This window comes from Arenimonas metalli CF5-1, assembly GCF_000747155.1.
In the GTDB taxonomy this organism is placed as follows: domain Bacteria; phylum Pseudomonadota; class Gammaproteobacteria; order Xanthomonadales; family Xanthomonadaceae; genus Arenimonas; species Arenimonas metalli.
On sequence record NZ_AVCK01000009.1, the window covers coordinates 55,553 to 110,849 of the forward strand.

General features: G+C 70.0%; 54 protein-coding genes and 1 tRNA gene (2 of these 55 cut by a window edge). 21 read left to right on the plus strand and 34 right to left on the minus strand.

Annotation, left to right across the window (positions count from 1 at the left end; translation table 11 throughout):
- Positions 1–1,173 carry the 3' portion of an ABC transporter permease gene (locus N787_RS02655; protein ID WP_034210587.1) on the plus strand. It extends 45 nt beyond the left edge of the window, so only the last 1,173 of its 1,218 coding nucleotides appear in the window; the start codon falls outside the window, past its left edge; it ends in the stop codon at positions 1,171–1,173.
- A gap of 99 nt (positions 1,174–1,272) precedes the next feature.
- Here the strand turns inward: N787_RS02655 and N787_RS02660 are convergent, their stop codons facing one another.
- Together N787_RS02660 and N787_RS02665 are read right to left on the minus strand one after the other, a co-directional pair.
- Positions 1,273–2,283, minus strand: coding sequence for a zinc-dependent alcohol dehydrogenase family protein (locus N787_RS02660; protein ID WP_034210589.1), 1,011 nt, complete (start codon positions 2,281–2,283; stop codon positions 1,273–1,275).
- Positions 2,284–2,286: 3 nt separating this feature from the next.
- Positions 2,287–3,156, minus strand: a complete 870-nt coding sequence (locus N787_RS02665) for a 23S rRNA (adenine(2030)-N(6))-methyltransferase RlmJ (protein ID WP_034210591.1) — start codon at positions 3,154–3,156, stop codon at positions 2,287–2,289.
- 86 nt (positions 3,157–3,242) lie between these two features.
- On the opposite strand from N787_RS02665, the gene N787_RS02670 reads away from it, so the two are divergent.
- Together N787_RS02670 and N787_RS02675 are read left to right on the plus strand one after the other, a co-directional pair.
- Positions 3,243–5,063 carry a DUF885 domain-containing protein gene (locus N787_RS02670; protein ID WP_034210592.1) on the plus strand — a complete coding sequence of 607 codons (1,821 nt, stop codon included), beginning with the start codon at positions 3,243–3,245 and terminating at the stop codon, positions 5,061–5,063.
- Positions 5,036–5,653 (plus strand): GNAT family N-acetyltransferase, encoded by a 618-nt coding sequence (locus N787_RS02675; RefSeq protein WP_084590595.1) that lies wholly within the window; start codon positions 5,036–5,038, stop codon positions 5,651–5,653. Before N787_RS02670 ends, N787_RS02675 begins: the two co-directional genes overlap by 28 nt.
- Positions 5,654–5,729: 76 nt before the next feature.
- On the opposite strand, the gene N787_RS02680 is transcribed toward N787_RS02675, so the two are convergent.
- The 7 genes from N787_RS02680 to N787_RS02710 all read right to left on the minus strand — a co-directional run bounded on the left by N787_RS02680 (position 5,730) and on the right by N787_RS02710 (position 14,957).
- Complete coding sequence (locus N787_RS02680; protein WP_034210594.1) at positions 5,730–6,266, minus strand: phosphatase PAP2 family protein; 537 nt, start codon at positions 6,264–6,266, stop codon at positions 5,730–5,732.
- On the minus strand, positions 6,263–7,390 hold the full coding sequence (locus tag N787_RS02685) for a glycosyltransferase family 4 protein (RefSeq protein WP_156968883.1): 1,128 nt from the start codon (positions 7,388–7,390) through the stop codon (positions 6,263–6,265). Before N787_RS02685 ends, N787_RS02680 begins: the two co-directional genes overlap by 4 nt.
- A 158-nt stretch (positions 7,391–7,548) precedes the next feature.
- Entirely contained in the window at positions 7,549–9,069 is a 1,521-nt protein-coding gene (gene ppx, locus N787_RS02690) for an exopolyphosphatase (protein ID WP_034210597.1), read from the minus strand.
- A 6-nt stretch (positions 9,070–9,075) separates the two neighbouring features.
- A complete protein-coding gene (gene ppk1 / locus N787_RS02695; protein WP_034210599.1) occupies positions 9,076–11,154 on the minus strand; it encodes a polyphosphate kinase 1 in 2,079 nt (692 codons plus the stop codon).
- A gap of 70 nt (positions 11,155–11,224) precedes the next feature.
- The gene (gene phoR / locus N787_RS02700; RefSeq protein ID WP_084590596.1) at positions 11,225–12,553 is read right to left on the minus strand and encodes a phosphate regulon sensor histidine kinase PhoR; all 1,329 of its coding nucleotides are present in this window, start codon (positions 12,551–12,553) and stop codon (positions 11,225–11,227) included.
- 19 nt (positions 12,554–12,572) lie between these two features.
- Positions 12,573–13,265, minus strand: a complete 693-nt coding sequence (gene phoB / locus N787_RS02705) for a phosphate regulon transcriptional regulator PhoB (RefSeq protein WP_034210601.1) — start codon at positions 13,263–13,265, stop codon at positions 12,573–12,575.
- 81 nt (positions 13,266–13,346) lie between these two features.
- A complete protein-coding gene (locus N787_RS02710) occupies positions 13,347–14,957 on the minus strand; it encodes a M48 family metalloprotease (RefSeq protein ID WP_034210603.1) in 1,611 nt (536 codons plus the stop codon).
- Positions 14,958–15,129: 172 nt separating this feature from the next.
- On the opposite strand from N787_RS02710, the gene grxC reads away from it, so the two are divergent.
- From grxC to N787_RS02725, 3 genes are all read left to right on the plus strand, one after another.
- Positions 15,130–15,375, plus strand: coding sequence for a glutaredoxin 3 (grxC, locus tag N787_RS02715; protein ID WP_052575078.1), 246 nt, complete (start codon positions 15,130–15,132; stop codon positions 15,373–15,375).
- The gene (locus N787_RS02720) at positions 15,372–15,764 is read left to right on the plus strand and encodes a carboxymuconolactone decarboxylase family protein (RefSeq protein WP_034210606.1); all 393 of its coding nucleotides are present in this window, start codon (positions 15,372–15,374) and stop codon (positions 15,762–15,764) included. Before grxC ends, N787_RS02720 begins: the two co-directional genes overlap by 4 nt.
- Positions 15,765–15,932: 168 nt before the next feature.
- Positions 15,933–16,943, plus strand: coding sequence for an isocitrate dehydrogenase (locus tag N787_RS02725; protein ID WP_034210607.1), 1,011 nt, complete (start codon positions 15,933–15,935; stop codon positions 16,941–16,943).
- 99 nt (positions 16,944–17,042) lie between these two features.
- On the opposite strand, the gene N787_RS14200 is transcribed toward N787_RS02725, so the two are convergent.
- From N787_RS14200 to N787_RS02805, 16 genes are all read right to left on the minus strand, one after another.
- On the minus strand, positions 17,043–17,459 hold the full coding sequence (locus tag N787_RS14200; protein ID WP_052575066.1) for a putative signal transducing protein: 417 nt from the start codon (positions 17,457–17,459) through the stop codon (positions 17,043–17,045).
- The gene (locus N787_RS02735) at positions 17,456–17,920 is read right to left on the minus strand and encodes an HIT family protein (protein ID WP_034210608.1); all 465 of its coding nucleotides are present in this window, start codon (positions 17,918–17,920) and stop codon (positions 17,456–17,458) included. Before N787_RS02735 ends, N787_RS14200 begins: the two co-directional genes overlap by 4 nt.
- Positions 17,921–17,926: 6 nt before the next feature.
- Positions 17,927–18,577, minus strand: a complete 651-nt coding sequence (locus N787_RS02740; protein WP_034210609.1) for an HD domain-containing protein — start codon at positions 18,575–18,577, stop codon at positions 17,927–17,929.
- Positions 18,574–19,326, minus strand: coding sequence for a hypothetical protein (locus N787_RS02745; protein WP_156968877.1), 753 nt, complete (start codon positions 19,324–19,326; stop codon positions 18,574–18,576). The genes N787_RS02740 and N787_RS02745 overlap by 4 nt, the downstream gene beginning before the upstream one ends.
- Before the next feature lie 66 nt (positions 19,327–19,392).
- Complete coding sequence (locus N787_RS02750) at positions 19,393–19,818, minus strand: hypothetical protein (RefSeq protein ID WP_034210611.1); 426 nt, start codon at positions 19,816–19,818, stop codon at positions 19,393–19,395.
- 61 nt (positions 19,819–19,879) lie between these two features.
- Positions 19,880–20,143: a hypothetical protein gene (locus N787_RS02755; RefSeq protein ID WP_034210612.1), complete on the minus strand. Its 264-nt coding sequence runs from the start codon at positions 20,141–20,143 to the stop codon at positions 19,880–19,882.
- Between the two features lie 28 nt (positions 20,144–20,171).
- Positions 20,172–21,272, minus strand: a complete 1,101-nt coding sequence (locus tag N787_RS02760) for an SMP-30/gluconolactonase/LRE family protein (protein ID WP_211252119.1) — start codon at positions 21,270–21,272, stop codon at positions 20,172–20,174.
- 24 nt (positions 21,273–21,296) lie between these two features.
- Positions 21,297–21,770 (minus strand): hypothetical protein, encoded by a 474-nt coding sequence (locus tag N787_RS02765; protein WP_034210615.1) that lies wholly within the window; start codon positions 21,768–21,770, stop codon positions 21,297–21,299.
- 66 nt (positions 21,771–21,836) lie between these two features.
- Positions 21,837–22,460, minus strand: coding sequence for an HAD family hydrolase (locus N787_RS02770; protein ID WP_034210616.1), 624 nt, complete (start codon positions 22,458–22,460; stop codon positions 21,837–21,839).
- Positions 22,453–23,031, minus strand: a complete 579-nt coding sequence (locus tag N787_RS15295; protein WP_034210618.1) for a DUF1294 domain-containing protein — start codon at positions 23,029–23,031, stop codon at positions 22,453–22,455. The genes N787_RS02770 and N787_RS15295 overlap by 8 nt, the downstream gene beginning before the upstream one ends.
- Positions 23,032–23,057: 26 nt before the next feature.
- The gene (locus N787_RS02780) at positions 23,058–23,819 is read right to left on the minus strand and encodes a Bax inhibitor-1/YccA family protein (RefSeq protein ID WP_034210620.1); all 762 of its coding nucleotides are present in this window, start codon (positions 23,817–23,819) and stop codon (positions 23,058–23,060) included.
- 73 nt (positions 23,820–23,892) lie between these two features.
- Positions 23,893–24,711: a bifunctional hydroxymethylpyrimidine kinase/phosphomethylpyrimidine kinase gene (gene thiD / locus N787_RS02785; RefSeq protein WP_034210622.1), complete on the minus strand. Its 819-nt coding sequence runs from the start codon at positions 24,709–24,711 to the stop codon at positions 23,893–23,895.
- Positions 24,712–24,878: 167 nt separating this feature from the next.
- Complete coding sequence (locus N787_RS02790; RefSeq protein ID WP_034210624.1) at positions 24,879–25,556, minus strand: YoaK family protein; 678 nt, start codon at positions 25,554–25,556, stop codon at positions 24,879–24,881.
- 4 nt (positions 25,557–25,560) lie between these two features.
- Positions 25,561–26,961, minus strand: a complete 1,401-nt coding sequence (locus N787_RS02795) for a PhoH family protein (protein ID WP_034210626.1) — start codon at positions 26,959–26,961, stop codon at positions 25,561–25,563.
- An 85-nt stretch (positions 26,962–27,046) separates the two neighbouring features.
- Positions 27,047–27,520, minus strand: coding sequence for a peroxiredoxin (locus N787_RS02800; protein WP_034210628.1), 474 nt, complete (start codon positions 27,518–27,520; stop codon positions 27,047–27,049).
- Positions 27,521–27,528: 8 nt separating this feature from the next.
- Positions 27,529–28,089 carry a glycine cleavage system transcriptional repressor gene (locus N787_RS02805; RefSeq protein ID WP_034210629.1) on the minus strand — a complete coding sequence of 187 codons (561 nt, stop codon included), beginning with the start codon at positions 28,087–28,089 and terminating at the stop codon, positions 27,529–27,531.
- A 115-nt stretch (positions 28,090–28,204) separates the two neighbouring features.
- On the opposite strand from N787_RS02805, the gene dapA reads away from it, so the two are divergent.
- Positions 28,205–29,095, plus strand: a complete 891-nt coding sequence (gene dapA / locus N787_RS02810) for a 4-hydroxy-tetrahydrodipicolinate synthase (protein WP_034210631.1) — start codon at positions 28,205–28,207, stop codon at positions 29,093–29,095.
- A 58-nt stretch (positions 29,096–29,153) separates the two neighbouring features.
- Positions 29,154–29,726, plus strand: a complete 573-nt coding sequence (locus N787_RS02815) for a hypothetical protein (protein WP_034210633.1) — start codon at positions 29,154–29,156, stop codon at positions 29,724–29,726.
- 92 nt (positions 29,727–29,818) lie between these two features.
- On the opposite strand, the gene fdxA is transcribed toward N787_RS02815, so the two are convergent.
- Both fdxA and N787_RS02825 read right to left on the minus strand, forming a co-directional pair.
- A complete protein-coding gene (gene fdxA / locus N787_RS02820) occupies positions 29,819–30,142 on the minus strand; it encodes a ferredoxin FdxA (RefSeq protein ID WP_034210635.1) in 324 nt (107 codons plus the stop codon).
- A 124-nt stretch (positions 30,143–30,266) separates the two neighbouring features.
- A tRNA-Glu gene (locus N787_RS02825) sits at positions 30,267–30,342 on the minus strand.
- 117 nt (positions 30,343–30,459) lie between these two features.
- On the opposite strand from N787_RS02825, the gene pcnB reads away from it, so the two are divergent.
- From pcnB to pgi, 5 genes are read left to right on the plus strand one after another with little or no spacing between them, the layout of a single operon-like run.
- Complete coding sequence (gene pcnB / locus N787_RS02830; RefSeq protein WP_052575067.1) at positions 30,460–31,833, plus strand: polynucleotide adenylyltransferase PcnB; 1,374 nt, start codon at positions 30,460–30,462, stop codon at positions 31,831–31,833.
- Positions 31,830–32,330, plus strand: a complete 501-nt coding sequence (gene folK, locus N787_RS02835) for a 2-amino-4-hydroxy-6-hydroxymethyldihydropteridine diphosphokinase (RefSeq protein WP_034210636.1) — start codon at positions 31,830–31,832, stop codon at positions 32,328–32,330. Before pcnB ends, folK begins: the two co-directional genes overlap by 4 nt.
- Positions 32,331–32,355: 25 nt before the next feature.
- Positions 32,356–33,180 carry a 3-methyl-2-oxobutanoate hydroxymethyltransferase gene (gene panB / locus N787_RS02840; protein WP_034210637.1) on the plus strand — a complete coding sequence of 275 codons (825 nt, stop codon included), beginning with the start codon at positions 32,356–32,358 and terminating at the stop codon, positions 33,178–33,180.
- Positions 33,181–33,185: 5 nt separating this feature from the next.
- Positions 33,186–34,034, plus strand: coding sequence for a pantoate--beta-alanine ligase (gene panC / locus N787_RS02845; protein WP_034210638.1), 849 nt, complete (start codon positions 33,186–33,188; stop codon positions 34,032–34,034).
- A gap of 7 nt (positions 34,035–34,041) precedes the next feature.
- On the plus strand, positions 34,042–35,547 hold the full coding sequence (gene pgi / locus N787_RS02850; RefSeq protein ID WP_034210639.1) for a glucose-6-phosphate isomerase: 1,506 nt from the start codon (positions 34,042–34,044) through the stop codon (positions 35,545–35,547).
- Positions 35,548–35,551: 4 nt separating this feature from the next.
- Here pgi and queG read toward each other — a convergent pair whose 3' ends face one another.
- Positions 35,552–36,658 carry a tRNA epoxyqueuosine(34) reductase QueG gene (gene queG, locus N787_RS02855; protein WP_052575068.1) on the minus strand — a complete coding sequence of 369 codons (1,107 nt, stop codon included), beginning with the start codon at positions 36,656–36,658 and terminating at the stop codon, positions 35,552–35,554.
- Here queG and N787_RS02860 point away from each other — a divergent pair.
- The 6 genes from N787_RS02860 (at position 36,628) to N787_RS02885 (ending at position 43,707) form a co-directional block, all read left to right on the plus strand.
- The gene (locus N787_RS02860) at positions 36,628–38,106 is read left to right on the plus strand and encodes a bifunctional ADP-dependent NAD(P)H-hydrate dehydratase/NAD(P)H-hydrate epimerase (RefSeq protein ID WP_034210642.1); all 1,479 of its coding nucleotides are present in this window, start codon (positions 36,628–36,630) and stop codon (positions 38,104–38,106) included. The genes queG and N787_RS02860 overlap by 31 nt on opposite strands.
- Positions 38,103–38,561, plus strand: coding sequence for a tRNA (adenosine(37)-N6)-threonylcarbamoyltransferase complex ATPase subunit type 1 TsaE (gene tsaE / locus N787_RS02865; RefSeq protein WP_034210643.1), 459 nt, complete (start codon positions 38,103–38,105; stop codon positions 38,559–38,561). The genes N787_RS02860 and tsaE overlap by 4 nt, the downstream gene beginning before the upstream one ends.
- Positions 38,562–38,669: 108 nt before the next feature.
- Positions 38,670–40,019, plus strand: coding sequence for an N-acetylmuramoyl-L-alanine amidase (locus tag N787_RS02870; protein ID WP_052575069.1), 1,350 nt, complete (start codon positions 38,670–38,672; stop codon positions 40,017–40,019).
- 47 nt (positions 40,020–40,066) lie between these two features.
- Positions 40,067–41,842: a DNA mismatch repair endonuclease MutL gene (gene mutL / locus N787_RS02875; protein ID WP_034210644.1), complete on the plus strand. Its 1,776-nt coding sequence runs from the start codon at positions 40,067–40,069 to the stop codon at positions 41,840–41,842.
- Positions 41,842–42,801, plus strand: coding sequence for a DUF1684 domain-containing protein (locus N787_RS02880; RefSeq protein WP_034210646.1), 960 nt, complete (start codon positions 41,842–41,844; stop codon positions 42,799–42,801). Before mutL ends, N787_RS02880 begins: the two co-directional genes overlap by 1 nt.
- Before the next feature lie 27 nt (positions 42,802–42,828).
- Positions 42,829–43,707: a TraB/GumN family protein gene (locus tag N787_RS02885; protein WP_034210647.1), complete on the plus strand. Its 879-nt coding sequence runs from the start codon at positions 42,829–42,831 to the stop codon at positions 43,705–43,707.
- A 10-nt stretch (positions 43,708–43,717) separates the two neighbouring features.
- Here the strand turns inward: N787_RS02885 and rsxB are convergent, their stop codons facing one another.
- The 5 genes from rsxB to N787_RS02915 form a co-directional block, all read right to left on the minus strand.
- On the minus strand, positions 43,718–44,248 hold the full coding sequence (rsxB, locus tag N787_RS02890; protein WP_034210649.1) for an electron transport complex subunit RsxB: 531 nt from the start codon (positions 44,246–44,248) through the stop codon (positions 43,718–43,720).
- Position 44,249: 1 nt separating this feature from the next.
- The gene (gene rsxA, locus N787_RS02895; protein ID WP_034210650.1) at positions 44,250–44,831 is read right to left on the minus strand and encodes an electron transport complex subunit RsxA; all 582 of its coding nucleotides are present in this window, start codon (positions 44,829–44,831) and stop codon (positions 44,250–44,252) included.
- A gap of 7 nt (positions 44,832–44,838) precedes the next feature.
- The gene (metG, locus tag N787_RS15300) at positions 44,839–47,325 is read right to left on the minus strand and encodes a methionine--tRNA ligase (protein WP_245593944.1); all 2,487 of its coding nucleotides are present in this window, start codon (positions 47,323–47,325) and stop codon (positions 44,839–44,841) included.
- A 1,007-nt stretch (positions 47,326–48,332) separates the two neighbouring features.
- Positions 48,333–50,357, minus strand: coding sequence for an alpha/beta hydrolase family protein (locus tag N787_RS02910; RefSeq protein ID WP_052575070.1), 2,025 nt, complete (start codon positions 50,355–50,357; stop codon positions 48,333–48,335).
- Positions 50,358–50,436: 79 nt separating this feature from the next.
- Positions 50,437–53,307 (minus strand): TonB-dependent receptor plug domain-containing protein, encoded by a 2,871-nt coding sequence (locus tag N787_RS02915; protein WP_034210652.1) that lies wholly within the window; start codon positions 53,305–53,307, stop codon positions 50,437–50,439.
- A gap of 199 nt (positions 53,308–53,506) precedes the next feature.
- Between N787_RS02915 and apbC the strand changes: the two genes are divergently transcribed.
- Together apbC and dcd are read left to right on the plus strand one after the other, a co-directional pair.
- Positions 53,507–54,592: an iron-sulfur cluster carrier protein ApbC gene (gene apbC, locus N787_RS02920; RefSeq protein ID WP_034210653.1), complete on the plus strand. Its 1,086-nt coding sequence runs from the start codon at positions 53,507–53,509 to the stop codon at positions 54,590–54,592.
- Between the two features lie 54 nt (positions 54,593–54,646).
- Positions 54,647–55,216, plus strand: a complete 570-nt coding sequence (dcd, locus tag N787_RS02925; protein ID WP_034210655.1) for a dCTP deaminase — start codon at positions 54,647–54,649, stop codon at positions 55,214–55,216.
- Between the two features lie 9 nt (positions 55,217–55,225).
- Here dcd and N787_RS15110 read toward each other — a convergent pair whose 3' ends face one another.
- Positions 55,226–55,297: the final stretch of a LiaI-LiaF-like domain-containing protein gene (locus N787_RS15110; RefSeq protein WP_169742274.1), read on the minus strand. Its footprint extends 90 nt past the window's final position; only the last 72 of its 162 coding nucleotides appear in the window; the start codon falls outside the window, past its right edge — the gene reads right to left on this strand; it ends in the stop codon at positions 55,226–55,228.

The window sequence follows — 55,297 nt, forward strand, 5'->3', positions numbered from 1 at the left end:
ATGGCGCACCGGATGCGCAGCTTCCTGACCACGCTCGGCATCCTGATCGGCACCGCCTCCGTCATCGCGGTGGTGTCGCTGGTGCAGGGCTTTTCCAAGTCGGTGTCGGACCAGTTCGCCGACCTCGGCGGCAGCGCGCTGACGCTGCAGCCCTACACGCCGTTCGCCGATGCGTCGGTGGGCAAGGAGAACCGGCTGAGCTTCAACGACGTCGACACGCTGCGCTACCGCGTTCCGGGCGTCGCCCAGGTGGTGCCGACGATGCTGGTGCCGACGCCGGTGGGCTTCCGCGGCCGGCTGTCGAGCCCGCAGGTGATCGGCACCACCGCCGACTTCACCGTGGTGCGCGGCATCTTCCCGGAAAGCGGGCGCTTCATCGTCGCCAGCGACGACGTTGGCCGGCGCCGCGTGGCGGTGGTCGGGCACAAGGTCATCGAAGACCTGGAGCTGCCGGAGGATCCGGTGGGCGAGTTCATCCGCCTCGGCACCGAATGGTTCAAGGTCGCCGGCGTGATGGAGAAGCGCGGCGAGCTGCTCGGCTTCAGCCAGGACAACCTGGTGCTGATCCCGTTCGACGTGGGCCGGGCCATGACCGGCAACGACGTGCAGCCGCGCATGTCGATCTCGTTCACCGCCGAGAGCCTGGAGGAGGTGGAGGCGCTGCGCGAGCGGGCCAAGCGGGCGATCCGCATCTCGCACCGGCTGCGCCCGGACCAGGAGGACGACTTCCGCATCCAGGCGGCCGACTCCTTCGTGAAGCAGTTCGAGCAGATCACCGGCACGGTGACGGCGGTGCTGGCCGGCGTGGTCAGCATCTCGCTGCTGGTCGGCGGCATCGGCATCATGAACATCATGCTGGTGTCGGTGACGGAGCGGACGCGCGAGATCGGCATCCTGAAGGCGCTCGGCGCGACGCGCCGCGACATCCTGGTGCAGTTCCTGCTCGAAGCCGCGCTGCTGGCGCTGCTGGGCGGCCTGATCGGCATCGTGCTGGGGCTGGGCATCGGCGTCGGCGTGGCCAATCTGATCCCGGGCTTCCCCGATGCCTCGGTCCCGCTCTGGGTCATCCTCGCCGCGGCGGGCTTCTCGGCCCTGGTCGGCATGGTCTTCGGCATCATGCCGGCGTCCAAGGCCGCCAGCCTCGACCCCATCGAAGCCCTCCGCTACGAATAACTAACTGGTTCAAAAAAGGGGTCAGAGTAAATATTCGTTTCAAACGAATATTTACTCTGACCCCTTTTTTTCATCGGGACTGAAGTCCCTCCCACAGGATCAGATGGCCGCGCGCGGCGGGCCGTTGGGTTCGACGATGATCTTGCCGTCGCGGGCGCCGCTGGCCGCGGCCTGCACCGCCTGCTTGATGTGGTCGAGGTCGTAGGTGGCCTGCACCCGCGCCTGCAGCTTGCCTTCCGCGATCAGGCCCGCGATGTGGCCGAAGACCTCGGTCCGCTTCTGCGGCGTGGCCTGCTTGAACCACTGCGACAGCCAGAAGCCCCGCAGCGTGATGTCGCGGAACACGAAGTAGCGCGGCGAGATCATGCAGCGCTCGCCGCTCATCGCCCCGTAGTTCACCAGCGTGCCGCCTTCGTCGAGGCAGCGCGCCAGGTTCTCGGTGCTGACGCCGCCGACGCAGTCGATGGCCAGCTTCACGTGCGCGCCGCCGGTGGCCTCGCGCACCCGCTTGGGCAGGTCTTCGGCGTCCACCACCACGTGCTCGGCGCCGCTTTCCTTCACCGCCTCGATGGCGGAGGCGCGCCGCACCACGTTGATGGTGTTCAGGCCGCGCAGCTTCGCCAGCTGGATCAGGTAGCCGCCGACGGCCGAGTTGGCCGCGTTCTGGATCACCCAGTCGCCGGGCTGCAGGTCCACGAACTCGGTGAGCATCAGCAGCGCCGTGGGCGGGTTCACGGTGAGCATGGACAGCTGCACCGGGTCGACGTCGTGCGGCAGCTCGACCAGATGCTTGGCGGGCAGGTCGAGGTGCGTGGTCCAGGTGCCGCAGCCCACCGGCAGCAGCACCAGGCTGCCCACCGCGGGCGAGGCGACGCCTTCGCCGCATTCGATCACCCGGCCCACGCCTTCATTGCCGCCGGTGGCGGGCAGCGGCGGCAGCAGGCCGTATTCGCCGGTCAGCGTGAGCACGTCGGACGGGTTGATGGGCGCGGCCAGCACGGCCACGCGCACCTGCCCCGGCGCCAGCGCCGGCAGCTCGAACTCGACCGCACCGATCACGTCCTGCGGCACCGGGCCGCGCTGGCTGTACTGCGCTTTCTTCGCTTTCATGGCTCAGGCCTTGTCTTGCTTCAACCACGTGAGGCGCCAGGAGGCGCCGGCTTCGCCCATGGCCTGGGCGAGGGGTTTGAGGGCGGGCTCGATGTCCTTCTCGATCTGCCAGGGCGGATTGAGCAGCAGCATGCCGCTGCCGTTCATGCGCAGCGGCGAATCGTCGGGGCGGACGAGCAGCTCGATCGCCAGCGCCGACTTCACCGGCAGGGTGGCGACCTTGCGGAAGAACGGGTGCAGGCTAGGGCGCTGCTTGATCGGGTACCAGATGGCGAAGATGCCCTGCGGGAAACGCAGCAGCGCATCGGCCACGGCGCCGGTGATCAGCGGGTACTCCTCGTCCTGCGCCTCGTAGGGCGGGTCGATCAGCACGAGCGCTCGCGCGAACTTGGTGGGGCCGTCGCGCGGCGGCAGCAGGGCCTTGAGCGCGGCGTAGCCGTCGCGGGCGTGCACGTGGCTGTGCGGGTCGTGCGACAGCACGCCCTTGAGCACGTTGGCTTCGTCCGGCAGCAGCTCGCAGGCGGCCAGCCGGTCCTGCGGGCGCAGGGCCTGGGACACGATCAGCGGCGAGCCCGGGTAGCTGTCCGGCGCGCCGGCCTGGGCGGCGGCTACGGCTGCGAGGTAGCGGGCGAGGGCGGGCGGCGGCGTTGGCATCGCGGCGGCCAGCGCCCAGAGCTTGCGGATGCCGGCCTTGGCCTCGCCGGTGCGGCTGGCCTGCAGGCCGGCCAGGTCGTAGCGGCCGCGGCCGGCGTGGGTGTCGACCACGAAGAAGGGCGCGTCTTTTTTCTTCAGGGCATCGAGCAGCGACACCAGGACCAGGTGCTTGAGCACGTCCGCGTGGTTGCCGGCGTGGAATCCGTGGCGATAGTTCATGGCGCCAGTCTACCGCCCCGGGCCGGCGCCCGGGCGGCCGCCGGGGCGGCTCTGGTATGTTCCCGGGCTGGCCAAGGAGTGAACCGATGAGAACCCTGATCCGCTGGACCGCCTGGCTGCTGCTGGCCAGCCTGCTGGCCCTCGCCGCGCTGGTGCTGCACACCGTTTACGCCAGGCCGCTGAAGATCGACTGGTTCTTCGAGCGCGTCTTCATCGAGTACGCCGTGGACGACCCGGAGCTGCTCAGCTCGATGCGGATGCTGCCGCCCTGGGCCGACTGGTTCAGCGACGACCTGACCGACCGCTCGCCGGCCCGCCAGCAGGCGCTGCAGGCCAAGCTGCGCGACGACCTCGCCACCCTGCGCGAGTACGACCGCGAGGCGCTGGACGAGGGCCGCAAGCTGTCCTACGACATGCTCGAATACTTCCTGGCCAGCCAGGCCGAGGGCGAGCGCTTTGCGCTGCACGACTACCCGCTCAACCAGATGTTCGGCGTGCAGAGCCAGCTGCCGACCTTCCTGGCCACCCAGCACCCGGTGGCGTCCGAAGGCGAGGCCCGCGATTACCTGGCCCGCCTGCGCAAGATCCCGGTGGCCGCCGGGCAGGTGATGGAAGGCCTGGAGGCCCGCGAGGACGCGGGCATCCTGCCGCCGACCTTCGTGGTCGAGAAGGTGCTGGCCGAGATGCGCCTGTTCGCAGACGCGCCGGCCGCGGAGAACATCCTCTACACCTCGTTCCGGGAAAAGCTGGCGAAGCTCCCCGAGGCCGAGATGGACGCGACCACGCGCGAGGCCCTGCTGGCCGAAGCGCAGACGGCCATCGTCGAGGCCGTGCAGCCCGCCTACCGCCGCTACATCGCCCACTACGAGGCGCTGCTGCCCAGGACCACCGGCAACCACGGCGTCTGGGCGCTGCCCGACGGCGCCGCGTTCTACGCCTGGCAGGTGAAGCAGAACACCACCACCGACATGACGCCGGCCGAGATCCACGCGATGGGCGTGTCCGAGGTGGCGCGGATCGAGGCGGAGATGGACGCGATCCTGGTCGCCGAGGGCCTGGTGGAAGGCAGCATCGGCGAGCGGGTGCAGCAGATCGCGGCCCGCCCCGACCAGATCTACCCGGACACCGACGAAGGCCGCGCCGCGATCCTGGCCGACTTCGACAAGATCATCCGCGAAATCGACGCCGGCATCGGCGACCTGTTCAACGTGCGGCCGTCGGCGGGCGTCAAGGTCGAGCGCATCCCGGTGTTCCGCGAGCAGACCTCGGCCGGCGCCTACTACAACGCGCCGGCGTTCGACGGTTCGCGGCCCGGCGTGTTCTACCTCAACCTGCGCAACACAGCCGAGGTCGCGCGCTTCGGCATGCGCACGCTGGCCTACCACGAGGCGATCCCGGGGCATCACTTCCAGATCGCCTTGCAGCAGGAAATGACCGGCGTGCCGACCTTCCGGAAGATCCTGCCGTTCACCGCGTTTTCGGAAGGCTGGGCGCTGTACGCCGAGCGGTTGGCCTGGGAGCAGGGCTTCCAGTCGCAGCCGCTCGACAACCTGGGGCGGCTGCAGGCCGAGATGTTCCGCGCCGTGCGCCTGGTGGTCGACACCGGCATGCACGACCAGCGCTGGACCCGCGAGGAAGCCATCGCCTACATGCGCGACAAGACCGGCATGCCCGAGACCGACGTGGTGGCCGAGATCGAGCGCTACCTGGTGATGCCGGGGCAGGCGCTGGCCTACAAGGTCGGCATGAACCGCATCCTGGCGATGCGCGAGAAGGCGCGTTCGGCGCTGGGGCCGAAGTTCGATGCGCGGGCCTTCCACGACCTGGTCCTGGGGGGCGGCTCGATGCCGATGGCGCTGCTGGAGCGGCGCGTGGACGCCTGGATCGGCGAGCAGGCTGCGAAGTGAGCGAAGTCGGGGTGCGGCGCGTGGCCGGCGCCGCCATCGGTCCGTGGCTGGACGCGGTGGCGCGGCTGCGCATCGCCGTGTTCCGCGACTGGCCTTATCTGTACGCCGGCGACTTCGGCTACGAGCAGGACTACCTGCGGGCCTATGCGCGCTCGCCCGACAGCGTGTTCGTGCTCGCGTTCGACGGCGACGAGGTGGTGGGCGCGTCCACCGGCCTGCCGCTGGCCGATGACACCATCGAGTTCCAGAAGCCTTTCCTGGACGCCGGGCGCGACGTGGGCGAGGTGTTCTATTTCGGCGAGTCGGTGCTGCTGCCCGCCTACCGCGGCCGCGGTCTCGGCCACCGTTTCTTCGACGAGCGCGAGGCGCATGCGCGTTCGCTTGGCCGGTTCACGACCACCGCGTTTTGCGCGGTGGATCGTGCCGGTGACGATCCGCGCCGCCCCGCTGGCCACCGCGGCAACGAAGCCTTCTGGACCGGCCGCGGCTACGTCCGCCAGCCGGGCCTGACGGTGCGCCTGGCCTGGCAGGAGATCGGCGAGGACAAACCCACCGAGAAGCCGCTCACCTTCTGGCTCCGCCCGCTCTGAGCCCTGTGGGAGGGACTTCAGTCCCGATGCTTTCCGCAGCACGCATCGGGACTGAAGTCCCTCCCACAGCGGGGGGTCAGAGCATCGCCGGGAAAGCCCAGAGCGACAGCGCCGCCAGCGCCGAGGCGATGCCCGAAGCCGCCAGCACGTCGCTGGGGTAGTGCAGGCCCAGCACCACCCGCGACACTGCGACGCTGGCGGTGAAGGGCACCAGCAGCCAGGCCAGCACCGGGTAGTGGGCGAGGGCGACCAGGGTGAAGGACACCGCGTGCAGCGTGTGGCCGGACGGGAACGAGAACTCGTCCAGCGGGGCTTCCCAGGCGCGGATGCGGCCGTCGGCGGCGAAGGGGCGCGGGCGGCGGGTCCAGCGCTTGAGCTTGCGGTACATCGTCAGCGCGACCAGGCCGGTCGCGGCCAGCTGGGCCGACACCGCCAGCCCGCGCCAGCCGTCGAACAGCACCAGCGCGGCCATCAGCGCGTACCAGAAGGCGCCGTCGCCGAGTCGGCTGATGGCGCGGAAGTAAAGCCGCACCCAGGCGCGTGCGCCGAGGCGATTGGCGGCCAGGCACCAACCGTGCTCGCGAACCACGAGCCGGCGGGTGCGCGGGCTCACGCGGCTTCCCGCCAGTGGCTGAGCGCCCCGAGCAGGGCGGCGAAGTCCGCGGCCACCTGGCCCGGTTCGAGATGCAGCACCGCCTGCCGTGCCGCGGCGCCGAGCGTGGCCAGGTCTGGCCGCAGGCCGGTCTGCACGAAGGCCTCCACGAACCCCGCGTCGTCGCCGAAGGCCACGGTGCCGCCGTGCACGCCGTTGCACAGGTGCTCGCGCGCCGCGCCGTAGTCGAACGCGACCGTGGCCAGCCCGCTGGCCATCGCTTCCAGCGTCACGTTGCCAAAGGTTTCCGACAGGCTGGGGAAACAGAACAGGTCGGCGCTGGCGAAGTGCCGCGCCAGCGCATCGCCGCGCTGCACGCCGGCGAAGAGGAAGTCGGGGTTCGCGGCCTGCAGCTCTGCGCGCGCCGGGCCATCGCCGACCCAGACGAAGCGCGCGCCCGGCCGCTGCGCCTGCAGCGCGCGGAAGCTTCGCACGGCCAGCGGCAGGTTCTTCTCCGGCGCGATGCGGCCGACGTGCAGCACGATCGGGGCACCGCCGGGCGACCACTGCGCCCGCAGCGCGTCGTCGCGCCAGCCGGGGTGGAACTGCCGGGTGTCCACCGCGCGGCCCAGGCGGCGCACGTGGCGGAAGCCCTGCTGGCGCAGGTCATCCTCGAGTTCGCGGGTCGGCACCAGGGTGGCGTCGGCCTTGTTGTGGAAGCGCCGCAGCCACGAGAACACCCAGGGGCTCAGGAAGCCGGCGCCGTAGCGGCCGACGTAGTCATCGAAGCGCGTGTGGAAGCCGGTGGCCACCGGGATGCCGAGCCGGCGGCAGGCGCGCAGCGCGGACCAGCCCAGCGGGCCTTCGGTGGCGATGTAGACCGCGTCCGGCCGCTGCGCCATCCAGCGCGCGGCCAGGCGCTTGCCGGCGGGCAGGCCGAAGCGCAGGCCGGGATAGCGCGGGATCGGCGCGCCTTCGACCACCATCAGCGACGGGTCCGGGCGCGGGCTTTCGTCGTCGCGCTGCGGGCGCACGATGCCGACGGTGTGGCCCTGCTGCCGCAGCCCGTGTTCGAGCGACTGCACGGTCAAAGCGACGCCGTTGACGTCGGGCGGGTAGGTCTCGGTGACCAGTTCGATGTGCAGGAGTCTGTCCATGCCGACAGGCTGCGCTGCGCCCGTGCCAGTGCCGTGACCGCAGGGTTTCAGCGCCGTGACGCCGCGCCCTTGTGGGAGGGACTTCAGTCCCGATGCTTTTCGGCCAACGGCATCGGGACTGAAGTCCCTCCCACAGGGGGGGCGGGTCAGGCGGTCTTGATGAGGAGCTTGCGGCCGACTTCCTGCAGGTGGTCGCGCTCGGTGTCGAGGTCGAGGCGGGTCAGCGGGTGGCTTTCGAGCCAGCGCTTGGAGAGCTTGAGCGTGAGGGAGTCGCCGTCGGCGATGGCGTCGGCCAGCGGCAGCGGGTCGCGCTCGTGGCTGCGGTGCAGCAGCACCGCCAGGCGCAGCAGCAGGGCGCAGCGCAGGGTGTTGGGGATCAGGCGGTCGGGCAGCTTCTCGATGCTGCCCAGGTGCACGCCGCGGCGCTGGTTGCGCACCAGCGCGGCCAGGATCTGCTGCTCGGTGCGCGAGAAGCCGGCGATGTCGGAGTGCTCGACCACGTAGGCGCCGTGCTGGTGGTACTGGCTGTGCGCGATCGCCAGGCCGAGCTCGTGGATGCGCGCGGCCCAGGACAGCAGGCGGCGGTTGTCGCCGTCCAGGCCCCAGGCCGCCTCGGCCTGGTCGAACAGCCGCAGCGCGGTCGCCTCGACCCGCGCCGACTGCGCCGCATCCACGCCGTAGCGGTTGCACAGCGCGACGATGGAGGCCTCGCGCGGGTCGGTGTCGCTGGCGCGGCCCACCAGGTCGTACAGCACGCCCTCGCGCATGGCGTGGTCGCTGACGTACATGCGCTCGATGCCGAGCTCGGAGAAGGCGGCGTCCAGCACCAGCAGGCCGCCGGCGATGATCGGCCGGCGCTCGGCCGACAGGCCCGGCAGCCGGATGTCCTCGAGCTTGTCGAAGTCGAGCAGCTTCTCGCGGATGGCGTCGATGCTCTGGGCGGTGATCGAGGCCTTGGTTATCTTGAGCGCGATCGAGATGTCGCAGATCGCCTTGATGGTGCCCGACGAACCCATCGCGTCGTGCCAGCCGCGCCGGCGATACGCCGTGGCGAACTGCTGGAATTCGGCGGTGATCTCGGTGCGGCCCTCCTTCCAGCGCTTGCGCGAGAGCTTGCCGTCGCCGAAGAAGCGGCGGGTGGTGGCGATGCAGCCCATCTGCAGGCTCTCGCGCTCCACCGCCTCGAAGCCCTGGCCGATGATGAACTCGGTGCTGCCGCCGCCGATGTCCATCACCAGCCGGCGCTTGCCTTCGGCCGGCGGGCTGCCGTGCGCCACGCCCAGGTAGATCAGGCGCGCCTCCTCGCGGCCGGCGACGATCTCGATGCCGTGCCCGAGCGCGGTCTCGGCCGGCATCAGGAAGCTTTGCGGGTTGCGCAACGCGCGCACGGTGTTGGTGGCGATGGCGCGCACGCGGTGCGCCGGGATGGTGTCGAGACGCTGGCCGAAGCGGGCCAGGCAGTCGAGCGCACGCGGCATCACGTCGGGGTTGAGGCCGCCTTCGCCGTCCAGGCCTTCGGCCAGGCGCACGGTTTCCTTGATGCGGTCGACGATGCGCAGCTGGCCCAGCACGTAGCGGGCCACGACCATGTGGAAGCTGTTCGAGCCCAGGTCGACCGCGGCCAGCAGGTCCCCGTCCTTGAGTGGCTGCTCGGCTTCAGTCGGCATCCGGTGTCATCCGCAGAGTCGGGCGAGTAGCGCGCCCTGCGCAGAATAAGGCATGTCGCCCTCCGGCGGCGAGACCCGCAGGTAGCGGCCGTCCTCCTGCAGCAGCCAGGCATTGAGGTTGTCGGCCAGGTAGTTCGCCAGCTCCTCGTCGAACACGCGTTCTGCCAGCTTCGGATCGAGGATGGGGAAGCAGGTCTCGACCCGGCGCATCAGGTTGCGCTCCATCCAGTCGGCGCTGGAGCAGAAGATCTCCGGCTTGCCGCCGTTGCCGAACCAGTAGACGCGACTGTGCTCGAGGAAGCGCCCGATCACCGAGCGCACCCGGATGTTGTCCGACACGCCCGGCACGCCCGGGCGCAGGCAGCAGGCGCCGCGCACGATCAGGTCGATCTTCGCGCCGGCCTGCGAGGCCTCGTACAGCGCGCGGATCACGCTGGGCTCGTTGAGCGCGTTCATCTTGGCGATGATGCGGCCGCCCTTGCCGGCGCGGGCCAGCTCGGCCTCGCGGGCGATTTTCTTGAGCAGCGCCGCGTGCAGGGTGAAGGGCGACTGCAGCAGCCGACGCAGCTTGATCTTGGGCGCCAGGCCCGAGAGCTGGTGGAAGATGTCGTGCACGTCGGCGGCGATGTCCGGGTCGGCCGTCATCAGGCCGATGTCGGTGTACACACGCGCGGTGCCGGCGTGGTAGTTGCCGGTGCCCAGGTGCACGTAGCGCTGCAGCTTCTTCCCCTCGCGGCGCACGATCAGCATCATCTTGGCGTGGGTCTTGTAGCCCACCACGCCGTACATCACCTGCACGCCGGCCTCCTGCAGCTGGTCGGCGAGGCGGATGTTGGCCTCCTCGTCGAAGCGCGCGCGCAGTTCCACCACCACCGTCACGTCCTTGCCGTTGCGCGCGGCCGTGATCAGGTGCTCGATGATCTTGCTGTCCTTGCCGGTGCGGTAGAGCGTCTGCTTGATCGCCAGCACGTCCGGGTCGTTCGCGGCGTGCTGCAGCAGGTCGAGCACCGACTGGAAGCTCTGGTAGGGATGGTGCAGCAGCACGTCGCCCTGGCGCAGCGTGGCGAAGGGCGAGTCCTCGTCGAGGTCGGCGGGGCGCTGCCGGAACGGACGGAACTTGAGCTCGGGCCGGTTCACCAGGTCGTACACCTGGGTGACGCGGTTGAGGTTGACCGGGCCGTTGATGCGGTAGACCGCGTTCTCGGTCAGGCCGAAGTTCTGCAGCAGGATCGCGACGATCGGCTTGGGGCAGTGCTCGGCGATCTCCAGCCGCACCGCGGGGCGGAAGCCGCGGCTGGCGAGTTCGTCCTTGAGCGCGCTGGCGAGGTTTTCCACTTCCTCCTCGTCCACGAACAGCTCGGAGTTGCGGGTGACGCGGAACTGGTAGGCGCCCTTGACCTTCATGCCGGTGAACAGGTCGTCCACGAAGGCGGTGAGCACGGCCGAGAGCAGCACGAAGTCATGCTGGCCGCCCGAGACTTCCGGCGGCAGCTGGATGATGCGCGGCAGCGAGCGCGGCGCGCGCACGATGGCCATGCCGCCGCTGCGCCCGAACGCGTCCTTGCCCTCGAGCACCACCACCACGTTCAGCGACTTGTTGAGGATGCGCGGGAACGGGTGCACCGGATCCAGGCCCAGCGGCGACAGCACCGGCAGCAGCTCGTCCTGGAAGTACTTGTGCAGCCACTTCTTCTGGCGCGCATTCCACGACGAATGCGCCAGGATGCGGATGCCGGCGGCGTTGAGCTCGGGCCGCAGGGTCTCGTTCCAGTAGCGGTACTGCTCTTCGACCAGGCTGGCGGCCTTGTCGTGGATCAGTTCCAGCGCCTGCGTCGGCGGGATGCCGTCGGGCGGCAGCGGGCCGCCGAACTGCTGCGCGGTGCGCACGGTGGCGGCGCGGATCTCGAAGAACTCGTCGAGGTTGGTGCAGCTGATGCACAGGTACTTCAGCCGCTCGAGCAGCGGCACCGCCGGGTCCTGCGCCTGCGCCAGCACGCGGAAGTTGAACTCCAGCTGCGACAGTTCGCGGTTGAGGTAGAGCCCCGGGGCGTGCAGGTCGATGGTTTCGGGCAAGTCTGGGCTCATGGTCGGTTCGGAGGGACGGTCACGCCGGTGGGAGGCCCTAGCTTACGCCGGACGGGCGCGGCGCAGGCCCTCAGGCCTCGCCGGGGGTGTCGCGCGGGCGCACCCGGGCCGGGCCGAAGACGCAGGCGAAGGTGCTGCCGCGGCCCACTTCGCTGTCGATCTCGAGCCAGGCCTGGTGCAGGCTGAGCACGTGCTTGACGATCGACAGGCCCAGCCCGGTACCGCCGGATTCGCGCGAGCGGCTGGTCGAGACCCGGTAGAAACGCTCGGTGATGCGCGGCAGGTGCTGGGCCGGGATGCCCTGGCCGCTGTCCTGCACCGCGAGGCGGGCGCCGCGGTCGGCGGTGCGCTCGAAGCGGATGACGATGCGGCCGTCGGTGGGCGTGTAGCGCACCGCGTTGCTGACCAGGTTGGAGAAGGCGCTGTGCAGCTCCTTGATCGAGCCGACCAGGTCGCAGCCGGCCGCATCCTCGACCACGATCTTGTGCCGGCCCTGGCTCAGCGCCTCGGCTTCGCGCCGCAGGGTCACCAGCATCGGCGCCATCGCCAGCGGTTCCTCCGGCAGGTGCTCCTGCGCCTCCAGGCGCGACAGCGTCAGCAGGTCTTCCACCAGCTGGGTCATGCGCTGCGACTGCCGGCGCATTTCCTCGACCATCACCGCCAGCTCCGGGTGCTCCTCGGGCTCGATCATGTCGAGGTAGCCGTGCACCACGGTCAGCGGCGTGCGCAGTTCGTGCGAGACGTTGGCCACGAAGTCGCGGCGCACCTGCTCGAGCCGCATCAGCTTGGTGACGTCGCGCACCACCACCATCCACTGGGTGGCCGAATAGGGGATCAGGCGCAGGCTGATGCGCACCATCGGGTCGGCCGGGCTGGCCAGGTCGAGCAGCGGCTCGTCGGTCTGGCCCGCGGCCAGCCATTCGCGCACGCGCGGCTGCTCCGGGAAGCAGTCGAGCAGGGGGGTGTCCAGGCTTTGCGGGTAGTGCAGGCCCAGCAGGCGGCGCGCGGTCTTGTTGAACCAGACCAGGCGGCCGTCGCGGCGCTGGATCACCAGGGCGCCGTCGGGCATCGCCGTCGCCGCCTGCCGGTAGGCGCGCAGCAGGCGCACCAGGCGCCGGCCGCGGTTGCGGTTCTCGGTCTGGCGGCGGTGGATCAGGGTTTCCAGCGCGGCCCACAGGCCCTGGCCGTCCACGGTGCGCAGCTGCTTGCGCCAGTCCAGGAAGCGCAGCACGCGGTACAGGCGCCAGTAGGCGCGCGCCGCCAGCACCGCGGTGGCCAGGCCCAGCGCCCACCAGGGCTCGCCCAGCGCCAGCCCGATGCCGAGCGCGAAGCCATAGAACAACAGCAGCCGGATCAGGGACTGGCGCCAGGCCAGCCGAAGCAGCATCGATACGCTCATGTCCGGCGGTCGCCCATCCTCAGGCCGCGGCCGCGGAGAACCGGTAGCCGGAGCCGCGCACGGTCTGCACCATGTCGTCCAGGCGGTAGGGCTCGAGCGCCTTGCGCAGGCGGCGGATGTGCACGTCCACCGTGCGCTCCTCGACGTAGACGTTGCCGCCCCAGACGTGGTCCAGCAGCTGGGTGCGCGAATAGACGCGCTCGGCATGGGTCATGAAGAAGTGCAGCAGGCGGTATTCGGTGGGGCCCACGTGCACCGGCTGCTCGCCGGCGTAGACGCGGTGGGCGGCGCCGTCGATGCGCAGGCCGCCGACGGTCACGGAACCGTCATCTTCGTCCTCGCGCGAGCGGCGCATCACGGCGCGGATCCGGGCCAGCAGTTCGCGGGCCGAGAAGGGCTTGACCACGTAGTCGTCGACGCCCGATTCCAGGCCGCTGACGCGGTCGTTTTCCTCGCCGCGGGCGGTGAGCATGATGATCGGCACGTCGCGGGTCAGCTCGTCCTTGCGCCAGCGCCGGGCCAGCTCCAGGCCGCTGGCGCCGGGCAGCATCCAGTCGAGCAGGATCAGGTCGGGCACCTTCTCGGCGATGGCGTGCTGGGCCTCGCGGGCGTCGCCGGCGTGGACCGGGTCGTAATCGCCCTTGCGCAGGGCGTAGGCCACCATCTCGCGGATGGCGGGTTCGTCGTCGACGATCAGGATGCGTTTTTGCACGAGGGGTACCGTGTCACCGGGTGGGCCGTGGTGCAAGTAGATAAAACTTTTGTGACCGGCGGGTGACAGGGGTGGCGGGGCCTACTGGCGGTCCGGGCGCTGCTCCTCGGGGCGGATGCCCTGGCGCTCCATTTCCAGCACCACCGGCGTGATCGCGGCCATGCGGGCCTCGATGCGGGCGCGCTGGTAGTAGTCCAGGTCGTCCCGGCGCTTGAGGGCGTCGAGCTGGTTCAGGGCGTCCACCGCGCGGCCGTTGAGGTAGGCGGTCTCGGCGTAGGCCTCGCCGGCCCGGACGAGGTCGCCGGCCAGCTCGCTGGCGCGGGCGAAGCTGCGCTGGAAGACCGGGTCGTCGCCGCCGGAGGCCAGCAGCGGGCGCAGCACGGCCTGGGCGCGGCGGCCGGCCTCGGGGGTGGCCTGCTTGCCGAGGGCTTCGGCGTAGGCGAGGCGCACGGCTCGGTTGTCGGGGTGGCGGGTGACCAGGGCCTCGAAGCGCTCGCGCGATACGGCGTGGCGGCCGCCGATCGCGGCGGCCTCGGCCTGGGCCAGCTCCAGCCAGAGCTGGCCGGGATGGCGCCGGAGCAGGTCGGCCAGCGTGGCCTCCGCTTCGGCCGGGTAGCCGCCGCGCATCTGCGCCAGGGCCAGGCCATAGCGCTGGGCATCGCTGGCTTCGGCGCCCGGGGCGTTCGCCAGGGCACGGTATTCGCGCAGGGCGGCCGCGGCGTTGTCGGCGCTGAACACGCGCAGGCGTTCGCGGGCCCAGGGAAAAGCATCGCTGCCGCCGCGCAGGTCGGACGCGCCCAGGCTGAACTCGCCCGGCAGCAGCAGCGAAGTGGCGGTGGGGGCGCGGATCGGACCGCGCGCCGGCTGGGCCGCCATCTGCTCGGCGCGCTGGCGGGTTTCACTGATGCGGGTGGTGGTGACCGGGTGGCTGCGCAGGTACTCGGGCAGTTGGTAGCCGCCGCTGTTGCCGCGGCTGGCGCGCTGCATGCGTTCGAAGAAATCGGCCATGCCGCCGGGGGCGTAGCCGGCGCGGGCGAGGGTCTGGATGCCGACGCGGTCGGCCTCGGACTCGTTCGACCGGGTGTAGTTGATCTGGCGCTGCTGCATCAGGGCCGCCGCGCCGGTGATCGCCGCCGCGGTGGCATCGCCGGCCTGGCTGCCGCCGCCGCTGGCGCGGGCGCCGCCGCCCTGAGACTGCGACAGCGCGATCGCGCCGAGCATGGCCAGCAGGATCGGCACCTGGTCCTTCTGCGCGCGCTCGACGCCGCGCAGCACGTGGCGCTGGCTGACGTGGGCGATTTCGTGCGCCATCACGCCGGCGACTTCGTCCTCGGTCTCGGCGGTGACCACCAGGCCGGCGTTCATGCCGATGTAGCCGCCGAGGGTGGCGAAGGCGTTGATCTGCCGGTCGCGCATCATGAAGAAGGTGAAGGACTGGCGCGGCGTGTCGCTGGCCGCGGCGAGCCGGTAGCCCATGGCCTGCAGCCAGCCGTCGATCAGCGGATCGTCGAGCACCAGCCCCAGCCGGCGCAGTTCGTACAGCGTGTAGGCGCCGTAGCGGGCCTCCATGCCCGGGTCGATCACCTCGCCCGCGGACGAACCGATGTCCGGCAGCCCGGTGCTCTGGGCGCGGGCGCTGCAGGCCAGCGACAGGGCCAGGCTGAGGGCGGCGACGGGAAGCAGGATGCGCACGGCGGCTCCAGGCGGGGGATGCCCGAGGATACCGGCTGCCCGGGCCGGCAGGCGTGAATCGGGGGTTAACACCGCCGCGTGCCGCAGCGTTGCGCGGGCGCGTGCTGGCAATGCCGCCCCGTCGCCCCCAAACTTGGCGGGTCAACGGAGGACCGACGTGCCCAACATCACGATGTACACCACCGCGATCTGCCCCTATTGCGTGGCCGCGAAGAATTTCCTGAAGTCCCGTGGCGCCAGCTGGGAGGAGGTCCGCATCGACCTCGACCCCGTCGCCCGCGAGCAGATGATGGCGCGCGCGAAGCGCACCTCGGTGCCGCAGATCTTCATCGGCGACACCCACGTGGGCGGCTACGACGACCTGGTGGCGCTCGACCGCGCCGGCGGCCTCAAGCCGCTGCTGGAGGCCCGGGCATGAGCGCTTCCGAGAAGGACCGGGTGAAGGAGTTCACCGAGTTCCGCCAGCGCATGAACGAGCGCATCCTGGGCCAGGACAACCAGGTGGTGCGGCGCTTCTTCGCGCTCGACACCCAGACCTACAAGGCCGGCAAGCTCGACCTCAAGACCAAGGAGCTGCTGGGCCTGGTGGCGTCGATGGTGCTGCGCTGCGACGACTGCATCAGCTACCACATCGCCCAGTGCAAGGAAGCCGGCGTCGACCGCGACGAGTTCTTCGAGGCCTTCAGCGTGGCCCTGGTGGTGGGCGGCTCGATCGTGATCCCGCACCTGCGCCGCGGCGTCGACTTCCTCGACCAGCTCGAAGGCCAGGGCATCGACGCCCCCGCCGCCCCCGACCACGAGCATTGAAAAGCTTCGGGCCTGAAGGCCCTCCTACACGCGGCCTGTAGGAGGGCCTTCAGGCCCGAACGCCCTGCGACCAAGGTCCAGTGGGCGGGGGTGGGCCGGAATCTGGCATAATATCGCGCCTTTGGCGGCCGCCCGGCTGCCATAACCCTTTGGAAGACCAAGAATTTTATGACCCAGACCATCGCGGTGATCCGTGGCGACGGCATCGGCCCGGAGATCATGGACGCCACCCTGCAGGTGCTCGACGCGCTCAAGGTCGGCCTCACCTATGACTTCGTCGAAGCCGGCCTGAGCGCCTACGAGAAGCAGGGCGAGCTGCTGCCCGCCGCCACCCTCGACGCCATCCACCGCCACCGCGTGGCGCTGAAGTCGCCGCTGACCACGCCGGTCGGCGAGGGCTTCAGCTCGATCAACGTCGAGCTGCGCAAGCGCTTCGACCTGTATGCGAACGTGCGCCCGGCGATCAGCTTCCCGAACACCAAGTCGCGCTACGAGAACATCGACCTGATCACGGTGCGCGAGAACACCGAGGGCGCCTACATCGGCGAGGGCCAGAACCTCACCGCCGACGGCGAGACCGCCACCCTCGTGCAGAAGGTCACGCGCCGCGGTTCCGATCGCATCGTGCGCTACGCCTTCGACCTGGCCCGCCGTGTCGGCCGCAAGAAGGTCACCGTGGTGCACAAGGCCAACATCCTCAAGTCGACCTCGGGCCTGTTCCTGAAGGTCGCGCGCCAGGTGGCCACCGAGTACCCGGACATCCAGTGCAACGAGATGATCGTGGACAACACCTGCATGCAGCTGGTGATGCGCCCCGAGCAGTTCGACGTCATCGTCACCACCAACCTGTTCGGCGACATCCTGTCCGACCTGTGCGCCGGCCTGGTCGGCGGCCTGGGCCTGGCCCCGGGCGCGAACATCGGCACCGAGGCGGCGATCTTCGAGGCCGTGCACGGCTCGGCGCCGGACATTGCCGGCAAGGGCATCGCCAACCCGGTGGCGCTGCTGCTGGCCGCGGTGCAGATGCTCGAGCACCTGGGCAAGGTGTCCGAGGCCAACCGCCTGCGCCAGGCGATCATCGACACCATGGCCGCCAAGGACAACCTGACGCCCGACCTCGGCGGCACCGGCACCACGCAGTCCTTCGCCGCGGCCATCGCGGCCCGCGCCGCCGGCTGATTCCACCGCCTGCCGAGTGAAGAGAAGGGCGCCCCGGGGCGCCCTTTTTCTTGCGCGATCCCACCCTGTGGGAGGGACTTCAGTCCCGATGCCCGTGCCTCAACCCCGCCCCCACCGATGCCCGCACGCCAGGCACTCCCCCCGGCTCCCGCGCAGCGGGAACGTCGCCGCCCCGAACATCCACACCGCCACCGCCAGCAGCTTGCCCGTGGCCGGTGCGCGCGTCGCGAAGCGCGTGCTGCCGCAGGCCGGGCAAGCCTCGGGCGGCTCGCCGACGGCTTCCTCCAGCTCCCGCTCCAGATCACCACTCGCATACGCCGCGACCAGCGCCCGGGCTTCGTCCGCTTGCCCCGCGGGCACCTGCACCCGCACGCCGCCGATCGCACCGGTCAGCGGGTAGTTGGCGGTGACGTGGTGGTCGTCGGCCACCGTGGCCTGCAGTCCTGCCGATTCCAGCAGCGCGCGCACCACGTGCGCTTCGGACGGTTCGAAGTAGCGGGCGACGGTGACGGTCATGGCGTGTTGTCCCTTTCGCTGGCAAGCGCGTCGCGAACGCGAATGGCCAGTCGATCCCTGGTTGCCTGGTCGGCGATCGTCGGCGGTTCGGGGTAGATTCGCAACAGGTTGTCGCCGATCAGTCGCGGGTGCACGTGGATGTGCAGGTGCGGCACTTCCTGGAACGCCGCTTCGCCGATGGAATGCCACAGGCTCAGGCCATTGTTGGGGAAGGCGCGGCCGACTGCGCGCGTCACCCGGCTCACCGAGTGCATCAGCGCGGCGCCGGTCGCTTCGTCCAGGTAGCGCACGTCGCTGACGTGGACCTTCGGAATGACCAGCACATGCCCCGGATTCGCCTGCCTCAGGTCGACGAAGGCGAGCGTCAGGGCATCCTCGTGCACGAGGCTGGCAGGCGCCGTGCCCGCGACGATGGCGCAGAAGGCGCAAGGGTCTGGCTGGCTGGCGCGATGGCTGGACATGGGCAACTAAGCCTTGGCGTTGCGCAGCGATTCGGCAAGGTTTCCCCTGGCGGCCGCCTCAAGGGCGGCGCGCATCGCGGGCGTGTTGAAAAGCGCGTCGCGCGCGAGGAACTGGGCCAGGATCTGCCTGCGCTTAAGGTGGAACAGGAAGCCGGGCACCCACCGATATTCTTCGCGGACCTGGCGTTCGTACTCCTCGAACCGCGCCCGCGGCGCCCCGAGGATGGACAGGTCGATGTCCACCAGCAGCGCCTGGTCGTTGCCTTCGGGCAGGGCGGAGTGACGGGTCGCGAGGATGTGGCTGCGGACCCGCGAAATGCGCGCTTCGGTGACGCCCGCCTTGCGCAGCTCCGCTTCGGCCCAGTCGGCGCTGCGCGCTTCGTTGTCGCTGGCGCGTACAGCGTAGATCGCGTCATGGAACCAGAGCGCGATCTCGACTTCCGCCGGCTCCACCGCCAGGTGGCGATGCGCGTCGAACAGCGCCAGGCACTCGGAGAGATGCTGCAGTGTGTGGTAGCTGCGCTGCGGCTCGGCGTAAGCCGCCAGCAGCGCGTCTCGCACCGCCGCGCCGTCACCCTTGGCCTGCAGCCCGGCCCAGCAGCGCTGCCACGAGTCGTCGAAGCGTGCCGGGGAGGGGTCATTTCGATCGTCGGTCATGTGTACTGCCCAAGCGTCCTGGTCCTGTCAGGATGGGCCGGGCAGCCAAAGAAATAAAACGTGCCCCGGCGGAATGCCTTCCTGCTGATCAGGGGGCCGGGAACCTGCAGGATGAGCCGCATCCGCTTACGGCAGTCATCGCAGTACTGGTACTCCGGGTCCTGCACCCAGGACGGGCTGGTGCCGATGCGCGCCTGGTCGATGGGCTCGAACTCGACACCATCACCGCCCGCCGCGCACAGCAGGTGCGAGAGCAGCTTGAGCGGATGATTGGGACAGGCCGCGGCCAATGCCTCCCGCAGCGGCGCGCTGGCGGCGACGTACTCTCCCGGTGAATAGACGTTCCGATGCCTGGCGGGTTTGCGGGTCGCATGACGCGGCACGCGAACCGGCCGATAGGCCTCGCCCAGCAGCACGGGTTCCGTGGCGGGCTCATCCACGAAGCGAACCACCACTTCATCCGCTGCCACCACCTCGATCACCCGACCGCTCCACGGGAAATCCGGAAGTCCCTCGGGGAGAGGGACCAGGCAGCGCTCGTGCTCCGTCTTCCGGTAGGTGCGGGCCAGGACGAAGCCATTGGACGCGACGGTCCCGGTCTGTTCGACCAGCGCGTAGATCGCCTCGAGCTGCGCGGAGGACGCGGCCGCTGCGTAGCGCAGTACCTCCCGCCGGACCCGGTTGTAGCGCACGATGGGCGGGCCGAGCAGGATGGCCCCCAACATCAGCAGGAACAGGGCGATGGTCAACAGTGGCGACATCGGAAGACCTCTGGAGCGGCCGTTTCGGATTCAAATGCCTTGCGAGGCCCCACCTCAGCCCGGGGTCTTCCAGGGCCTTGCTTCGATGCCGGCGCCGGCCAGCAGCGCGCGCAGGCGGTCGGCGAAGGCGGGCGGGACCTCGACCTCTCGCGTCCTGGTGAACAGGCCCAGCCACTTGGTCTTTTCATGTGCACGCAGCCACAGACCCCACTCGTTGGTCCCGCTCTCACCGGGCGTGCCGTCCTCGGACAGCTGGTAGATGGCGATCTCCAGGAACAGGCCGTCGTCGGTCTTGCCGAAGACGGACCAGCCCCAGTCTTCGTCCAGGTAGTCCATCCCGAGCCCGCCGTCCGACAGGCCCTGCGCCAGGAATTCGGCGACGTCCGCGCCATAGAACCGGTTCCCTGCATTGTCATCCTCCGGGAGCTCCGCCTGGTACTCGAATCGCTCCGTCCTGAAGCGAAGACTGCGGTTGTGCATGCGGGCTGATCCTTGCTCGGTGCTTGCTGGCGCGCGTGTTGTTTCGGCGGCGGGAGCCGGCTCAGCGCACCACGACCGTGGTCGCCTTGTTCGCGACGAGGTAGGGCTTGAGATCCTCGACCTGGCGCAGCTTGCCGATGGCGCGCTGGGCGAACTTCGCGGTGGTGATGCGCACGTGGCAGTTCTGGAACTCGCGCTCGGGGTCCTTGCCGCGCGAGCTGTAGACGACGCGGCCGTCGCGGTCCCAGCCCAGCACCAGGCGCTCCTGCAGGTGGCTGGTGCGGTAGATCCAGCCCTTCTGGATGTCGGATTCGGCCATGGCCATGCGTGGGTTCCTGTTCGGTGCGTGGATGTCAGTCGTTTGGCAGCCAGCCCAGCGTACCGGCGTGCAGGCTCTGGACATAGAGGCGCCCGCGGGTTTCGGTGACGGCGGTGGTTTCCGGATAGGCGCCGGACGGGTCCTGCAGGTCGGCGACGACGTGGCCTTCCTCGTTGAAGGCCATCACATGGCCGTAGGCCGGCGGCACCGGCCACAGCCAGCGCGGCAGCCGCAGCGTCATCCTGCGCAGGAACGGGTAGGGCGCCATCGCGTCCACCAGCGCGCTGCGCGGCTTGGTGAAGCCCACCCAGATCCGGCCGTCCAGCCCGCGCATCAGGTTGTCGGGATAGCCGGGCAGGTTGTCGAACAGTGCGAAGGCCTGCGGCGAGGGCTGGCGCACGTCCAGCGCCCGCGCCTCGCGGTCGATGCGCCACACGCGGTACTGCCCGGTCTCGACCACCAGCAGCGCGCCCTGGTCGGCGGTGAGCTCGATGCCATTGGCGAAACTGAGCCCCCGTGCCACCAGGCGCAGCGCGCGCGTCGCCGGGTCGTACTCGAACACGCGGCCGGTGGCCGACTGCTCGAGGATGTCGAGCACGCTGGCCTCGAAGGTGCCGCCCCAATCGGCGGGGGCGAAGCGCGTGCTGGCGTCGGTGAAGTAGATCCGGCCATCGTCGGCGACCACCACCGCGTCGGCGTAGCGGATCGGCTGGCCTTCGAACGCGTCGGCCAGCACCGTGGCGGCGCCGTCCGGCGCAATCGACAGCAGCCCGCGATACGCGTCAGCCGCGACCAGATGGCCGGAAGCGTCGAAGTCGAAGCCCAGCACGCGGCCCCCCGTGTCCGCAAACACCTCGCGCCTGCTGCCGTCCGCCGCCATGCGCAGCACGCGGCCACCGGCCACCGCGACGTAGAGCCGGCCATCGGGCCCGAAGGCCACGTGCTCCGGCCCGCGGTCGCTGCCCAGGTCGACATGCCGCAGCGCGGCGAGTGCGTGGTTGGTGGCATGCGGACCCCAGTGGCCGAGGTCCTTGGGGGCATGCCATGCCACCGGTTGCGCCGGCACCGGCCAGAACGCCAGGTAAGCCGCCAGGCCCGCGGCAGCCGCCAACAGAAGCCCGGTCCGGAACTTCACCTTCCGCGCCACCCTTGGGCGGGATCAGTCGTCGCCGCGCGCGTCGTCGACGGCTTCGTCCATCGGTTCGGGCGGGGCTGCGGACGCCGACGGCGGCACGTACATGGCCACCGCGGTGGCTTCCTTCTGCGTGGTCGGGATGCCGATGCCCAGCCCCACCGCGCTGTTGCGGCTGTAGCGGGAGCCGCCGACCGACATGCCCACGGGCGAGCGCGAACTGCCGCGGCCCAGGATGAGCAGGCCGTTGGCGCCCAGCGCCGCGGCCTCCTGGCGCAGGCGGTCCATCACCGCGGCATCCTGGCCGCGGGTGCCGAAGCCAATCGCGCTGGAGGCGTCGATCTCGGCGATGTCGATCGCGCCCGGCGGCGGCACCCGGTAGATGCGCACTTCGGCCGGATCGATGGGCGCGCGGGCTTGGCCCAGCATCAGCTTGTCGGTGCTGGCGCAGCCGCCCAGCAGGGCGAGGCCGGCGAGGGCGAGGATCAGGCGGCGGGTCATGGCGGGGCTCCGGGTGCGTCGGGTCGCGGTCATGGTCGCACGGCGCAGGCGCGGGGCGGCTGAACCTCAGTCGATCCGTTCAGGCACCAGCCCGTCCGGCCAGCCCTTGGGCAGGTAGTGGGCCACGTCGGCGAGCAGCAGCATCGGCCGGTCCTCGGGGGTGTCGCCGTAGGCGTGGATGCGGTCGAAGCGGGACGGCTCGAGCTCGGCGCGGATGCGCGCGACTTTCTCGTCGAGCACGCACTGCGGCCCGGCGTAGCGGCCGGTGAGCAGGCCATCGCGGGCCTCGAGCCGCGAGCCCAGCGCCACCACGCCTTCAGCCTCGGCCCAGGGCGCCAGCAGCGCTTCGAAGTTGCCCGACACCACGCGCACGGTATCGCCGCGATCGCGGTGCGCCCGCAGCCGGGCCATCGCTTCGGGCCGAAGCAACGCGGGCAGTTCGCCGCGGGCCCAGTCGCGGGCGGCCGCCTCGAAGGGCGCCACGGGCATCCCGGTCAGCGCGCGCGCCACCACGGCCGCGCGAATCCGCGTGCCGCTGACCAGCCCCAGCCGGTAGCCCGCCACCAGCGGCGCCAGCCGCCACCGCCCCCAGCGCAGGCGCTCGGCGGGCACCACGCTGCGCACGAAGCGCGGGAAGGTTTCGCAGTGCGTCAGGGTGCCGTCGAAATCAAACAGCGCAAGGTCAGGCACGATGCTCGAAGATCCAGGCGGCCAGCGCCCCGAGGTTTAGCAGAACCGTGGTCCGATACACCACGAGGAAGGAAGCCTTCACCGATTTGTGCCGCAGCCAGTGCTGCGCGGCCATCGCGCCGGGCCAGCCACCGGCGAGCGCCATCAGGTGCAGGGTGCTTTCGGGCGTCCGGCGATGCCCGGCCTGGGCCGCGCGTTTGTCGATGGCGTAGGCGATGAAGGTGATCGCGCTCATCGCCGCGTAACCGGCCGGCACCAGTGCCGGCATGCCCAACCAGGCGGTGGCCGCCACGAGCATCGCCAGGCAGGCGAGGGCCAGCACGCCCTTCGGGCTGCGACCGCCGCGCGCGGCGGGTTTGTCGCGCCCTGCGGGACGCGCGGATACGGCGTTCATGCGGCCGCGCCCATCGCGCTCGACCTGGTAAGTGAGCTGCAGGCCTGGCCCGGGACGCGGGCCGGCCCGGGAAATGGCGCGCACGTGGACGAACACGCGGTCACCGCCGCCGTTGGGCGTGATGAAGCCGTAGCCCTTCTCGTCGTGCCACTCGGTGATGCGGCCGGCGAATCGCATCGTCGGCGTTCCGGCAGGCGCGCGACTCAGTCGCGCGACTGCAGCTTGGCCAGCAGGCGCAGGATCTCGAGGTAGAGCCAGACCAGGGTGACGGTCAGGCCGAAGGCGCCGTACCACTCCATGTACTTCGGCGCGCCGGCCTCGACGCCGGACTCGATGAAGTCGAAATCCAGCACCAGGTTCAGCGCGGCGATCACGACCACGAAGCCGCTGAAGGCGATGCCCATCCAGCTCGACTCATGGATGAAACCCATGCCCTCGAAGCCGAACAGGCGCATGCCGAAGTTCACGAGATAGAGCACGAAGATGCCGCCGGTGGCCGCGACCACGCCGAGCTTGAAGTTCTCGGTGGCCTTGATCAGGCCGGTCTTGTAGGCCATCAGCAGGGAGGCCAGCACGCCCATGGTCAGCATCACGGCCTGCATCACGATGCCGGGGAAGCTGGCCTCGAACATGGCCGAGACGCCGCCGACGAACAGGCCCTCGAGCGCGGCATACAGCGGCGCGGTGACCGGCGCCCAGGTCTTCTTGAACACGGTGACCAGCGCGACGATGAAGCCGCCGATGCCGCCGACCAGCAGGAAGGGCATGACGGCGCCCGGGTTCTCGGGGCTGTAGAAACTCCAGGCGAGGGTGGCGGTGGCCACCAGCAGGAGCAGCATGAAGCCGGTCTTGTTGACGGTGCCGTTGAGCGACATGGTGTCGCTGGCGGCGCCCCCGCTCACCAGCTGGCCGCTGGCGACGTCGAGGAAGGTGTTCTGGTTCAGGGCGGGATTGCCGCTGCGCATGCCGGGCTCCGGGCGTGAAGGACTGCCCGGGATGCTAGCCGAGCGGCGCGAACGGCGCTACCGGGGTGGCCACTCAGGGCGCGATGTCGCCGCGCAGCCGCCAGAAGTGCTGCAGCACCGCCACCGGGGTGTGCCCCGGGCGATAGGCGTGGCGCAGGGCGCCGTGCACGTAGTCGGTGGCGTCGGCGCAGGCTTCGCGCAGGTCCAGGCCCAGGCAGAGGTTGGCGGCGATGGCCGAGGCCAGGGTGCAGCCGGTGCCGTGGCCCTCGACCGGCAGGCGGGGGTTGGTGAACACCGCGCGGGCCTGGTCGTGGCCGAAACGGTCGGTCATCTCGCCTTCGCCGGGCAGGTGCCCGCCCTTGAGCAGCACGGCGCGCGCGCCTTCGGCCAGCATCTGCGCCAGCGCCCGTTCGGCCTCGTCGTCGGTCTGGATGCGCCGCCCCAGCAGCAGCTCGGCCTCGGGGATGTTCGGCGTGACCACGCTGGCCAGCGGCAGCAGGCGGGTGCGCAGCGCGTCCAGGGCGTCGTCGGCCAGCAGCTTGGCGCCCGAGGTGGCCACCATCACCGGGTCGAGCACGACGTGGGCGGGCCGGTGGGCTTCCAGTGCATCGGCTACGCAGTGGATGACCTCGGTGCTGGCCAGCATGCCGAGCTTGACCCCGCCGATGTGGAAGTCGGCGAAGCAGGCGTCGATCTGCGCGCGCAGGAAGTCCGGCGGCGGCACGTGCACGGCGGTGACGGCGCGCGTGTTCTGCGCGGTCAGCGCGGCGATCGCGCTCAGGCCGTGCAGGCCGTGCGCGGCGAAGGTCTTGAGGTCGGCCTGGATGCCGGCCCCGCCGCCGCTGTCGGAGCCGGCTATCGTCAGTACGGAGATCGGGCGTAGTTGGGGCATCTGGGTTCTTCGTGGGGGTATTGTGTTTTGAACGCGGATTTGCGCGGATGAACGCGGATAAAAGCGGATGAATCCAATTAAAAAAGCGGGATGTTTCGGCGGCCAGGGGGGGGGTGGCGACACCCCGCCTCAAAAATCCAAAATGCTCTATCCGCTCTTATCCGCGTTCATCCGCGTAAATCCGCGTTCAAATTCCTGTGCTTCCACACAGCGTATGACAGTCCGGTCACGCCAGTCACCACGGCGGGAATGAAGAGGGCGCGGTATTCGAAGGATGCGAAGGCCAGGGCGCCGAGGAGGCCGCCGGCGAGGAAGCTGGTGATGATGACCAGGCACAGCCACAGGCGGCGGCGGGCGACGGGAAGGCCGCGCAGGGCGTGGCCCAGGGTGATGCCGAGGTCGGTGAACATGCCGCTGACGTGCGAGGTGCGGATGATGGCGCCGCTGTAGGTCGTGGCCATCGCGTTCTGCAGGCCGATCGCCACCGCCGCCAGCACCGGGCCGGCGAAGCTGCCGCGGGTGAACAGCGGCACCGCCGCCGCCAGCAGCACGGCTTCGATGGCCAGCGCCACGCCGTAGCGGCGGCCCAGGCGCAGCACGCTGTCCTGCACCAGCAGGCCGCTGAGCATCGCGCCGCCGACGAAGGCCAGCAGCATCGCCGCCAGCTGCCAGGCGGCGCGAAGGTCGCCGCCCGCCAGCGCGGCCCCCAGCAGGGTGGTGGTGCCGGTGAGGTGGGTGATGGCCTGGTGTTCGAAGCCCAGGTAACCCACCACGTTCACCATGCCGGCGACCAGGGCCAGGGCGGAGGCCCCGACCCAGACCCAGGTCGCCAGCCTTTCGGCCATGGCCTTACAGCACTTCCGAGGCGTAATCGGCCAGGCGCGAGCGCTCGCCGCGACGCAGCGTGATGTGTGCGCTGTGCGCCCAGTTCTTGAACCGGTCGACGGCGTAGGTCAGGCCCGAGGTGGTCTCGGTGAGGTAGGGCGTGTCGATCTGTTCGACGTTGCCCATGCAGATGATCTTCGTGCCCGGGCCGGCGCGCGTGATCAGGGTCTTCATCTGCTTGGGCGTGAGGTTCTGCGCCTCGTCCACGATCACCCAGCGGTTGAGGAAGGTGCGGCCGCGCATGAAGTTCATCGAGCGGATCTTGATGCGGCTGGCCAGCAGCTCGTTGGTGGCGCCGCGGCCCCAGCTGCCGTGGTCCTCGGTGTGGGTGAGCACCTCGAGGTTGTCGGTGAGCGCGCCCATCCACGGCGTCATCTTCTCTTCCTCGGTGCCGGGCAGGAAGCCGATGTCCTCGCCCACGCTGACCGTCGCGCGGGTCATGATGATCTCGCGGTAGCGCTGGATGTCCATCGTCTGGGTCAGGCCCGCGGCCAGCGCCAGCAGCGTCTTGCCCGTGCCGGCGGTGCCGAGCAGGGTGACGAAGTCGATCTCCGGGTCCATCAGCGCGTTGAAGGCGAAGTTCTGCTCGCGGTTGCGGGCGTTGATGCCCCAGACCTGGTGCTGCGGCGCGCGGAAGTCGTCGACGATCTGCAGCACCGCGCGCTCGTCGTCCAGGCGCGCGACCTTCATCTCCACTTCCTCGGCGCCGGGCATGTACAGGAACTGGTTCGGGTACCAGCCGTCGTCGTCGCGGCGGCGCACTTCGTAGAAGGTGCGGCCCTTCTCGGTCCAGCTGCGCAGGCTGCCTTCGTGCTGGTCCCAGAAGTCGGCGGAGAGCTCGGTGGCGCCGGTGAAGAGCAGGTTGAAGTCGTCGATCGCGCGGTCGTTCTCGTAGTCCTCGGCCTTGACGCCGCAGATCGAGGCCTTGATGCGCAGGTTGATGTCCTTGGACACCAGCACCACGGGCACGCCCGGGTGGTCCTCGATCAGCTGCAGGATCGAGCCGAGGATCTGGTTGTCGGGCAGCACGGTGCCGAAGCGCTTGCCTACCTCCACCGGCTTGAGCTGGAACAGCAGCCGGCCCACGCTCTCGTTGGCGCGCAGCTGCAGGCCCTTGGGCTGCACCAGGCGCACGCCCTCGTCGATGGTGTTGCCGTTGCCGTGCGCCTCGATGATCTCGTTGAGGAAGCGGCTGACCTGCCGGGCGTTGCGGCTGGCCTCGCTGTGGCCCTTCTTGCCGTTGTCGAGCTCCTCCAGGACCATCATCGGGATGAAGACGTCGTGCTCCTCGAACTTGAACAGCGCGGTCGGGTCGTGCATCAGCACGTTGGTGTCCAGCACGTAGATACGCTTGCTTCTCGTCATGGGATTCTCATGTTGGGAAGGGACACAGCAACACACCGCCATGCTCGCGGGGCGAGACGGCGGGGCGGGTTTGCTCGGGGGTGGCTCACTTGGCTTTGGCGGCCTTCTTCAGGGCTTCCAGCACGGCCTCGGCATGGCCGGGGACCTTCACGCCGCGCCAGCTTTCGGCGACGCGGCCCTCGGGATCGACCAGGAACGTGCTGCGCTCGATGCCCAGCACCTTCTTGCCATACATGTTCTTCTCCTTGATGACACCGAAGGCGCGGCACACGGCCTCGTCGGCGTCGGAGATCAGGTCGAAGGCGAAGCCGTGCTTGGCGCAGAAGTTCTGGTGCGACTTCACCGAGTCGCGCGACAGGCCCAGGACCTCGGCCTTGAGCTTGCGGAACTTCGGGTACAGGGCGTTGAAGTCGATGCCCTCGGTGGTGCAGCCCGGCGTGTTGTCCTTCGGGTAGAAGTACAGCACCAGCCACTGGCCGCGGTAGTCGGCGAGGTTGGCGCTGCCGCCCTTGCCCAGGGTGATCGGGAGGTCGCTGATGCGGTCGCCGGTATCGATCATTTCCGTCCTCAGAACTTCATCGGGTCCATGATGGCGTCGAGGTTGAGGTGGTCGCAGAACTCGAGGAAATCGTCGCGCAGTGCGGCGATGTGCATGTTCGAGGGGATGCCGATGGTGACCTGGGCCGAGAACATGTCGGCGCCGGTCTGCATCGCCCGGTAGCGCGAACTGTGCAGGCTTTCGATGGTGATGCCCTGGCGGTCGAAGAAATCGGCCAGCTGGAACAGGATGCCGGGCTTGTCGGCGGCGACCACTTCCACGATGTAGGGCAGCAGGTTCGACTGCAGGGCCTTGGGGCCGGTGCGGTACCAGACCAGCTTGTAGCCTTCCTCGCGCTCGAGGCGGGTGAGCATGGCCTCGAGCTTGGCGACGGCGTCCCAGGAGCCCACGGCCAGCGCGGTGACCGAGACGTCGCGGCCCACGGTGGACAGCCTGGCATCGACCATGTTGCAGCCGCTGTCGGAAATGCGCCGGGTGACCGCCAACAGCGGGGACTGCGGATGCGTGGTGTAGGCGCTGATCAGCAGGTGGTTCTCGTTGGCAGCGGGGCGTGCGGCGGGGTCGGTCAATGCGGTGTTCCGTGGCGGCGCGGATGAACCCGCGCGTAAGTGTCCCGGCCAGCATACTTGCCGCCGCTTTGAGGCCGCAAGTAACATCGGGCCATACCCTTGCAAGGCCTTTCCATTGCACCTTTCCGGCAGCATCACCGCCCTGGCCACCCCGTTCACCGCGGCCGGCGACCTCGACCTCGACGCCTGGGCCCGCCTGCTTGACGCCCAGCTCGCCGGCGGCAGCCACGGCATCGTCGTCGCCGGCTCCACCGGCGAGGCCGCCGCGCTCACCGACGACGAATTCATGACCCTGCTGCGCACCGCGGTGGCGCGCGTCGGCGGCCGGATGAAGGTGCTGGCCGGCACCGGCCAGTCCAACACGGCCAAGACCATCGCCCAGACCCGCCTGGCGCGCGACGGCGGCGCCGACGCGGCGCTGGTGGTCACCCCGCCGTACGTGCGCCCGACCCAGGCCGGGCTCGTGGCCCATTACCAGGCGGTCGCCGCCCAGGGCGGCCTGCCCGTGGTGCTCTACAACGTGCCGGGCCGCACCGGCTGCGACCTGCTGCCGGAAACCGTCGCGCAGCTGTGCCGTCACCCCGGCATCATCGGCCTGAAGGAAGCGCGCGGCGACGAGGCGCGCTGGAATGCGCTCTACCCGCTGGCCGGCGAGGATTTCGCCCTGCTCAGCGGCGACGATCCCACCTTCGTGCGCGCCATGCTCGGCGGCGCCGACGGCGTCATCTCGGTCGCGTCGAACGTGCTGCCGCGCGCCTTCGCCCGGCTCTGCGCGCTGGCCGCGGCCGGCGAGGCGGACGCGGCGCGCGCGCTGGATGCGCGCCTGCAGCCGGTCTACGACTTCACCGGTATCGAATCCAACCCGATCCCGGTCAAGGCCCTGCTGGCCCGCCAGGGCATCGGCCATGGCCTGCGCCTGCCGCTGCTGCCCCTGTCCGCGCCGCACGCGGCCCTCGCCGACCAGATGGCCGCGCTGTGCCGCCAGGTCGAGCAGGAACTGGCCTGAACCGCTTACCATTGGCGCCTGCCGCGGCCCGCCCGCAGCGCCTTCCAGGAGATCCCGCATGACCGTGTCCAAGCTTTCCCTTCGCCCGCTGCTGTGCGGCGCCCTGGCCGTGGCCCTGGTTTCCCAGGCCGGCTGCGCCTGGACCCGCAGCAAGCTGGGGATGGACGTCGAGTACCAGAAGAGCACGGAAGGCAAGCCGCTGGTCGTGCCGGCCGGCCTCGACACGCCGTCCACGGGTGCGGCGATCATGGTCCCCGATGCGAACAATGGCCCGCTGGTCAGCAGCGACCTGCCGCCCAGCAACCTCGGCGGCGGCGCCAGCGTCGGCGAGGGGCCGGCGCCGGCCTCGGGCGTGGCCGGGATCGCCGAGCTGCCGCTGTCCGATTCGGCCGACGAGGCCTGGCGCCGCGTGGGCGCGGCGCTGCCGGGCATCGCCGGCGTGCGCGTGGGCGACAGCGCCAAGCTGCTCAACAGCCACGAGGCCACCTACCGCGGCGTGACCGTCCTGCTGCGCGCCGAGCCGACCACCGCCGGCTCCCGCGTCGTGGCCCTGGGCGCCGACGGCCAGCCGGTCACCACGGGTGCTCCGGCCGAACTGCTGGCCCTCCTGCGCGACAAGCTCGCCGAATAAGCCCGGACAGCGCCCCAAGACCGTAGGAGGGCCTTCAGGCCCGAAGCTTTCCGCAGAGGAGCTTCGGGCCTGAAGGCCCTCCTACGTTTGCGTCAGCGTTCGAGGAGGGGGAGCTTGCCGGGCTTGCCGTCCCACTCGGCCGCGTCGGGCAGGGGGTCCTGGCGGGTGGTGATCACCGGCCACTGCTTGGACAGCTCGGCGTTGAGGGCGATGAAGCCCTCCTGGCCGGCGGGCACGTCGTCTTCCGGGTAGATCGCCTTGGCCGGGCACTCGGGCTCGCACAGGGTGCAGTCGATGCACTCCTCGGGGTCGATGACCAGGAAGTTCGGGCCTTCGTGGAAGCAGTCGACCGGGCACACCTCGACGCAGTCGGTGTACTTGCACTTGATGCAGTTCTCGATGACGACAAAGGGCATGGCCGGGACTCGTGGAGGGTGCGAACGCCGCTGATTCTAGCGGCAGCGGCCGGCGCCGCCCAGCGCGGCGGGCGGCGGGGGCCGCAAAAAGCGAAGGCCCGGCATGGCCGGGCCTTCTGAAGAGTGGCGCTCCCTAGGGGACTCGAACCCCTGTTCCAGCCTTGAGAGGGCCGTGTCCTAGGCCACTAGACGAAGGGAGCGCGGATGGCGAAGCGGTGCAGCGGGCGCTAGTATACCGGGCTTTACCGGTGCCGGGAAGCCGCTTCCCGCCCGGGCCCGAAGACGCCGCGCAAGGACCCCGCGCCGCCCCGACCCGAATGGACAAGCGCATCGCCACTCCCCTCACGCCCCTGATCGTGCCGCGCGCCGAGCACGGCATCTCCCGCAAGGACATCAGTCCCAACGCGCTGCGCGTGCTCTACAAGCTGCGCGAAGGCGGCTTCCAGGGCTACCTGGTCGGCGGCGCGGTCCGCGACCTGCTGGTCGGCGGCCACCCGAAGGACTTCGACGTCGCCACCGACGCCACCCCGGAGCAGGTGCGTTCGCTGTTCCGCAACTGCCGCCTGATCGGCCGGCGGTTCCGGCTGGCGCACGTGGTGTTCGGCCGCGAGATCATCGAGGTCGCCACCTTCCGCGCCAACACCGACGACGGCAGCGGCGATCGCGAGACCGAGGACGGCGGCCGCCTGCTGCGCGACAACGTCTACGGCACCATCGAGGACGACGCGGTCCGCCGCGACTTCACCGCGAACGCGCTGTACTACGCCATCGAGGATTTCTCGGTGCGCGATTACTGCGGCGGCTACCAGGACTGCCAGGACCGCGTGCTGCGCCTGATCGGCGACCCGGTCGAGCGCTACCGCGAGGATCCGGTGCGCATGCTGCGCGCCGCGCGCCTGGCCGCCAAGCTGGGCTTCGCCATTGCCCCCGACGCCGCCGCGCCGATCCCGGAGCTGGCACCGCTGCTGTCCGCCGCGCCGCCGGCCCGCCTGTTCGACGAGTGCCTGAAGATGTTCCTGGCCGGCCACGCCGAGTCCAGCTTCATGCTGCTCGAGAACCACGGCCTGCTGCCGGCGCTGTTCCCCGAGACCGCGGTCGCGCTCGAGACCAACCGCAGCGGCGCCCTGCGCGCCATGGTGCTGCAGGCGCTGCGCAGCACCGACGAACGCGTCGCCCAGGACAAGCCGGTCACGCCGGCCTTCCTGTTCGCCGCCCTGCTGTGGCCGGCGTATTGCCGCGAGCTGGCGGTGATGCAGAAGGCCGGCATCGACCCGCTGGTCGCGCAGCAGCGCGCCGCCGACCGCGTCACCCTGCACCAGGCCCAGCGGATCGCGCTGCCGCGCCGGTTCTCGCAGCCGATGCAAGAGATCTGGCTGCTGCAGCCGCGCTTCGCCCAGCGCGTGCGCAAGCGCGTGTTCCGGCTGCTGTCGCACCCGCGCTTCCGCGCCGCTTTCGATTTCCTCGAGCTGCGCGCCGGTGCCGCGCCGGAGCTGGCCGCCGACGTCGCCTTCTGGCGCGAGGCCCAGGCCCAGGCGCCCGAGCAGCTGGCCGAACGCCTGGACCCGAAGGCGCCGCGCCGCGAGCGCGATCCCGATGACCTGAGCCCCGAAGGCGAGGGCGCCGCGCCCGGCCCGAAGAAGCGCCGCCGGCGCCGGCGCAAGCCGGGCGGGGGCGAGGGCGGCGGCGAGTGAGGCCGGACGATCCGGTCCGCGCCTTCGTCGGCCTGGGCGGCAACCAGGGCGATGTCGAGACCACGCTGGTCGAGGCGCTCTGGGCGGTGGACGCGCTGCCCCAGACCACCATCCAGCGCCAGTCCGCCTTCTACCGCACGCCGGCCTGGGGCAAGACCGACCAGCCCGCGTTCCTCAACGCCGTGGTCGAGCTGCGCACGCGCATGCCGGCGAAGGTGCTGCTTGAATCCCTGCTGGCGATCGAGGAGCGCTTCGGCCGCGTGCGCAGCGAGGCCGACCGCTGGGGCCCGCGCGCGATCGACCTCGACCTGCTGGCGTATGGCGACGAAGTCATCGACGAGCCCGGCCTCACGCTGCCGCACCCGCATCTTCACGAGCGCGCCTTCGTGCTGGTGCCCCTGGCCGAGATCGCGCCCGCCCTGGTCATCCCGGGCCGCGGCGATGTCGCCTCGCTGCTCGCCGCGGTGGATGTTTCGGGCATCGAAGCGATACCTTAGGGGTCCCTCCCCCCGGGCCAACGCCATGTACGCGAACGACCCCAACGCCCCGGCGCGCGCCCGCCTGACGGTGCCCGCGCTGCGCAAGATGAAGGCCGAGGGCCGGCGGATCGTGTCGATCACGGCCTACGACGCCAGCTTCGCCCGCAGCGTCGACGCCGCCGGGATCGACCTGGTGCTGGTCGGCGATTCGCTCGGCATGGTCTGCCAGGGCCGCGACAGCACGCTGCCGGTCACCGTGGATGACATCGCCTACCACGTCGCCTGCGTGGCGCGCGGCCTGTCCGGTGCCTTCCTGGTCGCCGACCTGCCGTTCCAGTCCGACGCCACGCCGGAGCGCGCGCTCGACGCGTCCACGCGCTGCCTGCAGGCCGGCGCGCAGATGGTGAAGCTCGAAGGCGCGGGCCCGAAGCTCGAGGTCATCCGCTTCCTGGCCGAACGCGAGATCCCCGTGTGCGCGCACCTGGGCCTGACGCCGCAGTCGGTGCTGCGCCTGGGCGGCTACAAGGTGCAGGGCAAGGAGGCCGCGGCCGCGAAGAAGCTGCTGGCCGACGCCCGCGCCGTCGCCGAGGCCGGCGCCGACCTGCTGGTGCTCGAGTGCGTGCCCTCGTCGCTGGCGGCCGAGATCACCGCCGCGGTCGCCATCCCCACCATCGGCATCGGCGCCGGCCCGTCCTGCGACGGCCAGATCCTGGTGCTGCACGACCTGCTGGGCATGAACAGCGGCCACCGCCGGCCGCGCTTCGTCAAGGATTTCCTGGCCGAGGGCGGCTCCGTGCTGGGCGCCTTCCAGGCCTACGCCGCCGCCGTGCGCGACGGCAGCTTCCCCTCCCCCGAACACGGATACTGAAACGGATGCAGACCCACTCCACGCTGGCCGCCCTGCGCGCCCAGGTCCGCCAGTGGCGCCGCGAAGGCGCCAGCATCGGATTCGTCCCGACCATGGGCAACCTGCACGCCGGCCACCACGCGCTGGTGGCCCTGGCGCGCCGGCATGCCGACCGCGTCGTCGCCAGCATCTTCGTCAACCCGACCCAGTTCGGTCCGAACGAGGACTACGCGCGCTATCCGCGCACGCCCGACAGCGACATCAAGGGCCTGGCCGAAACCGGCTGCGACGCGCTGTTCCTGCCGCCGGTGGAACAGATGTATCCGTTCGGCACCATGGGCTGCGTGCAGATGCACGTGCCCGGCATCACCGACATCCTGTGTGGCGCGCACCGCCCGGGCCACTTCAATGGCGTGGCGCAGGTGGTGGCGCGGCTGTTCAACATGGTGCAGCCGGACCTGGCCGTGTTCGGGCGCAAGGATTACCAGCAGCTGCAGGTGATCCGCTACATGACCCGCGAGATGAGCTTCCCGGTGGAGATCATCCCGGCGCCGACGCTGCGCGAGGCCGATGGCCTGGCCATGAGTTCGCGCAACCAGTACCTGCAGGGCGACGAGCGCCAGACCGCCACGCGGATCTACCAGACGCTGCGCTTCATGCGCGACGCCGCCCGCCAGGGACTGCCCGTGGCCGGCATCGAGGACGAGGCGGTGGCGCGGCTCGAGGCCGCCGGCTTCACCGTGGATTACGCCGAAGTGCGCCGCGGCGACCTCACCCGCGCCAAGTCGCCGGACGAGAAGGGCCTGGTGGCGCTGGTCGCCGCGCGCCTCGGCCGCACGCGCCTGATCGACAACCTCGAGTTCGACGGTGAGTAAGGGTCGGATGCTGGACCGCTCGCACTGGCAGACGCTGGGGGCCCACGCCGAGCGCGTCGGCCGGGGTCCCTTGCCGGTCGACGCCGCGCGTGCGAGTGAATTCGCGCTGCGCGTCGGACCGCTCTACGCCAGCTTCGCCCGCCAGCGACTGGATGCGCAGGCCCGCGATGCGCTGTTTGCCATGGCGGAGGCAGCGAACCTGCCCGCCGCGCTGAAGGCGCTGTTCGACGGCGAGCACGTCAACACCTCCGAAGGTCGCGCGGCGCTGCACACCGCCCTGCGCGGCGACCTGGGCCAATCCACCGCCGCGCGCGAGGCGAGGGCGGTGGCGCTGGCGGCGCAGGCGCGCATGGACGCGCTGCACGACACGCTCGAGGCCAGCGACGTCACCGACATCGTCAGCGTCGGCATCGGCGGCTCCGACCTCGGGCCGCGGCTGGCGGTGGACGCGCTGCGCGACTTCCACGCCGGGCGCTTCCGCGTCCACTTCCTCACCAACGTCGACGGCAGCGATGCCCAGCACCTGCTGCGCGGGCTGGATCCGGCGCGCACCGCCGGCATCCTGGTCTCGAAGAGCTTCGGTACGCAGGAAACCCTGCTCAACGGCACCCTGCTGCGCGACTGGATGGGCGGTGCCGAGCGCCTGTTCGCGGTCAGCGCCAACATCGAACGCGCCGAAGCCTTCGGCATCCCCGCGGCGCGGGTGCTGCCGATGTGGGATTGGGTCGGCGGCCGCTATTCGCTGTGGTCGGCGGTCGGTTTCTCGGTGCAGCTGGCCATTGGCCGCGAGCGCTTCGCCCAGCTGCTGGCGGGCGCGGCGCTCGTCGACGAGCACGTGCTGACCGCGCCCACCGAGCGCAACCTGGCGGCCTGGCACGCGCTGGTGGGCATCTGGAACCGCAATGGCCTCGGCCTCTCCAGTGCCGCGGTGCTGCCTTACGACCAGCGCCTGACGCTGCTGCCGGCCTTCCTGCAGCAGCTGGTGATGGAAAGCCTGGGCAAGTCGGTGCGGCACGACGGCAGCCCGGTGCTGGCCGACACCGTGCCCGTGCTCTGGGGCGGCGCCGGCACCAACGCGCAGCACAGCTTCTTCCAGGCCTTGCATCAGGGCACGGAAACGGTGCCCGCGGACTTCCTCGGCGTGGTGCGCCCGGCGCACGCGCACGGCCACCACCACGACGTGCTGCTGGCGAACCTGCTGGCGCAGGCCGAGGCGCTGGGCACCGGCTGGCCGTCGGATGACGCGCACAAGGGCTATCCCGGCGGCCGGCCGTCGACCCTGATGCTGCTCGACGAGCTCACCCCGCATTCGCTGGGCGCGCTGCTCGCGCTGTACGAGCACAGCGTCTACGTGCAGTCGGTGCTCTGGGGCATCAACGCCTTCGACCAGTGGGGCGTCGAACTGGGCAAGCGCATCGCCGGCGAGCTGCTGCCGGCGCTGTCGGACGCGGCGGTGCCGGCCGGCGATCCGGTCACCCGCGCGCTGCTGGCCGAGATCCGCGCGCGCCGCTGAGCGCTCAGGCCTTCGGGTGCCGCGACAGCGCCCAGGCCACGTGTTCGCGCACCATCGGGTCGGGGTCCTCGCGGCGCGAAGCCAGCGCCGCCAGCACGCCCGGCGTGGTCGGGGCGTTGCCCAGCGCCACCGCGATGTTGCGCAGCCAGCCGGCATGGCCGGTGCGCCGGATCGCCGAGCCTTCGGTGCGCTGCAGGAAGGTGGCTTCGTCCCAGGCAAAGAGTTCCGCCAGCCCTGCGGCGTCCAGTCCGTGGCGCGGCTGGAAATCCGGCTGCGCGTGCTTCACCGCGAACTTGTTCCAGGGGCAGGCCAGCTGGCAGTCGTCGCAGCCGAAGATGCGGTTGCCCATCAGCGGCCGCAGCTCCTCGGGGATCGCTTCCTTCAGCTCGATCGTGAGGTAGCTGATGCAGCGGCGCGCATCCACGCGGTAGGGCGCGACGATCGCGCCGGTCGGGCAGACCGTGATGCAGCGCGTGCAGGTGCCGCAGTGCGCACTGGCCGGTGCATCCACCGGCAGCGGCAGGTCGGTGAGGATCTCGCCGAGGAAGAACCAGCTGCCGGCGTCGCGGTTGATCAGGCAGGTGTGCTTGCCGATCCAGCCCAGGCCGGCGTCGCGCGCCAGCGCCCGCTCGAGCACCGGCGCAGAATCGACGAAGGCGCGGTAGCCGAACGGGCCGATTTCGCCGGCGATGCGGTCGGCCAGCTTCTGCAGCTTGTTGCGCATCACCTTGTGGTAATCGCGGCCCAGCGCGTAGCGGGCCACGTAGGCGCGCTCGCCCTCGGCCAGGGTGTCCCAGGCCGCGGCGTCGTCGCCGGTGCCGTAGTCCATGCGCACCGACAGCACCCGCAGCGTGCCGGGCACGAGTTCTTCCGGCCGGGCGCGCAGGTCGCCGTGGCGGGCCATGTACTCCATCCGGCCGTGCAGGCCTTCGTCGAGCCAGCGCCGCAGGTGCGCCGCGTCCTCGCCCAGTTCGATGCCGGCCACGCCCAGCTGCTGGAAGCCCAGCTCCCGGCTCCAGGTCTTGATCCGTTCGGCGAGGGCGGCAAGGTCGGGCATCGCGGCAAGTATAGAATCCCCGCATGAGCGAACAGCTGCCGCTTTACCGGACATCGCAGGTGCGGGCCATGGACGAGCTGGCCTCCGGCGCGTTCGGCGTCCCGCCGTACGAGCTGATGGCGCGCGCCGGCGCGGCCGCCTGGCGCGTGCTGCAGCAGCGCTGGCCGGGCGTGCGCCACCTGGGCGTCGCCTGCGGCCCGGGCAACAACGGCGGCGATGGCTACGTGGTGGCGCGGCTGGCGCGCGCGGCCGGGCTGAAGGTCAGCGTGGTGACGCCGCCCGGCGCCACGCCGCGCACGGCCCAGGCCCGCCAGGCGCTGGCGGACTGGCGCGCGGCCGGCGGCACGGTCGCCCCCTTCGACGGCATGCTGCCGGACTGCGAGGCCTGGGTGGATGCGCTGTACGGCATCGGGCTGACGCGCCCGCCCTCGGAAGCCGCGCAGTCGATGATCGAACGCATCAACGCCGCGCGCGTGCCGGTGCTGTCGCTGGACGTGCCCTCGGGCCTGGACGCCGACACCGGCCACGCCGCCGGCATCGCCGTGCACGCCAGCGCCACGCTGTGCTTCATCGCCGCCAAGCGCGGGCTGTACACGGGCATGGCGCGCGACTTCGACGGCGAGGTGCTGCTCGACCGGCTCGACCTGAAGATCGGCGCCTTCGACGATTTCACCCCGGCCGCGTGGCTGTGCCGTCCCGAGGGCTTGGCGCGCTGGCTGGCGCCGCGCCACGCCAACGCCCACAAGGGCGAACACGGCCACGTGCTGTGCGTGGGCGGCGAGGAGGGCATGGGCGGCGCGGTGCGGCTGTGTGCCGAAGGGGCGCTGCGCACCGGCGTCGGGCTGGCCAGCGTGGCGACGCGGCGTTCCGGCGTGGCGGCCCTGGTGGCGGCGCGCCCGGAGGCGATGACGCATGCGGTGGAGGACGCGGCGGCGCTGCGGCCCCTGGTCGAGCGCGCCACCGTGCTGGCCGTGGGGCCGGGCCTCGGGCAGGGCGACTGGGGCCGGGCGCTGTTCGCGGAGGCGCTGGGTTCGGGCAAGCCGCTGGTGCTCGATGCCGACGCGTTGAACCTGCTGGCCAACCATCCGGTGGCGGTGCCGCAGGCCATCCTCACGCCGCACCCGGGCGAAGCCGCGCGCCTGCTGGCCTGCGACAAGGGCGCGGTGCAGGCGGACCGCTTCGCCGCCGCGGAGGCGCTGGCGCAGAAGTTCCAGTGCACGGTGGTGCTCAAGGGCGCCGGCACGATCGTCGCGGCGCCCAGCGAAATCCCGGCCGTGATCGGCGCGGGCAATCCCGGCATGGCGACCGGCGGCATGGGCGATGTCCTTTCGGGCGTGATCGGCGCGCTGGTGGCGCAGGGCCTGCCGCTGTTCCAGGCCGCGGTCGCGGGCGCACTGCTGCACTCGGCGGCCGGCGACGCCGCGGCCCGGGTCGGCGGCGAGCGCGGCCTGCTGCCGTCCGACCTGTTCCCGCACCTGCGCCGGATGGCGAACCCCGGATGAGCCGCGACGTCTTCCTGCCCGATGCCGACGCCACGGAGGCGCTGGGCGCCGCGCTGGCGCGCACCCGCCCGCCGCGGGCGGTGGTCTACCTCGAGGGCGACCTGGGCGCCGGCAAGTCCACGCTGGCCCGCGCCCTGCTGCGCGCGCTGGGCGTGGCGGGCGCCATCCGCAGCCCGACCTACACCCTGGTCGAACGCTACCCGGTGCCGGGCGGCGAGGCCGCGCACCTCGATCTTTACCGGCTGGCGGCTGCGTCCGAGCTGGATTTCCTCGGCCTGGACGAACTGTCCACGGAGGCGGGCCTGTGGCTGGTGGAGTGGCCCGACCGGGGGCAGGGCGGCCTGCCGCCCGCGGACCTGCACCTCCGGCTGTCGGTCGAGGGTGCCGGCCGGCGGGTCCGGCTGGTGCCGGGCAGCCCGGAAGGCGAGGCCTGGCTGGCCAGGGTCCCGTCCTGACGGCCTCTCCGGGCCTCTTCTGACCCGAATCCTAGGAAGGTTCGGCAGGCCCCGGATTTAAAAAGGATTTTCTTGCTTTTCGCTGCGGACGGTGCTTGAATCCCGCCCATGCGCCGCCTTCCCGCCTTCGCCCTGCTGCTCCCGGCCCTCCTGGGCCTGTCCGCGTTCGACGCGCAGGCGGCCCGGCTCGACGCCATGAAAGTGGTGCAGGACGACGCCGGCACGCACGCGGTGATCGACCTCACCGGCGCGGTGGACTACAAGGTTTTCACGCTCTCGAATCCCGACCGGCTGGTGCTCGACCTCTCGGGCACGTCGCTGGGCGCGGCCTACCGCGCGCCCGCGCCGAACGGCGTGGTCGCCGGCGTGCGCACCGGCAAGCCGGCGGAAGGCGACCTGCGCGTGGTGCTCGACCTGGCGCGCGCGGTGAAGCCGCGCAGCCGCATCGAACACATCGGCAGCGGTTCGCGCCTCGTGCTGGACCTGCGCGACGAAGGCGACACCGTCGCCGGCAAGCCCGCGCCCGCGCGCACGCTCCAGGACGTGATCGGCACCGGCGACCGCAAGCTGGTGATCGCGATCGACGCCGGCCACGGCGGCAAGGATCCGGGCGCGATCGGCCCGACCAGGAAGTACGAGAAAGACATCACGCTCGCCATCGCGCGCGAACTCGCCGCGAAGATCGACGCCGATCCCGGCATGCGCGCCTTCCTCGTGCGCGACCGCGACGTCTTCATCCCGCTCGAGCAGCGCTACATGATCGCGCGCGAGGCGCAGGCCGACCTCTTCATCTCCATCCACGCCGACGCGGCGCACAACAAGGCGGCCAGCGGCGCGTCGGTTTACGTGCTGTCGCTGCGCGGCGCCTCGTCGGAAGCTGCGCGCTGGCTGGCCGACCAGGAGAACGCGGCCGACCTGGTCGGCGGCGTCGAGCTCGACGCGCGCGACAAGAACCTCGCCGCGGTGCTGCTCGACCTCTCCCAGAACGCCACGATGCGCGTCTCCGACGACGTCGCCACCCAGGTGCTGGCCTCGCTCAAGCAGTTCGGCAAGACCCACAAGCCGCAGATCGAGCGCGCCAACTTCGTGGTGCTGCGTTCGCCCGACGTGCCCTCGATGCTGGTCGAGACCGGCTTCATCTCGAACCCGGGCGAAGAGGCCAAGCTCAGTGACCCGGGCTACCGCAAGCGCATGGTCGAGGCCATCCACGGCGGCCTGCGCGCCTATTTCTCCGACCAGGCGCCCCCGGGCACCTGGTACGCGGCCCGCCAGGGCCAGTTCGGCGGCAGCCGCCAGCACGTGGTCAGCCGCGGCGAAACCCTGAGCCTGATCGCGGCCCGCCACGGCGTGCCGATGAGCAGCATCCGCGCCGCCAACAAGCTCAGCGGCGACACCGTCCGCATCGGCGAGCGCCTGACCATCCCGGTCTCGCCGACCCTGGCCTCCGCGCCCGAGTAAGCCGCCCGCCGCTGGTATCATCGGGCCTCGTTCCGCCGAGGCCCGCCGTGCCGATCCAGCAGCTCCCCGACACCCTCGTCAACCAGATCGCCGCCGGCGAGGTGGTCGAACGCCCGGCCTCCGTGGTCAAGGAGCTGGTGGAGAACGCGCTCGACGCCGGCGCCACCCGCGTCGACATCGATCTCGAGGAGGGCGGCATCCGCCTGATCCGCATCCGCGACGACGGCGGCGGCATCCCGGCCGGCGAACTGCCGCTGGCGATCTCGCGCCACGCCACCAGCAAGATCAGCTCGCTCGACGACCTCGAGGAAGTGGCCACGCTCGGCTTCCGCGGCGAGGCGCTGCCTTCGATCGCCTCGGTCAGCCGCTTCGCGATCAGCTCGCGCACGGCGGCGCAGGAGCACGGCCTGCGGCTGGAAGTGGACGGCGGCAAGTTCGCGCCGCCGCAGCCGCACCCGCATCCCGCGGGCACCACGGTGGAAGTGCGCGACCTGTTCTTCAACGTGCCGGCGCGGCGCAAGTTCCTGCGCGCGGAGCGCACGGAGCTGGGCCACATCGAGGAATGGCTGCGCTCGCTGGCGCTGGCGCGGCCGCGGGTGGAGCTGCGCATCAGCCACAACGGCCGGCTCACGCGGCACTACAAGCCCGCGCGCGATGCCGGCGACCACGTGCGGCGCGTGGCCGAGGCGCTGGGCGAGGAGTTCACTTCGCAGTGCCTGCAGGTGGAACACGCCGGCGCCGGGCTGCGCCTGTGGGGCTGGGTGGGGCTGCCGACCGCGGCGCGCTCCAGCGCCGACCAGCAGTATTTCTACGTCAACGGCCGCGCGGTGCGCGACCGCACCGTGGCGCACGCGGTGCGCCAGGCCTATGCCGACGTGCTCTTCCACGGCCGCTACCCGGCCTTCGTGCTGTTCCTGGAGTGCGACCCGCGCCAGGTCGACGTGAACGTGCACCCGGCCAAGCACGAGGTGCGCTTCCGCGAGCAGCGGCTGGTGCACGAGTTCATCTACCGCACGCTGCACGAGGCGCTGGCCTCGACGCGCGCGGGTCTCGCCGCGACCGGCGGCGAGGCGCTGGCGATGCCCGCCGCGGGCTCCGGCGGCGGCTGGACGGCGCCGGCGCAGGGTGGGCTGGGGCTGCCGGTGCGCGACACGCTGGCGGGCTACGCGGCGCTGTACGGCGGCGGCAGCGGCGCCGTCGGCGCGGCCTCGCCGATGCCCGCCGCCAATGAGGCCGAGGCGCCGCCGCTAGGCTATGCGCTGGCCCAGCTGCACGGCGTGTTCGTGCTGGCCGAGAACGAACAGGGCCTGGTGCTGGTGGACATGCACGCCGCGCACGAGCGCATCACCTACGAGCGGCTCAAGGCCGCGCGCGACGGCGAGGGCATCCGCGCGCAGCCGCTGCTGGTGCCGCTGCCGCTGGCGGTGTCCGAGCGCGAGGCCGACATCGCCGAACAGCACGCCGACACCCTGGCCGGGTATGGCTTCGAGATCCGCCGCGCCGGCCCGCAGGCCCTGAGCGTGCGCAGCGTGCCGACCCTGCTGGCCGACCTCGACCCCAAGGCCCTGGTGCTGGACGTGCTGTCGGACCTGCGCGAGCACGGCAGCAGCCGCAAGCTGGAGGAAGCGCGCAACGAGCTGCTCTCCACCCTGGCCTGCCACACCTCGGTGCGCGCCAACCGGCGCCTGACGATCCCGGAAATGAATGCGCTGCTGCGTGACATGGAATCCACAGAGCGCAGCGGACAGTGCAACCACGGCCGCCCGACCTGGGTGCAGCTGAGCAAGTCCGAACTCGACCGTTTGTTCCTGAGGGGGCGCTGATGACGTTTCGACACCTGCTGTGGATGGCGGCCCTGGCCGTGGTGGCCGGCTGCGGCGGCGCCGACGAGGCCGCGCAGTCGCAGAACGCGGAGCGCGCCGAGCGCGCGGCCAGGCTGGCGTATGAAGGCGAGATCCTGGCCTGGCGCGACCAGCGGCTGGCGGCGCTCAAACGGCCCGACGGCTGGCTGTCGCTGGTGGGCCTGCACTGGCTGACGCCGGGTTCGACCTACGTCGGCTCGGCCCAGGACAACGGCACCCGGCTCGCGGTCGGCCCCGCGCAGTTGGGCATGCTGACCCTGGCCCGCGACGGCAGCGCGACGCTCAAGCTGCATCCGGGCGTGGAGACCGAAGTGATGGTGGACGGCGTCGCCCCGGCGCCGGAAGCGCTGGTGCCGCTGGCGTCGGACGCCGACGGCGCGCCCACGGTGGTGTCGTTCAACAAGGGCGACGCCAGCTTCGTGCTGATCAAGCGCGCCGACCGGCACGCGCTGCGCGTGCGCAACGCCTTCGCGCCGACCCGCACGCGCTTCCCCGGCATCGAGTACTTCGACATCAACCCGGGCATGCGCTTCGTCGCGCGATTCGAAGCGCACCCGCCCGGCAAGACCGTCGAGATCATCAACATGCTGGGCATGGTCGAGCCGATGCCGAACCCGGGCACGCTGAGCTTCGAGGCCGATGGCAAGACCTTCCGCATGGAGGCGGTGGACGAGGGCGACGGCCGGCTGTTCTTCACTTTCGCCGACCGCACCAGCGGCCACGAGACTTACTCGGCGTCGCGCATGGTCTACGCCGACCCGGCCGGTGCCGACGGCACCACCGTGCTCGACTTCAACAAGGCCTACAATCCGCCCTGCGCGTTCACGCCTTACTCGACCTGCCCGATGCCGCTGCCGGAAAACCGGCTCGACCTGCGGGTCGAGGCGGGCGAGAAGAAGCCGCTGCCGTTCCCCGAATGATTCCCCCCGCCAAGAGACCCCCGACCCATGTCGATCCGCTTCCTCGCCACCCTGCTGCTGGCCACCGTCGCCGGCAGCGCCTTCGCCGAACCGCCCAAGCCGCTGCTCTGGAAGGTCAGCGACGCCGACAATTCGATCTACCTGCTCGGCTCCTTCCACCTGCTCAAGGCCGGTGACTACCCGCTGTCGCCGGATACCTACGCCGCGCTGGACGACGCCGAGAAGGTGGTGTTCGAGCTCTCGCCCGCCGAGATGAACGACCCGGCCCTGGGCCAGAAGATGGCGGTGGTTGCCCAGCGCGCCGACGGCAAGACCCTGCAGGCCGCGCTGCCGGGCGAGACCTGGGCGCAGCTGGTGGAGTACGCCGGCAAGCGCGGCATCGCGCTGCAGAACTTCCAGGGCTTCGATACCTGGTTCATGGGCCTGGTGATCGGCATCACCGAGATGCAGATCGCGGGCCTGGATTCCTCGCTGGGCCTGGACAAGCATTTCGCCGAGCGCGCGCAGGCCGCCGGCAAGGAAGTCGGTGCGCTGGAAACGGCCGACCAGCAGTTCGCCATGTTCGACGGCATGAGCCCGGGCGAGCAGCTGCAGCAGCTGCAGGACGCGCTGGGCGACGTCGCCGCGATGGAGCAGGAGATCAACAAGATGCACGCGCTCTGGCGCGCCGGCGACGGCGAGGCGCTGTACGCGCTGACCGGCGCCGAGATGAAGGCCGAGTACCCCGACCTGTACGAGCGCCTGAACGTGGCCCGCAACCGCGCCTGGCTGCCGAAGGTGCGCGCCATGCTCGACCAGCAGGACAGCGACGACACCCTGGTGGTGGTCGGCGCGATGCACCTGCTGGGCGAAGACGGCCTGGTGCACCTGCTGCGCGACGCGGGCTACACGGTCGAGCGGCTCTGACCGATCCCGCTCAGGCGGGCCGTGGCCAGCGCAAGGCGCCTGGCCGCGGTGCGGGCGGCACCAGTTCGATGCAATCGACCGGGCAGGGCGGCAGGCACAGCTCGCAGCCGGTGCACAGGTCGGCGATCACGGTGTGCATGCGCTTGGGTGCGCCCACGATGGCGTCCACCGGGCAGGCCTGGATGCATTTGGTGCAGCCGATGCAGTCGGCCTCGATGACCACGGCCACGACCGCGGGCTTCGCGACGCCGTTGTCGGGGTTGAGCGGCTTGGGCTCGCGGCCCAGCAGTTCGGCCAGCGCGCGCACGCCGGCCTCGCCACCCGGCGGGCACTGGTTGATGTCGGCCTCGCCGGCGGCGATCGCCTGCGCATAGGGCTTGCAGCCGGGGAAGCCGCATTGGCCGCACTGGGTCTGCGGCAGCAGCCGGTCGATGCGTTCCACCATGGGGTCGGCCTGCACCCGGAAGCGCACCGCGGCCCAGCCCAGCAACGCGCCCAGCAGGGCGGCCAGCGCGACCACCAGCAGCCAGGTCGCCGTCATCTCAGGCCGGCACCAGGCCGGCGAAACCCATGAAGGCCAGCGACATCAGCCCGGCCGTGGCCAGCGCGATCGGCGCGCCGCGCCACGCGGCCGGCACGTCCGCGGCCTCGAGCCGCTCGCGCATGGCCGAGAACAGCACCAGCACCAGGCCGAAGCCCACGGCGGCGCCGAAGCCGTACAGCACCGACTCGATCAGGCTGTGCCGCGCCTGCACGTTCAGCAGCGCCACGCCGAGCACGGCGCAGTTGGTGGTGATCAGCGGCAGGTAGATGCCCAGCACGCGGTAGAGCCGCGGGCTTTGGCGGTTCATTACGATCTCGGTGAACTGCACCACCGCCGCGATCACCAGGATGAAGCCCAGCGTGCGCAGGTACTCCAGGCCCAGCGGCAGCAGGATCCAGTGGTGCACGACCCAGGCCAGCGCGGCCGAGAGCGTGAGCACGAAGCCGGTGGCCAGGGCCATGCCGTAGGCCGCGTCCATGCGGCGCGACACGCCCATGAACGGGCACAGGCCCAGGAACTTCACCAGCACGAAGTTGTTGACGAAGACCGCGCCGACCAGCAGCAGGGCGATGTCTTCCACGGCAGCGTTACCGGACCGGCATGCCGGGCAGGGCGCCGGCGTCGGCGTCGAGCAGGGCCAGCGCGCCGCCGTCGAAGCCGGCGGAAAGGATCATGCCCTCGCTCAGCCCGAAGCGCATCTTGCGCGGCGCCAGGTTGGCGATGAAGACGACGCTGCGTCCGACCAGCTTGTCCGGCTCGGCGTAGCTGCCGCGGATGCCCGAGAAGATCTGGCGCTGGCCGAGCTCGCCCGCGTCAAGCAGGAAGCGCAGCAGCTTGTCGGAGCCGTCGACGAAGCCGCATTCGAGCACCTTGCCGATGCGCAAGTCGAGCTTCGCGAAGTCCTCGATGCCGATGGTGGTGGCAGCGCTCGCTGCGGGCTTGGCCGGACTCCCTGTGGGAGGGACTTCAGTCCCGACGCTTTTTGGCGAGGCCGTCGGGGATGAATTCCCTCCCACGGGCTTTGCCGCAGCCGCCTCGGCACCGGCGGGCTTGAGGTCTTCCTTGCTGGCGTCGGTCATGGCTTCGATTTGCTTCGGGTCGATGCGGGTGAAGAGTGGCTTGTAAGTATTGATAGTGTGAGTCAACAGCGGAGCGTCCAGGTCCGACCACGAACTGCCCGGCGCTGATAGAAACTCAGCGGCTCGAGCAGCAGTTTTGGGAATAATTGGCGCCAACGCGGTGGCGATTACGCGAAATAGGTTCAGGCCTTGCGTGCAGTGAGCCTGCAAGGCGAAGCCGTCAACTGAGTTTCCTGCGTCAATAGAGGCGTGCTGAATATGGTCATTCAGCATCACATCAAGTTGCTCTTTCTCGATCAGTAGAATCTTCGGGTGCTGGCTTAGAAGGTGTTGTGCCTCAACCCCCTTCAGGTGGCCATTCACTATCAATGCAGCCTCGTCGCATTCGCCGCTCGCAATGATGGCAGCAAGCTTCAAGATGTCGCGTGCTTCTGCCTTCTTGTTCTTCACTTCGATAGCGAGACGAACGCCGTTCTTAGTTGCCAAAAAATCGCAGCCATCGGTGCGTGTGAGGTCTTGGACTGCCCAGTCGGTACTCCTGAAGTGGCAAGCGATAGCCGATTCAAGAATGCGACTCTCAATTCGCGACGCTACGACCCATGGCTTATGGTCATCAATGTACTTATTTGCTTCGTCGGCCAGGCTCATCAAGTGCCTGATCGCTGAGGCAGCGTCGTTTCGCCTATATGCCTCGCGAACAGTTGCTAATGACTCTACGAAGTGTGTGTACTGGGTCGGGTCAGGCAGCTTATCTGCCAAGCGACCGCCGAAACTCTTTTCAATGAAGCCAGCACATCTGCTCGCCAGATTCACGAATTTTCCTACAAGATCTGCGTTCACCCGTGCCATGAAATCAGCAAGATTCAGATCAATGTCGTCCACAGTTCCTGAAGACTTGGCGGCGAAGTAGTAGCGCAATGCCTCCGGCTCGAGGCCGCTGTCGAGGTAGGTGCGCGCCTGCACGAAGGTGCCGCGCGACTTGCTCATCTTGGCGCCGTTGACGGTGAGGTAGCCGTTGACGTGCAGCGCGGTGGGCGTGCGCAGGCCGGCGCCGTGCAGCATGGCCGGCCAGAACAGGCCGTGGAAGTTGATGATGTCCTTGCCGAGGAAGTGGTGCATCTCGGTTTCGCCGGCGGTATTCCGCGCGGCCTCGGTGAAGGCCGCGAAGTCGGCGCCGCCGCGGTCGCAGAAGGCCTTGAAGCTGGCCAGGTAGCCGATCGGCGCGTCCAGCCAGACGTAGAAGAACTTGCCCGGCGCATCCGGGATGGGGAAGCCGAAGTAGGGCGCGTCGCGGCTGATGTCCCAGTCGCGCAGGCCACCCTCGAGCCATTCGCCCAGCTTGGCCTTGACCGAGGCGTGCGCCACGTCGCCAGCCAGCCACTCGCGCAGGAAGGCCTCGAACTTGCCCAGCTCGAAGAAGTAGTGCTCGGAGTCGCGCAGCTCGGGCACCGCGCCCGACACCACCGAGCGCGGGTTCTTCAGCTCGGTCGGCGAGTAGGCCTTGCCGCAGACCTCGCAGTTGTCGCCGTACTGGTCGGCGGCGCCGCAGTTGGGGCACGCGCCCTTGATGTAGCGGTCGGGCAGGAACATCTGCCGCTCGGGGTCGAACAGCTGCTGGATCGAGCGCCGGGCGATGGCCCTGGCGCCGTGGGTGCCGTCGCGAAGGCGGGTGTAGATGAGGCTGGCGAGCTCGCGGTTCTCGTCCGAGTGGGTCGAGTGGTAGTGGTCGAACTGCACGCCGAACGCGGCGAAATCGGCCTCGTGGCTGGCCTGCATGCCGCGGATGAAGTCTTCCGGGCTGGTGCCGGCTTTCTCGGCCGCCAGCATGATCGGGGTGCCGTGGGCGTCGTCGGCGCACACGAAGTGGGTGGTGCCGCCAGCCATGCGCCGGGCCCGCACCCAGATGTCGGCCTGGACGTACCCGACCAGGTGGCCGAGGTGCAGGTGCCCGTTGGCATAGGGCAGGGCGGTGGTGACGAGGGCAGGCGCGGGCATGGGCGGGCAACGAAGGGCAGGGGCAGGCGGCGATTATCCTAGGTCTGCGGCCCTGGCGGTACTGCGGGATCTGATGCGGGTGCGACTGCGGGATCTGGCGCCGGTGCCACCGCGGAATCGAAGGTCACTTCCTCCTCCGTGAAGCCTTGTATGTCGGAGGAAGTGACCTTCGATTCCGCGGCGTCCCCGGTGCGGGCCGGCTTGGGCGCCCAACGGAAGGCCCGAAGCCGCGCGCTTCGATGCTTGCGCGTGCAGGGTCCACGACCAAGGCCCGGCATTTTTCTCGCTGACCTCGTTTGGCTAATCAGTGCACGGCAGGTGGCCGCTGGCGGCCCATCGCGCGCGTCCCTTCGGACGCGAGGTGTGGCGGCGGCGCGAGCCCGGAAGGTGGCCAGATTGGGAGACCTATCCGCCCGGCGGCGGGTGTGGGGTCTTGGCACTTCTGATTGGCCGCGCTTCTCCGGCCGCTCCGCCGCAACAGCACGGGCGCTGGATGGTCCACCAGGAAAGCCGGGGGCTCGAGCGCTCGGAGTCCGCGCTCACGATGGAGCGGCGTGGAGCCCAACGGAAAAGCATGGACCGAGGCTCAGCGACTCGCACCCACACCCGCCGCCGGGCGGATAGGTCTCCCAATCTGGCCACCTTCCACGCTGGCCCCGAAGTCACATCTCGCGTCCGAAGGGACGCGCGCGGGAGGCGAGAGGGCGCATCTCGCGGTGACCCCGTTAGCCAAGCAAGGTCAGCGAGAAAAATGTCCGGCCTTGGTCCTGATCGACACGCGCAAGCATCGGAGCGCGCGGCTTCGGGCCTTCCGTTGGGCGCCCAAGCCGAAATGCACCGGCGGCGCCGGGAAAGCGAGGGTCGCTTTTTCCGACATAAAGGCTTCACGGAGGAGAAAGCGACCCTCGCTTTCCCGGTGACGACGGCGCCATACCCTCCATTGGCAAAAAAAAGAGCCCGGCGTTAGCCGGGCTCTTCTTGGTGCTTGGTGCGTGCGATGCCAGGAATCAGGCGCTGGTGCCGCACTTGTTCTTCAGGAAGTCTTCCATCAGGCGCAGCGTCACCGACATGTGGCGCGGGTACCACGGCATGCTGTGCGGCATGTCCGGGATCAGGTGGAACTCCGCGTCGACCTTGCCCTTCACGCCGTTGTAGAAGTCACGCGCGTGGAAGGCCGGCGTGCGCACGTCGCGGTCGCCCACGTACAGCAGCACCGGGATGTTGGCCTTGTCCGTGTTCTGGATCGGGTCCATGCCCTTCACGGTGTCGCCCTGCACGATGCGCTGCAGGCGGTTGTCGCTCCAGGACGTGCCCAGGCGGCCCAGGTCCGTCACCGGCGCGCCGGAGATGGCGCAGCGGTACGGGCTGTTCGGGCGGACCACCGCGGCGGCGGCCGCGAAGCCACCGTAGGAGTAGCCGAACATCACCATGCGCTTGGGATCGGCGATGCCTTCCTGCACCAGCCAGGCGGCGCCGTCGTCCTTGTCGTCCTGCATCTTCTGGCCCCACTCGCCGTCGCCGCTGGTCCAGAGCTTGCGGCCCAGGCCCGACGTGCCGCGGTACTGCGGACGCAGCACGGCATAGCCGCGCGAGGTCAGGAAGGGCACCCAGCCCGACGCGTCCCAGCCACCGAAGTCGCGGGACCACGGGCCACCGTGCGGGTGGATCACGGTCGGCAGCGGGCCGTCGGCCTTGGTCCAGCCGGCCGGCAGGTCGAGGATGGCGGGGATCTCCAGGCCGTCGCGGGCCTTGTAGGTGACCCACTTCTGCTCGCCGATGTCGTTCGGGTCGATGCCGTCGCGGGTCACGCCCAGGGTCGAGACCTTGTTGCCGTCCACCAGCAGGCGGTAGGCCACCGGGTGGCGCGGGCTTTCGGTGGTGAACAGGATCTTGTTGCGGTCGTCGGTCATGCTGCCGATCGAGATCTGCTGGCCCGGGAAGGCCTGCTTCAGGCCCTCGTGGATGGCCGCCAGCTGCGGGTCGATCCAGATCGTGTCGCCGTTCATGTTCGCGATGGTGAAGCCCAGCACCTTGTTGAAGTCACTCGGGCGCGAGCCCAGCACGATATTGGCGATCGAGTACTTCGGGTGGGCCAGCAGCGGCTCGTCGTCGAACTTGCTGGTCGCCGGGTCGTACATGCGCGCCTGCACCAGGTCGGAGAAGGCGTCGGTGAGCACGTAGTACTTGCCGGTGGCCTCGTCCAGGCCGACCACGGCCATGGTGTAGCGGTCCTTGATCTTGCGCGACAGGGCCGGGTGCACCACGAACTCGTCGGTGCCGGCCTTGCGGATCTTGATTTGCTGCTCCAGACCGTCGGCGGTGGGCTCGATGGTGGTGGTGGTCAGCACTTCGCCGTTGCGCGGGTTCAGCAGGCCCGGCGCATCGCGGCCGCTGGCGCGGAACAGCAGCTCGGTCTTGTCGGTGGCGAGGTCGTAGCGGTAGTAGTTTTCCTGGAAGGTCAGCGGGTTGAGCCGCGAGACGATCACCTTGGTCGGGTCGAGCGGCAGGCCGTTGACCAGGCTGGCGGTGCCGGCCAGCTCGAGGCAGCGCTCGGTCTGGGCGCTGACGCCGGCGGTGCGGGTGCCGGCCGCGAAGGCCTCGGAGAACTCGGAATGCTTGGTGTCGGTCAGGTAGGCCTTGGACACGAAGGTCTTGGTCGAGCCGGTGCTGTTGCCCTCGCCGCAGCCCTGCAGGGCGCCGGTCCATTCCTGGCGCGCGAACACGAACACGCGGTCGGCCTTCAGCGCCGAGGCGGCGATGAAGCGCATGCGGTCGCCGGAGGCGGTGATGGTCGGGCCGGCCTCGAGGTTGTCCAGCTTCCAGGTGGCCAGGGAGGTCTCGTACTCCTCGGCGCCTTGCTTGCCGACGAGGGCGACGATGTTCTTGCCGTCCGAGCTCATCGAGACGGATTGGATCTTGGGCATCGACGACAGGGCCTCGATCGAGATCGGGTCGCGCGCGGATGCGGAATTCACGGTCGCCAGCAGCGACGCGGTGGCAATGGCCAGTAGGTTCTTGAAGCGGTTGCGCATGGTGCTTCTCCGGATTTACCTGTTTCCCCAAAAGAGACGGCCGGGATAACCCGGCCGTCTCCAAGACTACTGCTTTTTATCAGAAACGATAGGTCATGCGCGCGTACAGCGAGCGGCCGAACCAATCGTACTGGGTGGCAAACGCCGGGATGTTGCCGTAACGCGTGGCGGTGCCGGTCGAAACGTTCGGCGGATCCTTGTCGAACACGTTGTCGACGCCGACCAGCAGGTCCCAGCTATCCGCACGGTAGATGACCGACAGGGTGTGGTACAGACGGTCCTCGGCCACGGTGTCGTACACCGGGTTCGGGTTGCCGAAGTACGCAGCCGGCTGCGTGAAGTTGAAGTTCTCGGTCTCGTCCACGTAGCGCATGCCCCAGGTGTACGTGAAGTCACCGCGGGTCAGCGAGCTGCGGACGTTGCCGACGAGCTTCGGATAGCTGATCAGGCCAACGTAGTCGTTGCTGTCGAAGCCGCTCTCGAGGCTGCTGTCGAACAGCTGCTCGACGTTCTCCATCGTGTACGTGAACTGGCTCTCGACCTCGACCTTGCCGAAGTTGAAGTCGCCGTCCCAACGCAGGTTCAGGTCATAGCCGCGGACCAGCTGCTTGTTGATGTTCAGGTAGGAGTCGCGGATCACGTCGATGTTGAGCGGATCCGAGCCGGTGCCGCGACGGTTGAACAGGTCGCAGAACGCGTTCGGATAGTTCGGCAGGGCGTAGCAGCTGCCAACGATCGCGCCGGCGCCGAGCTGCGAGATCTGGTCACGCACGTCGATCTCGAAGTAGTCCACCGAGGCGGTGAAGTTCGCCCACGACGGGGTGAAGACGATGCCCGCGGTGGTCGCGGTCGAGGTCTCCGGCTTCAGGACGCCCAGGCCGCCACCGGTGATGACGGTAGCCGAGGAGCCGGCACCGTTGTAGTCATCGGGGATGCCTTCCGCGGCGCAGTTGGCGCGGACGTTCGGGTTGGTCGAGTTGCCCCAGTCGATGCAGGGGTCGATGGCGAACTGGCCCACGAACGAGGTCTGGTCACCCAGGAACAGCTCGTACAGGCCCGGGGCGCGGTAGGAGGTGCCGCGGGTGGCGCGGACGCTCAGCGACGGGATGATCTGCCAGCGCATGCCGAGCTTCCAGATCGAGTCCGAGTCCGCCACGGTGTCGTACTTGAACACGCGGCCGGAAGCGTTGACCGCCAGCTCCTCGATGCCCGGGATGCCGGACAGCAGGGGCACTTCGATCTCGCCGAAGATTTCCTGGATGTAGTCCTTGCCCTCGGTGCCGGTGGCCGACGACTGGCCCCACAGGCGGCCGGTGCGCTCGAGCTCGCTCGGGTTGTCGTCGATGCTGATGCGGCGGAACTCGGTGCCGATCGCGGCGGCGACGACGCCGGCCGGCAGCTCGAACAGCTCGCCGGTGGCGGTGGCGTTGACCACGAACTGGTCATACACGGTGTTGCCGGTGTGCCAGACGCCGATTTCCTGCGCCAGGCGCTCCATGCCGCGACCGCTCAGGAAGACCGGGTCGAGGTAGTTGACCGGGGCGCCGCCACCGTCGAGGTCGCGGAAGCGGTCGCCGGTCTTGTTGGCGTCGATGCTGAAGACTTCGTAGTCACCGTCCGAACGCGAGAAGGTGGTGTCGAAGTTCCAGGACCAGGTGCTGTCGCTGCCGAAGCCGCCCTTGAAGCTGGACGCCGCGTACAGGAAGTCGACGTCGATGTTGGCGTCGGACTTGAACGGCATGACCGGCAGCGAGTTCGCGCTCAGGCCCACCGAGCGGTAGTCCATCGTCGGGAAGAACTGACGGAAGCGACGCGACTCGGTCTCGCGGTTGGTGTAGAGCAGCTGGCCGCTCCAGTCCACGCGGTCGAAGCTGAAGTCAGCGCCGACGAACAGGCTGCTGCGCTCCTGCGACGAGAAGATGTGCGACTCGCCGAAGAAGTCGGCGTTCAGCACGTCCTCGTAGTACGCCGGGTTGCCGCCGGAAGCGTTGGCGTTGGCGCGCGGGCGGTAGCCCGGGATCGGGCCGATGGTCACGCCGTCCGGGGACGGGATGTAGCGGTTCGCGCCCGAGATGACGGTGTTGTAGTAGAGGTTGTTGCAACCGCCGAGCGCGGTGTCGCCGATGACCGAGCGGTCTTCGCGGTCGACGATGTTGCCGCTGGCGTCACGGACCAGGTCCTGCGGGCAGGCCAGGAAGTCGCGGTCGCCGACGCTGAGCGGCTGCTGGTCGTAGAACTGGAACGCGGCGACGATGCTGCCGTTGTCGAAGTTCCAACCGGTCGCGCCGGACACCGAGTACGACGAACCGCCGGCTTCCTGCGGAAGGTCGGTTTCGAAGATCAGGGTCGGCTGGTCGACGCTCTTGCGGGTGATCAGGTTGACGACGCCGCCGATACCGTCGGAGCCGTAGATCGAACCGCCGCCGTCCTTGAGCAGCTCAACGCGCTGCAGGATGACCGACGGGATGACGTTCAGGTCGAACGCGCCGACCTGGCCGCGGGTACCGGCCGGGCCCGGGCGCTTGCCGTCGAGCAGGACCAGGGTACGGGAGGCGCCGAGGCCGCGCAGGGCGATCGACTGGTTGCCGTTACCGCCCTCGACCACGAAGCCCGAGAACTGGTTGCTGATCTGGGTGGTGCCCGAGGCCACGCTGGTGGTCTGCAGGATCGAGGCCGTGTCCAGCTGGCCGGTGGTGGCGCTGACGTCGGCGGTGATGATCTGCACCGGCGACATCGAGTTGAAGCCCAGACGATTGATCAGCGAGCCGGTGACCGTGATGGTCTCCAGTTCGGTGGCATCGGCCGCGTTTTCTGCCGCCTGCTCCTCGTTTTCGGGCTCGGAGGGCGGGTCCTGGGCGAGAACCGCCGGACCATAGAGGCCGGCGACCACGGCTGCCACGAGGGGCAGACGAGCCAGCGACTTGTTACGCGTGTCTTTCTTGAGGGACATTGAAGCGTCTCCGCTGTTTTGGGTGGGTTCATGAAGCAGGTGACTTCTTAACATCGAACCAAGCCTTAACGCAAATTGAATTTTTGAAAGGCCACGGTCTTGTCACATTCCCCGGCTACCCTCGGGACGGCCGTCGCGGGCTGCGCGGGCCCCGCCGGGGTGGCACCATGGCAGGCTGAATTCCACGCCAGGCCCGTCCATGACCCCTTCCGAAGCCCTCATCCAAGTCCTTGGCCAGCTGGCCGACCCCCACACCGGCCAGACCCTGGCCGAGGCCCGCGCCATCCGGGGGCTGGGCCTGGACGGCGGCAAGGTGGCCGCCGAGATCCAGCTTGGCTACCCGGCGGCAGGCTGGCACGCGGCCTTGGCCGCCCAGGCCAAGGCCCTGCTCGAGGCCCAGCCGGGCGTCGAACAGGCCACGGTCTCGGTCGGCTCCCGGGTCCACGCGCACCGGGTGCAGAAGGACCTGACCCCGCTGCCCCAGGTCCGCAACATCATCGCCGTGGCCTCGGGCAAGGGCGGGGTGGGCAAGTCCACCACCGCCGTGAACCTGGCCCTGGCCCTGCAGGCCGAGGGGGCCCGGGTCGGCGTACTGGACGCCGACATCTACGGCCCGTCCATCCCCAAGATGCTGGGCCTGCAGGGCCGTCCCGACAGCCCGGACGGCAAGTCGATCGAGCCCAAGCGCAACCACGGCCTCCAGGCCATGTCGATCGGCCTGCTGGTGGGCGAGGACACGCCGATGATCTGGCGCGGCCCGATGGTCACCCAGGCCCTGCAGCAGCTGCTCAACGACACCCGCTGGGACGACCTCGACTACCTCGTCATCGACCTGCCGCCCGGCACCGGCGACATCCAGCTGACCCTGGCCCAGCGCGTCCCGGTCTCGGGCGCGGTGATCGTGACCACGCCGCAGGACATCGCGACGCTCGACGCGCGCAAGGCCCTGCAGATGTTCGCCAAGGTCGAGGTGCCGGTGCTGGGCATCGTCGAGAACATGGCCGTGCACGTGTGCTCGAACTGCGGCCACGGCGAGCACGTGTTCGGCGCCGGCGGCGGCGAGCGCATGGCCGCGCAGTACGACGTGCCGCTGCTCGGCGCGCTGCCGCTGGACATCCACATCCGCGAACAGGCCGATTCCGGCACCCCGACCGTGGCGGCCGACCCGGGCTCGGCCCTGTCGCTGGCCTACCGCGACATCGCCCGCCGCACCGCGGCCCGGCTGTCGCTGCAGGCCCGCAACAAGGCCATCGCCTTCCCGAACATCGTCATGCAGGACACCTGAGCCGCCCCCGTCCCGCTAGAATCCACGCCTTCACCCTAGGAACCGCGCCCCCGCATGAGCATCAAGTCCGACAAGTGGATCCGCCGCATGGCCGAGCAGCAGGGCATGATCGAGCCGTTCGAGCCCGGCCAGGTCAAGCACGGCGGCGACGGCCAGCGCATCGTCAGCTACGGCACGTCCAGCTACGGCTACGACGTGCGCTGCGCGCGCGAGTTCAAGATCTTCACCAACATCAACTCCACCATCGTCGACCCGAAGAACTTCGACCCGACCAGCTTCGTGGACGTGGTGTCGGACGTCTGCATCATCCCGCCCAACTCCTTCGCGCTGGCGCGCACGGTGGAGTTCTTCCGCATCCCTCGCGACACGCTGGTGGTGTGCCTGGGCAAGAGCACGTACGCGCGCTGCGGCATCATCGTCAACGTGACGCCGCTCGAGCCGGAATGGGAAGGCCACGTCACGCTCGAGTTCAGCAACACCACGCCGCTGCCGGCCAAGATCTACGCCGGCGAGGGCGTGGCGCAGATGCTGTTCTTCCAGTCCGATGAAGTCTGCGAGACCTCCTACAAGGACCGCGGCGGCAAGTACCAGGGCCAGACCGGCGTGACCCTGCCGCGCACCTGAGGCGCGGCGTCAGCCCCGTCTCGCCAGCAGGCTCACGCCCAGCGCGATCAGCAGCACCGGCCACCACTTGAACAGGGTGGC

Bases quoted from the DNA above. Each gene is read 5' to 3' on its own strand.
- N787_RS02780 (WP_034210620.1), bottom strand. From the start codon at position 23,819: ATGCGCAGCGGCAATCCCGCCCTGAACCAGAACACCTTCCTCGACGTC.
- N787_RS15295 (WP_034210618.1), bottom strand. From the start codon at position 23,031: ATGCGATTCGCCGGCCGCATCACCGAGTGGCACGACGAGAAGGGCTAC.
- N787_RS02740 (WP_034210609.1), bottom strand. From the start codon at position 18,577: ATGACCGACGATCGAAATGACCCCTCCCCGGCACGCTTCGACGACTCG.
- N787_RS02750 (WP_034210611.1), bottom strand. From the start codon at position 19,818: ATGCACAACCGCAGTCTTCGCTTCAGGACGGAGCGATTCGAGTACCAG.
- N787_RS02795 (WP_034210626.1), bottom strand. From the start codon at position 26,961: ATGACGAGAAGCAAGCGTATCTACGTGCTGGACACCAACGTGCTGATG.
- N787_RS02800 (WP_034210628.1), bottom strand. From the start codon at position 27,520: ATGATCGATACCGGCGACCGCATCAGCGACCTCCCGATCACCCTGGGC.
- N787_RS02755 (WP_034210612.1), bottom strand. From the start codon at position 20,143: ATGGCCATGGCCGAATCCGACATCCAGAAGGGCTGGATCTACCGCACC.
- phoR (WP_084590596.1), bottom strand. From the start codon at position 12,553: ATGAGCGTATCGATGCTGCTTCGGCTGGCCTGGCGCCAGTCCCTGATC.
- grxC (WP_052575078.1), top strand. From the start codon at position 15,130: ATGTACACCACCGCGATCTGCCCCTATTGCGTGGCCGCGAAGAATTTC.
- N787_RS02660 (WP_034210589.1), bottom strand. From the start codon at position 2,283: ATGAAAGCGAAGAAAGCGCAGTACAGCCAGCGCGGCCCGGTGCCGCAG.
- N787_RS02870 (WP_052575069.1), top strand. From the start codon at position 38,670: ATGCGCCGCCTTCCCGCCTTCGCCCTGCTGCTCCCGGCCCTCCTGGGC.
- ppk1 (WP_034210599.1), bottom strand. From the start codon at position 11,154: ATGAGCCCAGACTTGCCCGAAACCATCGACCTGCACGCCCCGGGGCTC.
- N787_RS02665 (WP_034210591.1), bottom strand. From the start codon at position 3,156: ATGAACTATCGCCACGGATTCCACGCCGGCAACCACGCGGACGTGCTC.
- N787_RS02915 (WP_034210652.1), bottom strand. From the start codon at position 53,307: ATGTCCCTCAAGAAAGACACGCGTAACAAGTCGCTGGCTCGTCTGCCC.
- thiD (WP_034210622.1), bottom strand. From the start codon at position 24,711: ATGCCCCAACTACGCCCGATCTCCGTACTGACGATAGCCGGCTCCGAC.
- ppx (WP_034210597.1), bottom strand. From the start codon at position 9,069: ATGCCGACTGAAGCCGAGCAGCCACTCAAGGACGGGGACCTGCTGGCC.
- fdxA (WP_034210635.1), bottom strand. From the start codon at position 30,142: ATGCCCTTTGTCGTCATCGAGAACTGCATCAAGTGCAAGTACACCGAC.
- N787_RS02910 (WP_052575070.1), bottom strand. From the start codon at position 50,357: ATGCGCAACCGCTTCAAGAACCTACTGGCCATTGCCACCGCGTCGCTG.
- queG (WP_052575068.1), bottom strand. From the start codon at position 36,658: ATGTCCGGTAAAGCGGCAGCTGTTCGCTCATGCGGGGATTCTATACTT.
- tsaE (WP_034210643.1), top strand. From the start codon at position 38,103: ATGAGCCGCGACGTCTTCCTGCCCGATGCCGACGCCACGGAGGCGCTG.
- dcd (WP_034210655.1), top strand. From the start codon at position 54,647: ATGAGCATCAAGTCCGACAAGTGGATCCGCCGCATGGCCGAGCAGCAG.
- N787_RS14200 (WP_052575066.1), bottom strand. From the start codon at position 17,459: ATGACCGTCACCGTCGCCCGCTACTTCGAACCGTCCGAAGCGCACGTG.
- N787_RS02725 (WP_034210607.1), top strand. From the start codon at position 15,933: ATGACCCAGACCATCGCGGTGATCCGTGGCGACGGCATCGGCCCGGAG.
- pgi (WP_034210639.1), top strand. From the start codon at position 34,042: ATGCTGGACCGCTCGCACTGGCAGACGCTGGGGGCCCACGCCGAGCGC.
- N787_RS02860 (WP_034210642.1), top strand. From the start codon at position 36,628: ATGAGCGAACAGCTGCCGCTTTACCGGACATCGCAGGTGCGGGCCATG.
- apbC (WP_034210653.1), top strand. From the start codon at position 53,507: ATGACCCCTTCCGAAGCCCTCATCCAAGTCCTTGGCCAGCTGGCCGAC.
- N787_RS02880 (WP_034210646.1), top strand. From the start codon at position 41,842: ATGACGTTTCGACACCTGCTGTGGATGGCGGCCCTGGCCGTGGTGGCC.
- rsxB (WP_034210649.1), bottom strand. From the start codon at position 44,248: ATGACGGCGACCTGGCTGCTGGTGGTCGCGCTGGCCGCCCTGCTGGGC.
- N787_RS02885 (WP_034210647.1), top strand. From the start codon at position 42,829: ATGTCGATCCGCTTCCTCGCCACCCTGCTGCTGGCCACCGTCGCCGGC.
- pcnB (WP_052575067.1), top strand. From the start codon at position 30,460: ATGGACAAGCGCATCGCCACTCCCCTCACGCCCCTGATCGTGCCGCGC.
- N787_RS02735 (WP_034210608.1), bottom strand. From the start codon at position 17,920: ATGTCCAGCCATCGCGCCAGCCAGCCAGACCCTTGCGCCTTCTGCGCC.
- N787_RS02670 (WP_034210592.1), top strand. From the start codon at position 3,243: ATGAGAACCCTGATCCGCTGGACCGCCTGGCTGCTGCTGGCCAGCCTG.
- panC (WP_034210638.1), top strand. From the start codon at position 33,186: ATGCAGACCCACTCCACGCTGGCCGCCCTGCGCGCCCAGGTCCGCCAG.
- N787_RS02720 (WP_034210606.1), top strand. From the start codon at position 15,372: ATGAGCGCTTCCGAGAAGGACCGGGTGAAGGAGTTCACCGAGTTCCGC.
- N787_RS02815 (WP_034210633.1), top strand. From the start codon at position 29,154: ATGACCGTGTCCAAGCTTTCCCTTCGCCCGCTGCTGTGCGGCGCCCTG.
- metG (WP_245593944.1), bottom strand. From the start codon at position 47,325: ATGCCCGCGCCTGCCCTCGTCACCACCGCCCTGCCCTATGCCAACGGG.
- panB (WP_034210637.1), top strand. From the start codon at position 32,356: ATGTACGCGAACGACCCCAACGCCCCGGCGCGCGCCCGCCTGACGGTG.
- N787_RS02790 (WP_034210624.1), bottom strand. From the start codon at position 25,556: ATGGCCGAAAGGCTGGCGACCTGGGTCTGGGTCGGGGCCTCCGCCCTG.
- N787_RS02765 (WP_034210615.1), bottom strand. From the start codon at position 21,770: ATGACCCGCCGCCTGATCCTCGCCCTCGCCGGCCTCGCCCTGCTGGGC.